67 protein-coding genes and 1 pseudogene (1 of these 68 running past the window's edge) are annotated in these 57,671 nt (G+C 38.7%); 67 read left to right on the top strand and 1 reads right to left on the bottom strand.

Annotated elements, in window-relative coordinates:
* The 67 genes from topA to dapG form a co-directional block, all read left to right on the top strand.
* A protein-coding gene (topA, locus tag EV203_RS03275) for a type I DNA topoisomerase (RefSeq protein WP_011025719.1) crosses the window boundary here: on the top strand, positions 1 to 51 show its final stretch. It extends 2,034 nt beyond the left edge of the window; the window shows 51 of its 2,085 coding nt (coding positions 2,035–2,085); its start codon lies beyond the left edge, outside the window; the stop codon is at positions 49 to 51.
* Between the two features lie 77 nt (positions 52 to 128).
* The gene (hslV, locus tag EV203_RS03270) at positions 129 to 659 is read left to right on the top strand and encodes an ATP-dependent protease subunit HslV (RefSeq protein WP_132039156.1); all 531 of its coding nucleotides are present in this window, start codon (positions 129 to 131) and stop codon (positions 657 to 659) included.
* 12 nt (positions 660 to 671) lie between these two features.
* Entirely contained in the window at positions 672 to 2,048 is a 1,377-nt protein-coding gene (gene hslU / locus EV203_RS03265) for an ATP-dependent protease ATPase subunit HslU (RefSeq protein ID WP_132039155.1), read from the top strand.
* A 30-nt stretch (positions 2,049 to 2,078) separates the two neighbouring features.
* The gene (gene codY, locus EV203_RS03260) at positions 2,079 to 2,831 is read left to right on the top strand and encodes a GTP-sensing pleiotropic transcriptional regulator CodY (protein ID WP_132039154.1); all 753 of its coding nucleotides are present in this window, start codon (positions 2,079 to 2,081) and stop codon (positions 2,829 to 2,831) included.
* A gap of 204 nt (positions 2,832 to 3,035) precedes the next feature.
* Complete coding sequence (gene flgB / locus EV203_RS03255) at positions 3,036 to 3,431, top strand: flagellar basal body rod protein FlgB (RefSeq protein WP_132039153.1); 396 nt, start codon at positions 3,036 to 3,038, stop codon at positions 3,429 to 3,431.
* A gap of 6 nt (positions 3,432 to 3,437) precedes the next feature.
* Positions 3,438 to 3,878, top strand: coding sequence for a flagellar basal body rod protein FlgC (flgC, locus tag EV203_RS03250; protein ID WP_132039152.1), 441 nt, complete (start codon positions 3,438 to 3,440; stop codon positions 3,876 to 3,878).
* 14 nt (positions 3,879 to 3,892) lie between these two features.
* Positions 3,893 to 4,189: a flagellar hook-basal body complex protein FliE gene (fliE, locus tag EV203_RS03245; RefSeq protein WP_011025714.1), complete on the top strand. Its 297-nt coding sequence runs from the start codon at positions 3,893 to 3,895 to the stop codon at positions 4,187 to 4,189.
* A gap of 27 nt (positions 4,190 to 4,216) precedes the next feature.
* Positions 4,217 to 5,728, top strand: a complete 1,512-nt coding sequence (gene fliF, locus EV203_RS03240) for a flagellar basal-body MS-ring/collar protein FliF (protein WP_132039151.1) — start codon at positions 4,217 to 4,219, stop codon at positions 5,726 to 5,728.
* Positions 5,729 to 5,736: 8 nt separating this feature from the next.
* A complete protein-coding gene (fliG, locus tag EV203_RS03235; RefSeq protein ID WP_132039150.1) occupies positions 5,737 to 6,744 on the top strand; it encodes a flagellar motor switch protein FliG in 1,008 nt (335 codons plus the stop codon).
* 76 nt (positions 6,745 to 6,820) lie between these two features.
* The gene (locus EV203_RS03230) at positions 6,821 to 7,504 is read left to right on the top strand and encodes a FliH/SctL family protein (protein WP_424945273.1); all 684 of its coding nucleotides are present in this window, start codon (positions 6,821 to 6,823) and stop codon (positions 7,502 to 7,504) included.
* Positions 7,497 to 8,810: a flagellar protein export ATPase FliI gene (gene fliI / locus EV203_RS03225; RefSeq protein WP_132039148.1), complete on the top strand. Its 1,314-nt coding sequence runs from the start codon at positions 7,497 to 7,499 to the stop codon at positions 8,808 to 8,810. Before EV203_RS03230 ends, fliI begins: the two co-directional genes overlap by 8 nt.
* 5 nt (positions 8,811 to 8,815) lie before the next feature.
* The gene (gene fliJ, locus EV203_RS03220) at positions 8,816 to 9,259 is read left to right on the top strand and encodes a flagellar export protein FliJ (RefSeq protein ID WP_132039147.1); all 444 of its coding nucleotides are present in this window, start codon (positions 8,816 to 8,818) and stop codon (positions 9,257 to 9,259) included.
* 12 nt (positions 9,260 to 9,271) lie between these two features.
* Positions 9,272 to 9,850: a MotE family protein gene (locus EV203_RS03215; RefSeq protein WP_132039146.1), complete on the top strand. Its 579-nt coding sequence runs from the start codon at positions 9,272 to 9,274 to the stop codon at positions 9,848 to 9,850.
* Positions 9,851 to 9,865: 15 nt separating this feature from the next.
* Positions 9,866 to 11,077, top strand: a complete 1,212-nt coding sequence (locus EV203_RS03210; RefSeq protein ID WP_132039145.1) for a flagellar hook-length control protein FliK — start codon at positions 9,866 to 9,868, stop codon at positions 11,075 to 11,077.
* Between the two features lie 17 nt (positions 11,078 to 11,094).
* Positions 11,095 to 11,490 (top strand): flagellar hook capping FlgD N-terminal domain-containing protein, encoded by a 396-nt coding sequence (locus tag EV203_RS03205; protein ID WP_132039144.1) that lies wholly within the window; start codon positions 11,095 to 11,097, stop codon positions 11,488 to 11,490.
* A 9-nt stretch (positions 11,491 to 11,499) separates the two neighbouring features.
* Positions 11,500 to 11,850 carry a TIGR02530 family flagellar biosynthesis protein gene (locus EV203_RS03200; protein WP_132039143.1) on the top strand — a complete coding sequence of 117 codons (351 nt, stop codon included), beginning with the start codon at positions 11,500 to 11,502 and terminating at the stop codon, positions 11,848 to 11,850.
* Positions 11,851 to 11,930: 80 nt separating this feature from the next.
* Positions 11,931 to 13,172 (top strand): flagellar basal-body rod protein FlgF, encoded by a 1,242-nt coding sequence (flgF, locus tag EV203_RS03195; RefSeq protein ID WP_132039142.1) that lies wholly within the window; start codon positions 11,931 to 11,933, stop codon positions 13,170 to 13,172.
* A 48-nt stretch (positions 13,173 to 13,220) separates the two neighbouring features.
* Positions 13,221 to 13,430 carry a flagellar FlbD family protein gene (locus EV203_RS03190; protein WP_132039141.1) on the top strand — a complete coding sequence of 70 codons (210 nt, stop codon included), beginning with the start codon at positions 13,221 to 13,223 and terminating at the stop codon, positions 13,428 to 13,430.
* On the top strand, positions 13,427 to 13,834 hold the full coding sequence (locus EV203_RS03185) for a flagellar basal body-associated FliL family protein (protein ID WP_132039140.1): 408 nt from the start codon (positions 13,427 to 13,429) through the stop codon (positions 13,832 to 13,834). The genes EV203_RS03190 and EV203_RS03185 overlap by 4 nt, the downstream gene beginning before the upstream one ends.
* A 14-nt stretch (positions 13,835 to 13,848) precedes the next feature.
* Entirely contained in the window at positions 13,849 to 14,847 is a 999-nt protein-coding gene (gene fliM, locus EV203_RS03180) for a flagellar motor switch protein FliM (protein ID WP_132039139.1), read from the top strand.
* A complete protein-coding gene (fliY, locus tag EV203_RS03175) occupies positions 14,840 to 15,931 on the top strand; it encodes a flagellar motor switch phosphatase FliY (protein WP_165911579.1) in 1,092 nt (363 codons plus the stop codon). Before fliM ends, fliY begins: the two co-directional genes overlap by 8 nt.
* 19 nt (positions 15,932 to 15,950) lie before the next feature.
* Positions 15,951 to 16,310, top strand: a complete 360-nt coding sequence (locus EV203_RS03170) for a response regulator (protein ID WP_132039137.1) — start codon at positions 15,951 to 15,953, stop codon at positions 16,308 to 16,310.
* A gap of 10 nt (positions 16,311 to 16,320) precedes the next feature.
* Positions 16,321 to 16,665: a flagellar biosynthetic protein FliO gene (gene fliO, locus EV203_RS03165; protein WP_132039136.1), complete on the top strand. Its 345-nt coding sequence runs from the start codon at positions 16,321 to 16,323 to the stop codon at positions 16,663 to 16,665.
* Positions 16,665 to 17,330 (top strand): flagellar type III secretion system pore protein FliP, encoded by a 666-nt coding sequence (fliP, locus tag EV203_RS03160; RefSeq protein WP_132039135.1) that lies wholly within the window; start codon positions 16,665 to 16,667, stop codon positions 17,328 to 17,330. The genes fliO and fliP overlap by 1 nt, the downstream gene beginning before the upstream one ends.
* Positions 17,331 to 17,342: 12 nt before the next feature.
* A complete protein-coding gene (fliQ, locus tag EV203_RS03155) occupies positions 17,343 to 17,612 on the top strand; it encodes a flagellar biosynthesis protein FliQ (RefSeq protein WP_011025700.1) in 270 nt (89 codons plus the stop codon).
* A 6-nt stretch (positions 17,613 to 17,618) separates the two neighbouring features.
* A complete protein-coding gene (gene fliR / locus EV203_RS03150; protein WP_009610438.1) occupies positions 17,619 to 18,401 on the top strand; it encodes a flagellar biosynthetic protein FliR in 783 nt (260 codons plus the stop codon).
* Positions 18,398 to 19,489, top strand: a complete 1,092-nt coding sequence (flhB, locus tag EV203_RS03145) for a flagellar biosynthesis protein FlhB (protein WP_132039134.1) — start codon at positions 18,398 to 18,400, stop codon at positions 19,487 to 19,489. The genes fliR and flhB overlap by 4 nt, the downstream gene beginning before the upstream one ends.
* Before the next feature lie 11 nt (positions 19,490 to 19,500).
* Positions 19,501 to 21,522, top strand: coding sequence for a flagellar biosynthesis protein FlhA (flhA, locus tag EV203_RS03140; protein ID WP_132039133.1), 2,022 nt, complete (start codon positions 19,501 to 19,503; stop codon positions 21,520 to 21,522).
* Entirely contained in the window at positions 21,512 to 22,537 is a 1,026-nt protein-coding gene (locus EV203_RS03135) for a flagellar biosynthesis protein FlhF (RefSeq protein ID WP_132039132.1), read from the top strand. The genes flhA and EV203_RS03135 overlap by 11 nt, the downstream gene beginning before the upstream one ends.
* A 1-nt stretch (position 22,538) precedes the next feature.
* Entirely contained in the window at positions 22,539 to 23,384 is an 846-nt protein-coding gene (locus EV203_RS03130) for a MinD/ParA family ATP-binding protein (RefSeq protein ID WP_132039131.1), read from the top strand.
* A 14-nt stretch (positions 23,385 to 23,398) separates the two neighbouring features.
* Positions 23,399 to 24,025: a flagellar brake protein gene (locus EV203_RS03125; RefSeq protein ID WP_132039130.1), complete on the top strand. Its 627-nt coding sequence runs from the start codon at positions 23,399 to 23,401 to the stop codon at positions 24,023 to 24,025.
* Positions 24,026 to 24,028: 3 nt separating this feature from the next.
* The gene (locus EV203_RS03120; RefSeq protein ID WP_011025693.1) at positions 24,029 to 24,625 is read left to right on the top strand and encodes a CheB methylesterase domain-containing protein; all 597 of its coding nucleotides are present in this window, start codon (positions 24,029 to 24,031) and stop codon (positions 24,623 to 24,625) included.
* Positions 24,603 to 26,543, top strand: coding sequence for a chemotaxis protein CheA (locus EV203_RS03115; RefSeq protein WP_132039129.1), 1,941 nt, complete (start codon positions 24,603 to 24,605; stop codon positions 26,541 to 26,543). Before EV203_RS03120 ends, EV203_RS03115 begins: the two co-directional genes overlap by 23 nt.
* Positions 26,544 to 26,559: 16 nt before the next feature.
* Positions 26,560 to 26,985 (top strand): chemotaxis protein CheW, encoded by a 426-nt coding sequence (locus EV203_RS03110; RefSeq protein WP_011025692.1) that lies wholly within the window; start codon positions 26,560 to 26,562, stop codon positions 26,983 to 26,985.
* Positions 26,982 to 27,617 carry a chemotaxis protein CheC gene (locus tag EV203_RS03105; RefSeq protein ID WP_207910863.1) on the top strand — a complete coding sequence of 212 codons (636 nt, stop codon included), beginning with the start codon at positions 26,982 to 26,984 and terminating at the stop codon, positions 27,615 to 27,617. Before EV203_RS03110 ends, EV203_RS03105 begins: the two co-directional genes overlap by 4 nt.
* A complete protein-coding gene (locus EV203_RS03100; protein ID WP_011025690.1) occupies positions 27,598 to 28,086 on the top strand; it encodes a chemotaxis protein CheD in 489 nt (162 codons plus the stop codon). The genes EV203_RS03105 and EV203_RS03100 overlap by 20 nt, the downstream gene beginning before the upstream one ends.
* A gap of 23 nt (positions 28,087 to 28,109) precedes the next feature.
* Positions 28,110 to 28,850: a FliA/WhiG family RNA polymerase sigma factor gene (locus EV203_RS03095; RefSeq protein WP_132039128.1), complete on the top strand. Its 741-nt coding sequence runs from the start codon at positions 28,110 to 28,112 to the stop codon at positions 28,848 to 28,850.
* A gap of 14 nt (positions 28,851 to 28,864) precedes the next feature.
* The gene (locus EV203_RS03090) at positions 28,865 to 30,229 is read left to right on the top strand and encodes a DUF342 domain-containing protein (protein WP_132039127.1); all 1,365 of its coding nucleotides are present in this window, start codon (positions 28,865 to 28,867) and stop codon (positions 30,227 to 30,229) included.
* A 10-nt stretch (positions 30,230 to 30,239) separates the two neighbouring features.
* The gene (locus EV203_RS03085) at positions 30,240 to 30,521 is read left to right on the top strand and encodes a hypothetical protein (RefSeq protein ID WP_022587712.1); all 282 of its coding nucleotides are present in this window, start codon (positions 30,240 to 30,242) and stop codon (positions 30,519 to 30,521) included.
* Positions 30,522 to 30,669: 148 nt separating this feature from the next.
* Positions 30,670 to 31,377 (top strand): 30S ribosomal protein S2, encoded by a 708-nt coding sequence (rpsB, locus tag EV203_RS03080; protein WP_011025687.1) that lies wholly within the window; start codon positions 30,670 to 30,672, stop codon positions 31,375 to 31,377.
* A 74-nt stretch (positions 31,378 to 31,451) separates the two neighbouring features.
* A complete protein-coding gene (tsf, locus tag EV203_RS03075; protein WP_011025686.1) occupies positions 31,452 to 32,054 on the top strand; it encodes a translation elongation factor Ts in 603 nt (200 codons plus the stop codon).
* 96 nt (positions 32,055 to 32,150) lie between these two features.
* Positions 32,151 to 32,864: a UMP kinase gene (gene pyrH, locus EV203_RS03070; protein ID WP_009611037.1), complete on the top strand. Its 714-nt coding sequence runs from the start codon at positions 32,151 to 32,153 to the stop codon at positions 32,862 to 32,864.
* Position 32,865: 1 nt separating this feature from the next.
* The gene (frr, locus tag EV203_RS03065) at positions 32,866 to 33,420 is read left to right on the top strand and encodes a ribosome recycling factor (protein WP_132039126.1); all 555 of its coding nucleotides are present in this window, start codon (positions 32,866 to 32,868) and stop codon (positions 33,418 to 33,420) included.
* On the top strand, positions 33,417 to 33,593 hold the full coding sequence (locus tag EV203_RS13365) for a hypothetical protein (RefSeq protein WP_165911577.1): 177 nt from the start codon (positions 33,417 to 33,419) through the stop codon (positions 33,591 to 33,593). The genes frr and EV203_RS13365 overlap by 4 nt, the downstream gene beginning before the upstream one ends.
* Positions 33,594 to 33,639: 46 nt before the next feature.
* A complete protein-coding gene (locus EV203_RS03060; RefSeq protein WP_009611041.1) occupies positions 33,640 to 34,383 on the top strand; it encodes an isoprenyl transferase in 744 nt (247 codons plus the stop codon).
* 2 nt (positions 34,384 to 34,385) lie between these two features.
* Entirely contained in the window at positions 34,386 to 35,171 is a 786-nt protein-coding gene (locus tag EV203_RS03055) for a phosphatidate cytidylyltransferase (protein WP_009611036.1), read from the top strand.
* Positions 35,172 to 35,183: 12 nt separating this feature from the next.
* A complete protein-coding gene (locus tag EV203_RS03050) occupies positions 35,184 to 36,332 on the top strand; it encodes a 1-deoxy-D-xylulose-5-phosphate reductoisomerase (RefSeq protein ID WP_132039125.1) in 1,149 nt (382 codons plus the stop codon).
* Between the two features lie 6 nt (positions 36,333 to 36,338).
* The gene (gene rseP / locus EV203_RS03045; protein WP_132039124.1) at positions 36,339 to 37,337 is read left to right on the top strand and encodes an RIP metalloprotease RseP; all 999 of its coding nucleotides are present in this window, start codon (positions 36,339 to 36,341) and stop codon (positions 37,335 to 37,337) included.
* Between the two features lie 14 nt (positions 37,338 to 37,351).
* On the top strand, positions 37,352 to 38,410 hold the full coding sequence (gene ispG / locus EV203_RS03040) for a flavodoxin-dependent (E)-4-hydroxy-3-methylbut-2-enyl-diphosphate synthase (protein WP_009611035.1): 1,059 nt from the start codon (positions 37,352 to 37,354) through the stop codon (positions 38,408 to 38,410).
* Between the two features lie 5 nt (positions 38,411 to 38,415).
* Entirely contained in the window at positions 38,416 to 39,036 is a 621-nt protein-coding gene (locus EV203_RS03035; RefSeq protein WP_132039123.1) for a glycosyltransferase family 2 protein, read from the top strand.
* 15 nt (positions 39,037 to 39,051) lie between these two features.
* On the top strand, positions 39,052 to 43,257 hold the full coding sequence (locus tag EV203_RS03030; RefSeq protein WP_132039122.1) for a PolC-type DNA polymerase III: 4,206 nt from the start codon (positions 39,052 to 39,054) through the stop codon (positions 43,255 to 43,257).
* 107 nt (positions 43,258 to 43,364) lie between these two features.
* Positions 43,365 to 43,820: a ribosome maturation factor RimP gene (gene rimP / locus EV203_RS03025; protein ID WP_132039121.1), complete on the top strand. Its 456-nt coding sequence runs from the start codon at positions 43,365 to 43,367 to the stop codon at positions 43,818 to 43,820.
* A gap of 24 nt (positions 43,821 to 43,844) precedes the next feature.
* Positions 43,845 to 44,885 (top strand): transcription termination factor NusA, encoded by a 1,041-nt coding sequence (nusA, locus tag EV203_RS03020; protein ID WP_132039120.1) that lies wholly within the window; start codon positions 43,845 to 43,847, stop codon positions 44,883 to 44,885.
* Between the two features lie 13 nt (positions 44,886 to 44,898).
* Positions 44,899 to 45,171, top strand: a complete 273-nt coding sequence (rnpM, locus tag EV203_RS03015; protein WP_132039119.1) for an RNase P modulator RnpM — start codon at positions 44,899 to 44,901, stop codon at positions 45,169 to 45,171.
* Complete coding sequence (locus EV203_RS03010) at positions 45,161 to 45,484, top strand: L7Ae/L30e/S12e/Gadd45 family ribosomal protein (RefSeq protein ID WP_132039118.1); 324 nt, start codon at positions 45,161 to 45,163, stop codon at positions 45,482 to 45,484. The genes rnpM and EV203_RS03010 overlap by 11 nt, the downstream gene beginning before the upstream one ends.
* Positions 45,471 to 47,591 carry a translation initiation factor IF-2 gene (gene infB, locus EV203_RS03005; protein ID WP_132039117.1) on the top strand — a complete coding sequence of 707 codons (2,121 nt, stop codon included), beginning with the start codon at positions 45,471 to 45,473 and terminating at the stop codon, positions 47,589 to 47,591. The genes EV203_RS03010 and infB overlap by 14 nt, the downstream gene beginning before the upstream one ends.
* Before the next feature lie 18 nt (positions 47,592 to 47,609).
* Positions 47,610 to 47,969 (top strand): 30S ribosome-binding factor RbfA, encoded by a 360-nt coding sequence (gene rbfA, locus EV203_RS03000; RefSeq protein WP_031314026.1) that lies wholly within the window; start codon positions 47,610 to 47,612, stop codon positions 47,967 to 47,969.
* Positions 47,966 to 48,919, top strand: coding sequence for a DHH family phosphoesterase (locus EV203_RS02995; RefSeq protein WP_132039116.1), 954 nt, complete (start codon positions 47,966 to 47,968; stop codon positions 48,917 to 48,919). The genes rbfA and EV203_RS02995 overlap by 4 nt, the downstream gene beginning before the upstream one ends.
* Positions 48,916 to 49,773 carry a tRNA pseudouridine(55) synthase TruB gene (gene truB / locus EV203_RS02990; RefSeq protein WP_132039115.1) on the top strand — a complete coding sequence of 286 codons (858 nt, stop codon included), beginning with the start codon at positions 48,916 to 48,918 and terminating at the stop codon, positions 49,771 to 49,773. Before EV203_RS02995 ends, truB begins: the two co-directional genes overlap by 4 nt.
* 13 nt (positions 49,774 to 49,786) lie before the next feature.
* A complete protein-coding gene (locus EV203_RS02985) occupies positions 49,787 to 50,737 on the top strand; it encodes a bifunctional riboflavin kinase/FAD synthetase (RefSeq protein ID WP_132039114.1) in 951 nt (316 codons plus the stop codon).
* Positions 50,738 to 50,825: 88 nt separating this feature from the next.
* Positions 50,826 to 51,092 (top strand): 30S ribosomal protein S15, encoded by a 267-nt coding sequence (gene rpsO, locus EV203_RS02980; protein WP_011025676.1) that lies wholly within the window; start codon positions 50,826 to 50,828, stop codon positions 51,090 to 51,092.
* A gap of 64 nt (positions 51,093 to 51,156) precedes the next feature.
* Positions 51,157 to 53,280, top strand: a complete 2,124-nt coding sequence (gene pnp / locus EV203_RS02975) for a polyribonucleotide nucleotidyltransferase (RefSeq protein ID WP_011025675.1) — start codon at positions 51,157 to 51,159, stop codon at positions 53,278 to 53,280.
* Positions 53,281 to 53,384: 104 nt separating this feature from the next.
* A complete protein-coding gene (locus tag EV203_RS02970) occupies positions 53,385 to 54,104 on the top strand; it encodes a polysaccharide deacetylase family protein (protein WP_011025674.1) in 720 nt (239 codons plus the stop codon).
* Positions 54,105 to 54,149: 45 nt separating this feature from the next.
* Positions 54,150 to 55,406: a M16 family metallopeptidase gene (locus EV203_RS02965; RefSeq protein ID WP_009610676.1), complete on the top strand. Its 1,257-nt coding sequence runs from the start codon at positions 54,150 to 54,152 to the stop codon at positions 55,404 to 55,406.
* Positions 55,390 to 55,836, top strand: coding sequence for a dUTP diphosphatase (dut, locus tag EV203_RS02960; protein WP_011025672.1), 447 nt, complete (start codon positions 55,390 to 55,392; stop codon positions 55,834 to 55,836). The genes EV203_RS02965 and dut overlap by 17 nt, the downstream gene beginning before the upstream one ends.
* Before the next feature lie 16 nt (positions 55,837 to 55,852).
* Positions 55,853 to 56,104: a YlmC/YmxH family sporulation protein gene (locus EV203_RS02955; RefSeq protein WP_031314030.1), complete on the top strand. Its 252-nt coding sequence runs from the start codon at positions 55,853 to 55,855 to the stop codon at positions 56,102 to 56,104.
* 67 nt (positions 56,105 to 56,171) lie between these two features.
* Complete coding sequence (gene dapG / locus EV203_RS02950) at positions 56,172 to 57,368, top strand: aspartate kinase (RefSeq protein WP_132039113.1); 1,197 nt, start codon at positions 56,172 to 56,174, stop codon at positions 57,366 to 57,368.
* A gap of 105 nt (positions 57,369 to 57,473) precedes the next feature.
* On the opposite strand, the pseudogene EV203_RS02945 reads toward dapG, so the two are convergent.
* A pseudogene (locus EV203_RS02945) lies at positions 57,474 to 57,671 on the bottom strand (IS1634 family transposase); the annotation flags it as partial.

Raw genomic sequence — 57,671 nt, 5'->3', positions numbered from 1 at the left:
GTCATAAAGTGTTCTAATCCAGAGTGCGGATATCAGAAAGAGACTAATTAAATGAATTTATCAAAAATTTTGAATTAATCTTGAAGCTTTTCACAAAATGTGTTATAAATGTTTAAAGGGGTGTAATTATGTTTAAAGGCACTACTATAGTTGCGGTCAGAAGAGGAGATAGGGTGTCTGTGGCGGGAGACGGACAGGTCACTTTTGGAGACAGCACTATATTAAAACACGGAGCTAAAAAAATTAGGAGGCTTTACAACGGAGAAGTCATAGTAGGTTTTGCAGGGTCTGTAGCAGATGCCATGACCTTGTCTCAAAAATTTGAAGAGAAATTAGAACAATACGGCGGCAATTTAAAAAGGGCAGCAGTGGAGTTGGCACAGGAGTGGAGAAAAGATAAGATTTTAAGAAAACTGGAGGCGCTTTTGATTGCTGCAGATAAAAAAGATACTTTGCTGATATCTGGAACAGGGGAAGTTATAGAACCGGATGAAGATGTCATTGGAATAGGATCCGGAGGGAATTACGCTATGGCTGCTGCTTTAGCTTTAAGGTATAACACAGATTTAGATACAGAAGAAATTGCGAGAAAAGCTTTGGAAATAGCTTCAAAGATATGCGTGTATACAAATAACAATATTACAGTAGAGACACTCTAGGGGGTGAGGAATGTGAAAAATTACACGCCTAAAGAAATTGTAGCAGAACTTGACAAGTACATAGTCGGACAAAAGGAAGCAAAAAAGTCTGTGGCAGTTGCTTTGAGGAATAGATACAGAAGAAGCCTTTTGCCGGAAGATTTTAAAGAGGAAGTCACCCCCAAAAACATCTTGATGGTAGGGCCTACTGGAGTGGGTAAGACGGAAATTGCGAGGAGAATGGCTAAACTGGTAGAAGCCCCTTTTGTAAAAGTAGAAGCTACCAAATTCACTGAAGTAGGATATGTAGGAAGAGATGTGGATTCAATGGTAAGAGACCTGGTAGAAGCTGCTGTAAGAATGGTAAAAGAAGAAAAATTAAAAGCTGTGACAGAAAAGGCTAAAAAACTAGCTGAAGAAAGACTTATAGATTACCTCTTGGGGAAAAAGAAAAAGCAGCCTAAAAATCCTTTTGAAATGATTTTTAACTATCCTTCTAGTGAGAGGACTGAAGAACCGGATAATGTAGACAGCTACAAAAGGGAAGAAATAAGACAGAGGCTGAGAAGTGGCGAACTTGACAACCACATGGTGGAAATTGAAGTAACTGACACAACTCCCCCAATGCTAGAAATGTACACAAATTTAGGGGCAGAGGAGCTTAACATAACACTGCAAGACATGTTTTCTGACCTCTTGCCCAAAAGGAAAAAATTGAGGAAGGTGACAGTAGCTGAAGCGAAAAAAATATTAGAAACAGAGGAAGCGCAAAACCTCATCGATATGGATGAAGTGATAGAAGAAGCAGTAAAAAGAGCAGAAAATGATGGAATAATATTTATAGATGAAATTGATAAAATTGCCAGTACAGGGTATTCAGCAGGCCCCGATGTATCAAGAGAAGGAGTTCAAAGAGACCTTCTACCGATAATCGAAGGCTGCACTGTCATGACAAAATACGGGCCTGTGAAAACAGACCACATACTGTTCATAGCTGCTGGAGCTTTTAACGTAGCAAAGGTATCTGACTTAATACCCGAACTTCAAGGAAGATTCCCTATAAGAGTAAACTTAAAGCCTCTCACTAAAGAAGATTTTGTCAGGATATTAAAAGAACCAAAGAATGCTCTTACAAAGCAGTATCAGGAGCTTTTGAGAACAGAAGGTGTGGAAATTAAGTATACAGAAGAAGCGATCGAGACAATTGCAGAAGTAGCTTACCTGATAAATCAACAGTCTGAGGATATTGGAGCGAGAAGGCTCCACACTGTAATGGAGAAGTTATTTGAAGACCTTTCTTTCCACGCTCCCGAGTTGAGCGGTCAAGAGATAGTAATAACAGCAGATTATGTCAAAGAACAATTAAAAGACAGCTTAAACAAGTACGAAGTCAATAAATACATTTTGTAAAAAAAATAAAAAACACAGGAGGATTGAAAAATGACACTTTTAGAAAAAACGAGAAAATTAAATCGAATCTTACAAAAGACTGGCATACAACCGGTAGACTTTATGGAAATGGCTTCTATTTTAAAAGAAGTAATTGAAGCTAATGTCTATATCTTAAGTAGAAAAGGGAAAGTTCTAGGGTATAGCGCTTTAAAGGACTACGGAGATGAAATTTTTGCGAAAGACAAGGCAATTCCTGAGGAGTACAACGACAGACTTTTAAGAGTTACAGAAACGCTAGCAAATGACAAAGGAAAGCTCTTTAAAGAAGAGAAGGTCCTATCTGACTTGATAGTGACAGTTGTCCCTATAAATGGAGGAGGAGATAGACTAGGTACTTTGCTTCTTATAAGAGCCACAAAGGAATTTACTGACGACGATTTGATAATTGCAGAGTACGGAGCTACAGTGGTAGGCCTTGAGATTTTAAGAGCAAAGAATGAAGAAATTGAAGAAGAGGCACGGAAAAGGGCTGTAGTGCAGATGGCTTTAGCTACTCTCTCCTATTCAGAGCTTCAAGCTATAAAGAACATATTTGAGGAATTGAAAGGGAAAGAGGGACTTCTTGTTGCCAGCAAGATAGCTGACAAAGTAGGCATTACAAGGTCTGTAATTGTAAATGCTTTGAGAAAGTTTGAAAGCGCTGGAATAATTGAGTCCCGTTCCTTGGGTATGAAGGGGACTCATATAAGGGTTCTCAATGAAAAGCTCCTGGAAGAGCTTGAAAAAATGAAAAGAGATTGACCCCTGCTACTTAGCAGGGGTTTTTTATTTTGGAAAATAGGACTTTTTTCTTATGGAGGAAAATGTTAAGACATGGTACAATAATATTCGATAAAATTTGATATTATTTTACAACAAAGGTAACGTTACAACTTTGGAGTAATTTAGCAGGATTTTTGAGATTTTTGTCGAATTAAGTATATTGTGGTCGAAGGAGGGGAGAAAATGTGGGAGAATATAGACCTTCTGGCAAAGGGTTTATATGCAGCTATAGTGAGAAGCAATGTAATTGCAAATAATATAGCCAATGTAGATACCCCCAATTTTAAAAGGTCTGAAGTCAAATTTGAAGAAATTTTGCAGGAAGCATTAAATGGAAATAAGCTTAAAGGTTATATAACACATCCTCGTCACATTCCTATAGGTCCTCCCCCAATTGATTCAATAAAGCCAGAGATTTATCAAGTCAACACCACTTCAATGAGGTTGGACGGCAACAATGTGGATATAGATTATGAAATGTCACAGCTTGCTAAAAATCAGCTCTACTATTACGCTCTTGTTCAAAGAGTCAGCGGAGAACTCAATTCCATCATGACAGCCGTAAAAGACGGGAGGTAATGTTGAATGAATTTGTTTAGTTCGATGGATATAAGCGCAACCGGGTTGACTGCAGAGAGAGTCAGAATGGATGTGGTATCGCAAAATATTGCCAATGCCAACACTACAAGGACAGTTCAAGGCGGTCCTTACAGGAGAAAATTGGTGGTTTTTAAGGAAATTCAACCAGACAGCTTTCAGAACATTTTCGAAAAAGTAAAAGGAAAGTACACGGGTAAGGGAGTAGAAGTGGTACAGATAATAGAAGATGAACAAACTCCTTTAAGGCGAGTCTATGACCCGGGTCATCCAGATGCAGACCAGCTGGGTTATGTTTCTTACCCTAATGTAAATATTGTGGCTGAGATGGTAGATATGATTTCTGCAACTCGAGCCTATGAAGCCAATGTAACCGCTTTTAATGCTGCCAAATCTATGTTTCAAAAGTCTTTAGAAATAGGAAAATGAAGGGGTAGAGGAAAATGATAAATCAGATTACCGGTATACAGCCTGTTACTCTCACAGAGACCAATAATATTGCACCCTCAACCAGCAAGATAAACAGTTTTAGTGATTTTTTAAAAGAGGCATTGAATAAGGTAAATGACCTACAGCTTCAAGCGATAGAGGATGACAAGAAGTTAGTGACCGGAGAAATTGATGATATAAATAAAGTCATGATAGATGCTGTCAAAGCAGATATTGCACTTCAGCTTACAATTCAGATTAAGAACAAGGTGCTGGAGGCCTATCAAGAGATAATGCGGATGCCGCTTTAATGTCTTGCGATGAAATGAGGTGAATCAATGCCACAATCTATCGCTAATTTTAGAGAACAGCTTTTAAACTTTTGGAATAAGTTTGACAAGAAACAAAAGATACAGCTTACGGTTATAGCAATTTTAGTGTTTATAGGCATCAGTTTGCTTGTATACATAGCCAATAGGCCTAATTACGTGGTATTGTATTCTAATTTGAGCTTAAAAGATGCCGGAATAGTAGTAGAAAAATTAAAAAGTGAATTTAAAGTTCCATATAAATTATCGGACAATGGCACGACAATTTTAGTACCTGCTCAGTATAAAGATGAAATAAGGATGAAATTGGCAACAGAGGGCATACCTCAGGGAGGATTTAGCTTTCAAGATGCGATGAACAACTCGCTTTCCACAACAGACCAGGAAAGGAGACAGAAGTACCTGTACTTTGTACAAAATGAGATACAAAATTCGCTGAGAACCATAGAAGGTGTGCAAGATGCGATTGTAAATATTGTAGTTCCTGACCAGAACGCCTTTGTGCTTTCCAATACTACCAATCAAGCGACAGCGGCTGTCATGCTTACTTTAAAGCCTGGAGCTACTTTGACCCCTTCGCAAGTTAAGGGAATAATAGATTTCGTTTCAAAAAGTGTAGAAGGGTTAAAACCAGAAAACGTTACTGTAATTGATAGTACAGGAAAAATTTTGACCCCAGAGAGCGATTCTATTGCAGAGAATGCCAGCAATCAGTTTGCCCTTCAAAAAAAAGTGCAGGAGGACTTGCAAAATAGCCTTCAGACCCTTTTAGAGCAGGTGTTTGGACCAGGCAATGTGGTAGTGAGGGCAAATGTGAGGTTAAATTTCGATAAAAAGACAGAGGACAGAATTGAATACACTCCTGTTCAGGGAAATGACAACAAAGGAATTGTTAGAAGTGTGCAGGAATTAAAAGAAAAGGCAACAGGGACACAAAGTGGAAGCCCCCCAGGACAACCAACGAATAATCCTCCAGTTTATAATCAACAAAATAACAATACCTCCAGTTATGACAAAACGGAAACTACTATAAATTATGAGATAAACCAGATAAAGACAACTCTTGTAGAGGCACAAGGCAAAATTGAGAGCATCTCTGTGGCAGTGGTTGTAAACAAGCCTTTAAATGCCTCTATGCAGCAGCAAATTGCAGATTTAGTTGCAAATGCTGCTGGAGGGAATAATGTAAAAGTCTCAGTACAAGGGATACCTTTTAACCAGGATTTGCTTAAAGCTATGCAGGCGCAGAAGAAAGTTGCTCAAGGAATGCCCCTTTACTTGTGGGGAATTATAGCTGCCTTGGCTGTAGGAGGAGGCTTAGTCGCTTTTCTGATGATTAGAAGAAGGAAAACAAAGGGAGTCATTCCTCCTGCTGAGGAAGAAGTGCTTGCGACAGCAGAACCTGTTGAAGAGATAGTTATCACAGAAAAAGATGAAAAGAAGAAGCAAATAGAGAAGCTGATAAGAGAAAAGCCCGATATTGTAGTTCAACTTATAAGAACATGGCTTAATGAAGAGTAGGTGATAATATGGCGAGAGGACCTTTAACTGGAAGGCAGAAAAGCGCAATGCTTTTAATAGCCTTGGGTCCAGAACTTTCTGCCGAGATTTACAAGCACTTGAGAGAAGAAGAGATAGAACAGCTGACTTTAGAAATTGCCAGTATAAGGAATCTAACTCCTGAAGAAAAACAGAAAATAATTGATGAATTTTACAATATGTGCGTTGCACAGGAATACATAATAGAGGGCGGAATTGAGTACGCAAAAACTGTTTTAGAAAAAGCTTTGGGAGCTCAAGAAGCTTTTGAGATAATAAACAAACTCACCTCTTCATTAAGGGTGAGGCCCTTTGACTTCATAAGGAGGGCAGACCCTTCACAAGTGCTCAATTTTATACAAAACGAACATCCTCAGACCATCGCCATGATTCTATCTTACTTGAAGCCCCAGCAGGCAGGAGCCATCCTTTCCTCCTTGCCTGAAAAATTGCAGGCTGAAGTGGCAATGAGGATAGCTAAAATGGAAAGCACATCTCCTGAAGTGGTAAAAGAAGTAGAGAGAATTCTGGAAAGAAAGCTTTCTTCACTTGTAACTCAAGATTACACTTCTTCTGGTGGAATACAGACAATTGTAGATATACTGAACTCTGTTGACAGGAGCACCGAGAAGAACATTTTGGATACATTAGAGACAATAGATATTGAGCTTGTAGAAGAGATCAAGAAGAGAATGTTCGTATTTGAGGACATTGTCACGTTGGATTCAAGGTCTATACAGAGAGTGTTAAGAGAAGTGGACAACCACGATATCGCCCTCGCTTTAAAAGGTGCCAGCGAGGAAGTGCAGAGAGTCATTTACAGCAATATGTCGAAGCGCCTAGCAGAGATGATAAAGGAAGACATACAGTACATGGGTCCTGTAAGGTTAAAAGATGTGGAAGAAGCTCAGCAGAGAATTGTAAACATAATAAGAAAGCTGGAGGAAGCAGGCGAGATAGTAATTTCAAGAGGAGGAGGGGACGAGATTATTGTATAGGTATTATAAAGAAAAAGAGGTCAACATCTCCTCTCCTGTCCTGCTAAAATTTGCGGTACCTGAAAAGAAAAGAAGGATTGAGGGTCCAGTTGAAGAGAAAGAAGAAGGTAAAAATGTAAAAAATGAGAGCTTGACCTTGGCTAAAGAGATGATAGAAAGAGCAAAACAGGTCCAAAGGGAGATCCTTTCAAAAACGAGAGAAGATATTGAGAAGATGCTAAAAGAAGCAGAAGAAAGAGCGCATGAAATTGAAGAAAAGTACAGGATAAAAGGCTATGAAGAAGGTTACAGTGCAGGGTATGAAGAGGGATACAAAAAAGGAGAAGAAAAAGCCAAAGCCCTCATTGAGGAGGCAAAAGCCTTAAAAGAAGAGATATTGGAGGAAAAGAAGAGGCTTTACAAAGAGGCAGAGAGTGACATGATAAACGTTATTTTGGAGGCAGTGGAGAAAATTGTAGGAAAACACGTGGAAGAAGACAAGGATTTGATACTAAGCCTCATAAAAAAGGGAATGGAAAATTACAACGCTTTTGATAAGGTGACTGTAAGAGTAAGTGAAGAAGATTATGAACATTGCGTAAAAAATAAGGACAAGATTTTAAAAGATGTAGAGTTTTTAGATGAAATCAACATTGTCAAAGACCTCTCCTTGAGAAAAGGAGATTGTATAATTGAGACAAACTCTGGAGTGATAAATTCTGGAGTGACAACTCAACTGAAGACTTTAAAAAGCTTGTTCGCAGGTGTGTTAAATGAGTAGCGGGATTTTGGAAAAATATTCAAAGATTTTGAGAGAAAAAAGGCTAGTAGGATATTACGGAAAAGTATCCCAGGTGATAGGCCTTACTATTGAGAGCGTAGGTCCACTTTCTAATATAGGTGAAATATGCTACATAAAGACAATTGATGGGAATGAAGTTCTCGCTGAGGTAGTAGGTTTTAAGGAGGAAAAAGTCTATCTCATGCCTCTAGGCAACATGGAGGGAATTGGACCGGGAAGCAAAGTTATAGCTACAGGCCAGACCTTGAAAGTAAATGTAGGGAAATCCCTTTTAGGGAGGGTTTTGGACGGACTTGGCAACCCAATAGATGGTAAAGGTCCCTTGAAATACGAAAAATCAATTCCTGTAAACAACACTCCTCCAGACCCTCTGGAAAGAAAACGGATAAGAGAGGTAATGCCTCTAGGCATAAAGGCAATAGATGGTCTGTTGACTTGCGGCAAAGGGCAGAGGATTGGAATTTTTGCAGGAAGCGGAGTTGGGAAAAGTACCCTTCTCGGGATGATGGCGAGGAACGCAAAAGCAGATTTAAACGTGATTGCTCTCATTGGAGAAAGAGGAAGAGAGGTAAACGAGTTTATAGAGAAAGACCTCGGAGAGGAAGGGCTAAAGAGGTCTGTCGTAGTAGTAGCAACGTCTGATACGCCAGCTTTGGTGAGAGTGAAAGGAGCGATGACCGCTACTGCTATAGCTGAGTACTTTAGAGACCAGGGCCTTGACGTGCTTCTCATGATGGACTCTATAACGCGCTTCGCGATGGCTCAGAGAGAGATAGGTTTATCTATTGGAGAAGCACCTGTATCAAGGGGATACACTCCTTCTGTGTTTTCTGTGCTTCCAAAACTCTTGGAGAGGTCAGGGTCATCTCAAAAGGGATCAATAACAGCTTTGTACACGGTTTTGGTAGACGGAGATGACCTTAATGAACCTATAGCTGACGCGGTAAGAGGCATACTGGATGGACACATAGTTTTATCCAGAAAGCTTGCAAACAAAAACCACTATCCGGCCATAGACGTACTGGCAAGCGTGAGCAGGGTGATAAATGACATCATAACGGATGAACACAAGGAGCTGGTGGCAAAGTTTAAGAATATCCTCGCCACTTACGCAGAAGCGGAGGACCTGATAAACATAGGAGCTTATAACTTTGGCACTAACCCTAAAATTGACGAAGCGATTGAGCTTAATGAAAAAATGAACAGCTTCTTAAGGCAGAAAATCGATGAAGCTTATGATTTTGAAACTACGAAAAAACTTCTAGCTAAATCTCTTGAAAGGTGATGAGAATGAAAAAATTTGAATTTACCCTCCAGTCGGTATTGAATTTAAAAGAGCAGTCAGAAAAGATTGAGAAAGAGAATTTAGCAAAAATTATGAAAGAGATAGAGAGAGAAAGAGAAAAACTTGAAAACCTAAAGAAGCACCTTCAGGAAGTTACTAAAAGAGCGAAAGAGGAAGTAGAAGAGGGGACTTTGATGTACAAACTGGCAGAGACAGAAGCCTACATAATGAAAATTAGAGAAATGATTGAGAAACAGGCCAACTACATTTTGAAATTGGAAAAAGAGGCAGAAAAAATAAGGGAAGGGCTTTTGAAGGTGTCGAAAGAAAAAAAGGCCTTGGAAAATTTAAAGGAAAGACAGTTTGCTGAATATCTTTATCTACTAAATCTCGAACAGTCAAGAGTGATAGATGAACATGTGAGCTACAAAGTTGCTAAATCCTATTAGGAGGATATTTCCATGCAAAATGAGCAGGTTCAGGAGAAAAAAAGGTCAAAAGCAAAATGGGTGATAATTCTAGCACTGGTTTTAGTTATAGTCTTGTCTTCTGTTCTGGTGTACTTCAATATAGGCGGAAGTCAAGTTTTCCTGACAAAGCAAATATCAAAAATTCCTCTCTTAAAAGGGATAGTTTCTTCTCCTAAAACAGAAGACAAAGATGCAGTGATTGCAAAGTTAAATGAGGAACTGAAGAAAAAAGAAGCTACTATTTCTAACTACGAAGAAAAGATAAAAGAGCAAAACGCTCAGATAGAAGAGCTCAAAAAGCAAATTGAGGAACTGCAGAATGAAAAATTAACCTTAAAACAGCAGTTTGAAAGCAGGCAAAACAGTTTGAAAGACATAGCCACGTACTATCAGAACATGGACCCTCAAAATGCTGCCCAAATTTTAAACAACATGTCAGATGAAGAAGTGATTAAAATACTGACTTCTATGAACAAAGACAGCGCATCAAAAATAATGGAGGCACTAAAGCCTGAAAAGGCTGCAAAGATAACAAATATGCTCTTAAAGAGTGCCACAATGGTGCCTTAGAAAGGAGGTGAAAAATTGAGTGAGCAGGTCGTAGTCCAGGAATTGCTCCCTTTTTTAAAAGCAGTTGACAGTAAGATGGCAAAAGGAGGTGAAAATGGGAAGGAAAAAGTAAGCTTTTTAGACCTTCTTTTAAGTGAACTCACTGAAACAAGAGAGGGAAATATAAAAGAAAATCCCCTGAATCTAAAAAAAGAAGAATTCCTCTCTCAAAAAAATGGGCTAAAAAATGTAGAAATTTTTCAAGAAAAAGTAAAAGAAGATAAGGATATAATGGAGGATTTAAACAATTTTATTCCAGCATTAATGCAGACTATAACTTTGAGTTTAGAGACGATTTCAAGTGAAAAAGGTGCATTAGAGTTTGAAAAGGTCAGAGAAAAATTAGAAGTTGCTCTACAAGGTTTTATAAAAGAAAAGAATTTTACTTTTAAAGAGATTGCAAAGAAAATAAGCGATTTTTTGAAGGAGAATTTTAACATTGAACTTTCTCCAGAAGTGATTGAATGCCATATAAAGCTTGCGAAGGTAAAAGACTTGGACAAGCCTTTTTTACAGGATTTGAATCAAAAGGATTTTGCAGAGGAAAATGTTCAAAAGAATCAGGATAAAACTTCGCAATTAAAAATCGACAAAGAAGCTTTCATTGCTGCAAAGGAGGCAAAAGAAGAAAAGACAGAGAAAAAAAATTTTGATGTAAAACAGGAATTTGTTTTTTTCAAAAATGAGGGCAAGCCTGTTAGCAATTTAATCTACACTTCCATCAAAAAATCTAATGATCCTGTTGACAGACTCTTTCGTCAGATAGTAGATAATGTATTTGTGGCAAAAGAAAAAGGGGCTTCATCTGTGACTGTCAATCTAAAACCGGAGATACTCGGCAAACTTCAAATCAGCTTAAAATCAATTGATGGCAATATAGTAGCTACAATTATCACAGAAAGCGAGAAGACAAAGCACCAAATTGAATCAAATCTTTCTCTGCTGCAGGCTCAGCTGGATTTAAAAGGGATAAAAATTGAAAGTGTGAATGTAGCAGTAGATAAAAATTTTCAATTTACACCTCAGTACACTGGCGAAGGAAACTATCAGGGAAGTTTTTATGGAGGAAATGAAAACCTGCGCTATTTCCACCATTACGGAAGTAAAAAGTATTTGCCAAGTGAAGAGCTAGACCTTACTTCTCAAAATTATTATTTCAAAGATGGCCATCTTGACCTGATGGCATAGAAAGGAGAGGCTTTAAAGTGAATGTAAATACAAACTACAGTGTACTGCCTCCTTCCAATCAGAATAAAGTCACTACAAAAAGCGAGTTAGGAAAAGATGATTTTCTGATGCTTCTTGTGACTCAGCTAAAAAATCAGGACCCTTTAAATCCTGTAGATGACAAGGAGTTTCTTGCACAGCTTGCGCAGTTTTCTGCTTTAGAGCAGATGCGGAATTTGAATGAAAGTTTTAATTTTGTAAAAGCTATAGCGCTTATAGGCAAAAACGTGTACGCTACTATAAATGAGGGGAATGGAAATTACAAAGAAGTTTTTGGAAAAGTTGATGCTGTGTACAGAGAAAATGGGCAGTACTTTCTCAAAGTAAAAGGCTTAGATATACCTTTGGACGCTGTGAGAACTGTCACTGAGTGAGGTGATACTTTGAAAGTCCATTTTAATTCGCTGAATGGACCTTCTATACAGAAGCCCCAGCCTTCTTACGGAGAAGGTTTTAAACAGGTTTTTGAAGAAAAGTTTGCAGAAATTAAATTTTCAAAACATTCCCTTCTAAGGATGGAAGCGAGGAATGTAAAGATTACACCTGATGAGTACAAAAAGCTTTTAGAGGCTGTTGAAAAAGCCAGCAGTAAAGGGATAAAGGATTCGCTGATAATAATGGATAATAAAGCTTTTGTGGTGAATTTGAAATCTAGGACGGTCATAACTGCTATGGACGAGAGCATGTTAAAAAATAGCGTTTTTACAAATATAGACGGCGCTGTGATAGTATAAGCCGGACCTTAACAGGGGGCTTATCCGCTTTCGACTGACAGAGAAAGCGGGCAGCGCTTAAAATAAAAGGAGGAGAGAGAATGTTAAGGTCAATGTATTCTGCAATTTCGGGTTTACAGGCTCATCAGGCAAAGTTGGATGTTATTGGAAATAATATAGCCAATGTAAATACAGTGGGATATAAGGCAAGCAGGATGACTTTTAAAGAGATATTCAGCCAGACCATAAAAGGAGCTTCGGCTCCTCAAGGAAATGGCGGAGGAACAAACCCTCAGCAAATTGGTCTAGGAGTTGCCATAGCTTCTATTGATACTTTATTTACAAGAGGAGGAGCCCAGAGAACTGACAACCCAACAGATTTGTCAATTGACGGAAATGGATTTTTCATAGTTTCAAATGGGGAATCTATTCTTTACACGAGGGCGGGAAATTTTAGTTTTGACTCTAATGGAGACTTGGTAACTCCTGATGGATATAAAGTTTTAGGATGGATGTCAACTGATGGCAAGACAGTGAACACTGACACCGGGAATTTAGTTCCTATAAACCTTAAAAACTGGTTTGGGATGGAGCCTTCTACCACTACTCAATTAGAAATAGGCGGAAATTTGAATGCTTCTACTGGGATAAATCAGAGCATAAGCTACAACATAATTGTCTATGATACACAGGGTGGAAGCCATGTTGCTACAATAACTTTCACAAGGCAGGACCCCAATACATGGAACTGGAGTGTAACTTCTCAGGACCCGTACATTTCTTCTGTTGATGGTTCAGGGACAATCACTTTTGGAGCTGATGGGAAAATAGCTCCTAATACGCAGGCTACCGGAACTTTAACCTTTAACATGAACACAGCAGTTACAAATGCTCAGATTGGCCCTGTCAATATCGACCTTTCAAAGCTTACAATGTTCTCAACAGAAACAAATTTGAGAGAATTAAGCAAAAATGGCAATGAGGCAGGGGCTTTGCAGAGCATCAACATTGACAAGTACGGGGTTGTATCTGGTATATATTCAAACGGCAGAAGACAGGTAATAGGGCAGATAGCTCTTGCTGACTTCCAGAACCCCATGGGTTTAGAAAAAGTAGGAAATACGATGTTTATAAATACAGTTAACTCAGGAGAACCCATGATAGGAGCAGCAGGAAGTGGAACCAGAGGCAGTATAAACCCAGGGACTTTAGAGATGTCAAATGTCAACTTGGCTAATGAATTTGTGGATATGATTACCACTCAAAGAGGATTTCAGGCTAACGCTAAAGTCATCACCGTTTCAGATGAAATGCTGCAGGATTTAGTGAATATGAAGAGATAAAGTTTAGCCTGCTGGGGGTACCCCCGGCAGGTTTGATGGAGGAAAAACATGATTTATGTGACAAGGCTCAATGGTGAAGAGTTTGTCGTGAATGCAGACCTCATTGAATTTATAGAAAAGACGCCAGATACAGTTATAAGCCTTACTACAGGCAAAAAGATCGTAGTAAAAGAGACGCCAGAAGAGGTCATAGAAAGAGTAATCCAATACAAAAGAAAAATTTTTGCAATAGAAAAAGGTAAAGAGGTGTTAGAATGAATGCAAAGAAGATCCTTATAGTAGTAATAGCGATGGTTTTATCCTTTGGCGCAGCTTTTGTGTACTTCAACAATTTTGCTCACCCGAATAAAACGCCGGAAGTCACCTATTACAATTATTCTCCAGGTAAAGAATTCATAACAAATTTAAAAGGAGACGGCAAGTTTATAAAAGTGGTGGTAGAACTTCAAGTAACAGACCCTAAAGTGTTAAAGAAGCTGAAGGAAAATACACCCCAGATCAGAGATGCTATAATTCAGATCTTAAGGAGTAAAACTGTGCAAGAGGTAGAAGGACCCCAAGGGCAAGAAATGCTTAAAAATGACATAAAAAATGAGATAAACAAAATAATAGGTGAAGGAAAAGTAGTTAATGTGTACTTTAACGACTTTATCGTGCAGTAGGGAGGAGGGAGCTTTTGGCAGAGATACTTTCACAGAGTGAAATAGATGAGCTTTTAAAGGCTTTTAGTCAAGGGGAAATAAAAGACCTAGAGAAAGTAAAAGTAGAAGAGAAAAAGACAAAAAAAATTCGATCCTACGATTTCAGACGGCCCAACAAATTTTCAAAAGAACAGCTCAGAACCTTACAGATGATTTTTGAAAATTTTTCAAGGTCTCTCACGTCTTTTCTATCGGGCTATTTGAGGACCATTGTGAATGTGGCTGTTGTATCTGTGGACCAGCTGACATATTACGAATTCAGCAATTCTTTAAACAATCCTGTGTTCATCGCTATAATTGACGCATCCCCTCTGGAAGGGCCCTTCCTCTTAGAACTTAACAACAATACCACTTACGCCATATTGGATAGGCTCTTAGGAGGGATGGGCAAAGGAGAATTTTTAGACAGAGATTATACAGAAATAGAAATCAATTTGCTCACCAAAATTGTAAAGCAGATACTGCCTTTGTTAGAAGATCCCTGGAGCAATATAATTGACCTCACTCCTTCCCTGATGAGAGTAGAGACCAATTCTCAGTTTGCGCAGATCATTTCGCCAAATGAGACAGTGGCTTTATGCACGCTTTCAATAAAGATCAACGAGACAGAGGGAATGATGAATTTTTGCATGCCTCATTTGACGCTAGAGCCAATTGTGCCAAAACTTACAACTAAGTTTTGGTTTTCGAGCATGAAAAAAGAAGAAAAAGTGAATCCCGAACTTATAAAAGAAAAGATTGACAAGACTTACATTCCTTTGACGGTGCAATTGGGAAGCGCAACCGTCACGGTAGGAGACCTTTTAAAGTTTGAAGTAGGAGATGTGATAATGCTGGATAAAAGATACAACGAACCTGTAGAGGTGATAATAGATAAAAAAGTAAAATTTAAAGGAATACCTGGAATTAAAAGTAAGCGATACAGCGTCAAAATAACAGAAGTTATTTACAAAGGAGATGAAGAAAGTGAATGAGTTCTTGTCGCAAGAGGAAATAAACGCTCTCTTAAAAGGGCTCCAAGAAGAAACACAGGAAAAAAAAGAACTGACTGATGAAGAAAAGGACATATTGGGGGAAATAGGAAATATAAGCTTTGGTACATCTGCCACTACTTTGTATACTCTTTTGAGGAACAAAGTCACTATCACAACTCCGAAGGTTTCCGTGCTCTCATGGGACCAGTTAAAAGAAGAATTCAACATACCTTATGTTGCTGTACAGGTAGAGTACACAGAAGGATTGAAAGGGTATAACCTTCTTATTTTGAAAAAAGAAGATACGCTAAAAATCACTGACCTCATGATGGGAGGAGATGGTAAAGTAGAAGAAGGAGAGATAACAGACCTTCACTTAAGCGCCGTCGGTGAAGCAATGAATCAAATGATTGGTTCAGCTGCCACATCTCTTTCAACTTTGCTAAACAAGAAGATAAACATATCTCCTCCGAAGGCCTTTATAGTGGATTTTTCAACAGCTTTGCCGGAGGATGTAGCATTTCCTCAAGGAGATGTTGTAAGAGTTGCTTTTAAGATGGAAGTGGGAGATATAATTGACAGCGAAATAATGCAGCTCATACCTTTTGACTTTGCTAAAGAGCTTGTTAAGAGCGTTCTTCAACAGGCTACTACTTCTACTTCACCGCCTGCAGAAGTTAAAGAGGGGAAAAATGAGAGCAAAGGAGAATCTGAAGAAAAAATGGCTAGTGAAAAAGCCATTAAAAAGGAAGAAAAAGTGAATGTGAGCCCAGTAATTTTTCAGAATTTTGATGAAGAGCCTCAGCAGGAGGCGAAAGGAGAGAGTAAGAATTTGGATTTGATACTGGACGTGCCCCTTACTATCACTGTTGAGCTTGGCAAAACTAAAAAGTTAATAAAAGACATACTAGAACTGACAGAGGGTTCTATAATAGAGCTTGACAAACTGGCAGGAGAGCCTGTAGATATACTGGCAAACGGTAAGTACATTGCCAAGGGAGAAGTAGTGGTGATTGATGAGAATTTTGGGGTGCGGATTACAGAGATTGTCCATCCGAGCAAGAGAATTGGCAATATAGAATAAAAGACAAGGAGGAATCATTGTGAGCAAAATATTGATTGTCGACGATGCTGCTTTTATGAGGATGATGATAAAAGATATAATTTCAAAGAACAATCTTGGAAGTGTCATAGAGGCTGAAAATGGGGTAGTAGCAGTGGAAAAGTACGTCCAAGAAAAGCCTGATTTGGTCATAATGGATATAACCATGCCGGAAATGGATGGCATTCAGGCAGTAAAAGAAATTCGCGCTAAAGACCCAAATGCGAAGATAATAATGTGTTCTGCTATGGGACAGCAGGCAATGGTCATAGAAGCCATACAGGCAGGTGCAAAAGACTTTATTGTGAAGCCTTTCCAACCGGATAGAGTGGTAGAAGCCATCAGAAAATTGTTAAAGTGAGGCGTTTAAAGTGCCCTACTGGATTCAGTTTATATGGTATCTTGTTGCGTTTTTTCTTGTGATTGGCGCCGCTTTCTATATAACTCGCTTTATCGGACAAAGCTCCATAAAGCTAGGTCGCAGTTCAAACTTAGAGGTCATAGATTTTATTTCTTTAGGGAGAGAAAAGGGGCTTTATATTATAAAAGTGGGCAATAGATTCATGCTAATAGGAGTGACTAATAGCACCATAACTTATTTAGCTGAAATAGAGAAAGAACATGTAAAAATGGAAAAACAAAAGGACTTTGCGGTTGAACTAAACTTTTCTCTAGAGAGATTTAGGAACCTTTTTAAAAAAGATGGTGATAAATGATGAATTTAAGTAATTTGGTATCCTCTGTTACTTCTCCTTCTAATTTATCTACGAGTTTGCAAATTGTACTTTTGCTCACAGTTTTGACCCTTGCACCTTCTATACTCATAATGATGACCTCTTTTACGAGAATAGTCATTGTGCTGGCCTTCTTGAGAAATGCTTTAGGGCTTCAGCAGATGCCGCCTAATCAGGTGTTGATTGGGTTGGCTTTGTTCCTCACCTTTTACATAATGGCACCTGTTGGATATGACATAAACAACAATGCCATAAAACCCTATGTGGAAGGTCAAATAAACCAGTATGAAGCTTATGAGAGAGCAATCAAACCCCTAAAAAGCTTTATGTTAAGGCAGACAAGGCAAAATGACCTTGCGCTTTTTGTGAATCTTGCAAAGATTAAAGCAGACAAGGTAGAAGATCTCCCTATGAGAGTTGTAATACCTGCTTTTATAATAAGCGAGTTGAAGACAGCCTTTGAGATAGGATTTATAATCTACATCCCGTTTTTAGTAATAGATATAATTGTTGCCAGTGTGCTCATGTCAATGGGAATGTTCATGTTGCCACCTGTTTTGATATCTCTGCCATTTAAAGTGCTTCTTTTCATTCTTGTAGATGGGTGGAATTTGGTAGTTAAGTCTCTCATTTTAGGTTTTAGATAAGGGGATGAAAAAATGTCAAGTAGTATGGCGGTTGACCTTGGAAGAGAGGCTTTATCTGTTGCCTTGACAGTGGCAACTCCTATGCTGGCAGTAGCCCTTGGAGTTGGACTTCTTATAAGCATTTTTCAAGCAACAACGCAAATTCAGGAGCAGACTTTGTCTTTTGTGCCAAAAATCGTAGCTGTGCTTTTAAGTTTGATACTGTTTGGACCTTGGATGCTTACTACCCTTGTAAATTACACACAGCGCCTGTTTCTCAATATAAATAACTTCATAAAGTGATGTGCTATGGATGCGATGAGCTATATTTTACAGAATGTACAGGTTTTTATATTACTTTTTGTAAGGATGCTAGGAATTTTTATACTCGCTCCTTTTTTTGGGACAAAGCACGTTCCAACTGTTTTTAAAATAGGTTTGGGTTTTTTTACATCTCTCATAGTATTTGATGTGATGCCACTTGTTCCTATATCCATAGACAATGTTTTGACATATTTTTTACTAGTGATTTCTGAATTCTTAGTAGGGCTTACAATAGGGCTTGCCTCCATGATATCTTTTAGCGCGGTGTATTTAGCAGGTCAGCTCATAGATTATCAGCTTGGCTTTGGGCTTGTAAACATTCTGGACATTCACAGTGAAGCACAGGTGCCTCTCATGGGCAATTTTATATACATCATGACAATTTTGATATTCATGCTGATGAACGGACATTATCTTCTTTTTACCTTTTTAGCAAAGAGCACCGAAATAATACCTATTGGGAAAGTTTATTTCGATTTATCAGGGATGTCACAGGTTTTAACTAAGATGGTATCAGACATGTTTGCGATAGGCTTTAGAATAAGCGCTCCTATAATTTTGACCACTGTTTTGACAGATTTAATTTTGGGAATAATTTCCCGGACCATCCCGCAGCTTAACGTATTTATGGTGGGAATGCCTGCCAAAGTTTTTGTAGGGATTTTTACATTGATTATTATGTTGCCAATGTACCTTACCATAGTGGATTTTATATTCAACGGCATGAATGCAGATATTTTTAGGCTGATTAAATTAATGACAAGGTGATAACTTTGAGCAAAATAAATCTGCAGCTTTTTGCTGGGGAGAAGACGGAACCAGCTACTCCAAAGAGAAGACAGGAGGCTAGAAAAAAAGGGCAGGTTTTTCAAAGCAGGGAGATAACCTCTGCACTTGTCATCGTGACAGGATTTTTAATGATACATTTGTTTTTGCAGAGTTTCCTAGGTAGAGTGGGAAACCTCTTAAAGTTTCTTCTTATCACGTATTCTGGGGCGAATGACGATGTGTTTAACACAGCAGGGATATGGAAAATTTTCTATTATATGGTAAATCAGGTAGTTTTAATCTCGGTACCTATTATGCTGGCAATTTTTGCAGTATCTCTCATATCCACTTACTTTCAAGTTGGGTTTGTGTTTACTGCAGAGCCTTTGACTTTAAAGTTTGAAAGGCTAAACCCTGTAGAGGGATTTAAAAGGATATTCTCAAGAAGAGCTTTAGTGGAACTTTTGAAATCTGTAGCAAAAGTGGTCGTGTTATTTTACATAATGTATTCTTTCTTAGCTTCCCAGTACAAAGGAATACCGATGCTTCTCGATATGTCTGTTCAGGACCTTTTGAGGTATACTTCAAACATTCTCTTCGGTATTACTATAAGAATTGGAATTGTGCTAATAGTTTTAGGAGTTATTGATTACTTTTTCCAGTGGAGGGAGTATGAAAACAGTCTCAAAATGAGCAAAGAGGATATAAAGGAAGAATTTAAAGAAACAGAGGGGAATCCGCAGATAAAAGCAGAAATACGCAAAAAGCAAAGACAGATATCCACTCGAAGGATGATGCAGGACTTAAAAAAGGCGGATGTTGTCATCACAAACCCTACCCATTTTGCAGTTGCTTTGATGTATGACAGCGAGGTAAACGATGCTCCTGTAGTTGTAGCAAAAGGAAAGGATTTGTTGGCTTTAAAGATAAAGGAAGAAGCAAAAAAGCTTGATATACCTATTGTAGAAAATAAGCCTCTTGCCCAAGCCCTGTACAATTCTACAGAAGTAGGACAGATGATTCCGCCTGAACTTTATCAAGCAGTAGCAGAAGTGCTGGCCTACGTGTACAGCTTGCGGGGAGAATAAGGAGGGATATTTTGAAAGCCCCTGAACTTACAATAACTCTTTTTGTGGTGGGAATAGTTTTATTGATAATAATTCCAGTACCTCCTCCTGTAATGGATTTTTTATTGATATTTAATATAACTTTGTCAATTATAATCCTCTTAACTACAATGTACGTGAAAGACGCTCTAGACTTTTACATATTTCCTTCAATACTTCTGATAACTACTCTTATAAGGTTAGCTCTTAATATTTCTAGCACTAGACTCATCCTTACTAATGCTTATGCAGGAGGAGTAATACAGGCTTTTGGAAGTTTTGTAACAGGAGGGAATCCTGTAGTTGGATTTATCATCTTCCTAATAATCGCAATTGTTCAATTTATTGTTATAACTCGAGGTGCTGAAAGAGTATCGGAGGTAGCAGCACGCTTTACTTTGGATGCTATGCCGGGAAAACAGATGGCTATTGATGCCGACTTAAACGCCGGCCTCATAACAGAAAAAGAAGCTCGTGAAAGGCGAAAGGAAATACAACAGGAAGCAAAATTTTACGGAGCTATGGATGGTGCTAGCAAATTTGTCAAAGGGGATGCGATTGTCTCAATAATACTTATAATCATAAATGTTGTTGGCGGGTTCATCATTGGAATGGCAATGAAAGGAATGGATGCAAAGGAAGCTTTGCACACTTATACTCTTTTGACAATAGGAGATGGGCTGGTAAATCAGATTCCTGCTCTTTTAATCTCAACTGCCACAGGTATAATTGTCACCCGATCAGCTTCCGAATCCAATTTAGGAGAAGATATAGTAAAGCAGCTTTTTAGTGAACCTCGCATCTTAAAAATAGCTGCAGGTTTACTTTTTGCATTGATATTAGTGCCACTTTTGCCAAAACTTCCTCTCATAGTAATGGGAGCCTTGTTTGCCTATCTTGGCTTTGCAGGTACTCAGAGGATTCCAGTGAAAGAAGAAGAGCAAGAAGAAAGCATAAAGGAATTGGAAAGTATAAGAGATCCCAAGAAGGTATACGAATTGTTGCAAGTAGATCCAATTGAGCTGGAATTTGGTTATGAGTTAATTCCCCTCGCCAGTGGAGAATTGTTAGATAGAATTGTCATGATCAGAAGACAAATTGCCTTGGAACTGGGCATTGTAGTTCCTATGATTCGCTTGAGGGACAATATACAGTTAAAGCCAAATGAATATGTGATAAAAATTAAGGGAAATGAAATAGCCCGCGGTAAAGTTTATGTAGACAGGTATATGGCGATGACAGCAGGTGAAATTGAAGAGGACGTAGAAGGAATAAGAGAAAGAGAGCCTGCTTTTGGTCTTCCGGCTATTTGGGTTGATGAAAATGAAAGGTCAAAGGTGGAAGCAAGAGGGTATACAGTGGTAGATGTGACTACTGTGATAGCTACCCACTTGACGCACATCATAAAACAGCATGCTCATGAACTTTTGGGGAGGCAAGAAGTGCAAAACCTCATTGACAATATAAAGTCAACGCATCCTACGCTGGTGGAAGAGCTTATACCCAAAATTATGACAGTTGGGGAAGTGCAAAAAGTACTTTCAAACCTTTTAAGAGAGGGAATTCCCATAAGAGACCTTGTGACTATTTTGGAGACTCTGGCAGATTATGCTCCTATTGCAAAAGACACAGATGTATTAACAGAGTATGTGAGACAAGCCCTTGCCCGCACTATTTCCAATAGATATGCTTCAGGCGGCAGAATTGAAGTTATAACCCTAGACCCTGCAGTGGAACAGATAATATCTTCTAGCATCACTCAGACTGAACACGGGTCTTACCTTGCAATTGAACCTTCAACTGCTCAAAGAATTTTAAGGAATATACAGGAAGTTTCAAAAAACGTGAGCTTAAGAGGGATACAGCCGGTGATTCTTACAGCTCCTGTCACAAGGTTTTACTTAAGAAAACTGGTGGAACAAATTTCTCCGGACATTGTTGTTTTATCTTACAATGAGCTTTTGCCTAATATAGAAGTAATTTCTGTGGGGACGGTGAAACTGGGTGAAAATTAAAAAATACATAGCCGATGACTTTCAAGAGGCTTTAAAGATGATAAAGGCGGAAATGGGGAGCAATGCTGTAATCCTTCATCAGCACAGGATAAGGGAAAGGGGAATAAAAGGGCTTTTTAAGAAGAGCAAAGTAGAGGTGGTGGCTGCTGTAGAAGATAATCCTTACAATTTTCCCAAGGAAGTGATTACAAAAAGCGATATAAATGAACTTAAGAATCTGATAAAGACGATAGCTACGAATAAGAGCAGTGAAATTTCTGAAAATGGTGTAAAGTCTATCACTTTAAAGCTTGTGGAATATGGCATTGAAAAAGAGTTATCACAGCTTTTGGGAGAAGGAATTGATAAATTGGACGATGTAGGAAAAGAAGTTTTGAAAAAGAGGATAAAATCCTTCTTGGGAGCCCCTCAGCCACTTGATAGCGAAAGAAGTAAAAAGGTACTCTTCATAGGGCCTACTGGAGTGGGGAAAACTACGACCGTCGCTAAAATTGCCTCTCATCTTATTTTGAACGAGGGGAAAAAAGTGATGCTTGTGACAGCGGATGTCTTTAGAATTGCTGCTGTGGACCAACTTAAGAGTTATGGAGATATTTTAGGGGTTCCTGTAAAAGTTGTGGGCAATATATTTGAATTTCACAAACTTCAGCCCGAATTTGAAGATTATGATGTGGTTTTGATAGATACTGCTGGGAGAAGTCATAAAGACGAAAAGAGGATAAACGAACTTAAGACCTTTATAAAATACGCTGAATGCGATGAAATTTTCCTCTGCTTAAGCGCTACTACCAGGTCTCAAGACTTAAAAGAAGTTATAAATAGATACGACTTTGCAGGCAATTACAAGTTGATATTCACAAAACTTGATGAAACAGACAACTACAGTTCTATATTAAATGCCGTGTATTACTCTGGGCGACCAATTTCTTATTTTACAAACGGGCAAATAGTACCTGATGACTTGATGTTAGCGGATAGTGAAATCATCTTTTCTAACATAGTAAAGGGGAATTGAAATGATGGACCAGGCTGAAAGTTTAAGAAGATTGGTTTCCCAAAAGAAAGGCATAAAAAAAAGCCGAGTTATAACTATAAGTGGCGGAAAAGGAGGGATAGGTAAAACCTGTATTTCTGTAAATTTATCTCTGGCCTTGAAAAAGCTTGGTTACAATGTGACAATAATTGACGCTGATTTAGGTTTTTCAAATGTGGAAATTGAGCTGGGAGTCACATCTCGATACACCCTCTTTGATGTACTCTACAATAACAAAATGATAACTGAGGTGATAAGTGAAGGACCATTGGGGGTAAAATACATTTCTTCTGGTGGAGATTTTACCTTAATTGACAAAGGAGTGGATTTAACACTTTTTCTCAGCAACATTAAAATTTTAGACTATTATTCCGATTTTATTATTATAGATACAGGTGCAGGACTTAACAAGGTAGTACACCAGTTTTTGCAAGCTGCAGATGAAATTGTGTTAATAGTCACTCCTGAACCTACTTCTATAATGGATGCCTATACACTCATTAAACATTCGTTAGTAGGCGAAAAGAAAAAGATAAATGTGCTCATTAACAAGGTAAAAAATTTTGAAGAATACAGAAAAATTTATAAAAGATTTGAAACTGTAGTCAATAACTATCTGGGGGTTTCTCTAAACGACCTAGGATATTTGGAAATTGACGAAAAGATGACAGAGTGCATAATTGAGCAGACTCCTATCGTGATTAAGTATCCCAATGGCAAAACTGCGAAGCAGCTAATTCAAATTGCTGCCAAATTAGCCAATCAATCTCCTCCCGAAGAACCGCAAGGGTTGTGGGGGATTTTTGCAAAACTTTTAAAACAGAGATAAGAAGGAGAATATAGATGAACCAGGTGAATTTACAACCAGGGCAGAAGATTAAAATAGGCCTAAATGAAGGAAAGACCATGTATTCTTCTCAAGTGCAGGATGTGTCAAAAGACGGCACCCTTTTAGTTGATACTCCTGTTTACAGTGGACATCTCGTGCCAATTAGAGTAGGTTCCATCGTGCAGGTTATTTACTTCACAAAACAGGGATTATTCATCTTTTACGCGAAAGTGTTAAATAGATTTTCAGGAAAGCTCCCCCTTTTAGAGATCATGCCTATAAGTGGCGTGGAGAGATTGCAGAGGAGAAAGTACTTTAGGCTGGAAAAAGTAATACCTTTCACCTACAGAATAAGGGGTGAAGAAGAGAAGGAGTACAAAGGTGTAATACAGGATATAAGCGGGGGAGGATTGAGGTGCCGGGTAGATAAGAAATTAGAAATAGGCACTATTATAGATTGCAGCTTTACTTTAGATGAAGAAATACAGGTTTCTGGAAAGGTAGTGAGATACGAAGAGTCCATGGAAAAGGGGTATGAGGTGGGAGTGTGTTACGTAGACATTGAAGAGAGAATGAGAGAAAAGATAATCCGCTACATCTTCGAAGAACAGAGAAAAATAAGGCAAAAAGGGATTGAATAAGATATGAAGAATAAATGCATTGTGCTCATTGGGTCTTCTACGGGGGGGCCAAGAGCTTTAGAGTATCTGCTTTCAAGTTTACCTGAAAATATAGGGGTACCTTTTATAGTGGTTCAGCACATGCCTCAAAAATTTACAAGTCTTATGGCAGAAAGACTTGATATAAAGTGCAAGATAAAAGTGAAAGAGGCGGAAGACGGAGAGGTAGTAAGAAGCGATGTGGCGTATATTACTCCAGGAGATAAACACCTTCTTCTTGTAAAAGAAGGGGATGAAGTCAAAATAAAACTTTTGGAACAGTTTGACTCTATTTACAAGCCTTCAATAGATGCTACTTTTATTAGCGCATCAAAGCTTGATTCCTGCATAATAGCTGTAATACTCACAGGGATGGGAAGTGATGGCTCAAAGGGAATCAGATTTTTAAAAGAGAAAAAAGCTTTCATAATCTCTCAGGATGTTGAATCTTCTATTGCAAAAGGAATGCCGTATAGTGCCATCAAAACAGGGCTGGTAGACAAAATTCTACCGCTAGATAAAATTCCACAGGAGATAATAGAGAAAGTGAGGGAGTTTTATGGAAACCAATCAATATATTGAGATATTTATAGAAGAGTCACAGGAACACATAGAAAATTTAAACAGCAACTTGCTCCTTTTAGAAAAAGACCCTCAGAACAAGGGAGTAATTGATGAAATCTTCAGGTCTGCCCATACCTTAAAAGGAATGGCAGCTACTATGGGCTTTGAAAACATGAATAAGTTAGCCCACAAGATGGAAGATGTGCTTCAAGAAGTAAAGAACGGTAAACTGTCCATTACCAGCTCTATAATGGATATACTTTTTAAAAGCGTAGATGTTTTAGGTGAAATGCTAAACTCCATATCTCAAACAGGAGAAGATTTTCCGGCAGACGACGTGATATTCTTGCTTTCGGGCATAAAGAAAATGCCGGGAAATGAAGAAAAGGCTATTACCTATAGTGGCAGTCTTTCTATTAACGAATACGAGGAAGATATAATAAGAGAAGCCTATAAAGAAAATTACAAGGCTTTTAAAATAACTGTGCATATAGACAAAGGCTGCATGATGAAGTCTGCAAGGGCTTTTGTGATATTTAACAACCTCGATAAAATGGGAGACATAATAAATTCTTTTCCTCCTGTTGAGGATATAGAGGATGAAAAATTTGATTATAGCTTCACACTCCATTTTCTCACAAAAGAAGAAAAGGAAAAGTTAGAAGAAATGCTCCTTGCCATTCCTGAAGTAGAAAGAGTAGAGATAGAGGAAATAAATGTGACTCCTTCCAAGGAGGAAACAGAAGACACTCAGATTTTAGAAGCCGCTAAGAAGACGATAAGCCAGAATAAAACTTCAAAAAGCGTCAGGGTAGATATAGACAGACTCGACAATCTCATGAATTTGGTCAGCGAACTGATAATCATAAAGACCAGGTTAGAAGGGCTGGAAGCTGATAACAAAAATCCAGAAACAGCAAATGCAATTGAATACTTGGAGAGAATTACTACCAGCTTGCACGATGCAGTTATGAAGGTGAGGATGGTACCTGTAGAGAGGGTATTTAATAGATTCCCGAGGATGGTAAGAGACCTCTCCCACGAGTTAGGGAAAAAAATTACACTCAATATGTATGGCCAGGAAACTGAGGTAGACAGGACTGTAATAGATGAAATTGGGGACCCTCTTGTTCACCTAATAAGAAATTCCATTGATCACGGAATAGAGCTGCCGGAGGAGAGGATAAAAAAGGGCAAGCCTGAGGTGGGCACAATCAATTTAAAAGCCTATCACGAAGGAAATAACGTCATAATCGAAGTGAGCGATGATGGAAGAGGAATTGACATTGAAAAGGTGAAAGAAAAAGCCATAGAAAGAGGACTTTACACTCAAGAGCAAATTGCTAGTCTTTCGAAGGACAAGATATTTGAAATTTTATTTAAACCCGGCTTTAGCACAGCAGACAAAGTAACTGACATTTCTGGAAGAGGCGTAGGATTAGATGTTGTAAAAAATAAGATTGAATCTTTGAATGGAACGATTGAGGTGTTCTCAGAGCCAGATAAAGGAACAAAATTTGTTATAAAGCTTCCTTTGACTTTGGCTATAATACAGGCTCTATTGGTGAAAGTAGGAGATGAAAAGTTTGCAATTCCTCTAAATTCAATCTCCGAAATAGTCCACAAAAAAGAGGATGAAGTGAGAAATGTCCAAGGAAAGGAAATAGTTCTCTACAGGGGTCGAGTCATTCCAATAATTCGATTAAACGAAATACTTCAGACGAAAAAAGTGGAATCAAATGGAAATTTAATTTGCGTGATAATCAAGAAAGGAGAAAATCTGGCCTGCTGCACAGTGGACGACTTAATCGGACAGCAGGAGATAGTCATAAAGCCTTTAGGCAAATACTTATCCAACGTAAAGGTGATTGCAGGAGCAACTATATTAGGTGACGGACAGGTAGCGCTTATTGTGGACGCCAATAATTTATTCTGAATAGGAGGGAAGAATTTTGAGCCTATTTGTTGTGGCAAAGATTGAAGATGAAGAATACGCCATAGGAATTGAAAAGGTGCAGACTATAGAGAAGATTTTGCCCATAACAAGGGTACCTCAGACTGAAAATTATGTGAAAGGAGTTATCAACTTAAGAGGAGAAATCATACCCGTAATATCCCTGAGGCTAAAACTGGGGCTTCCAGAGAAAGAGTACGATGAAGATACGAGAATAGTGGTTTTGAAGGATTACGATATGGCTGTAGGACTTATTGTGGATAACGCCAATGAAGTTGTAGAGATAAGGGAAGAGGATATAGACAGGCTTTCTTTTAGTGAAGGAGAGGAGGAGTATTCGAAATTTGTCAGCACAGTCGGTAAGATTAAAGACAGGGTGCTTTTGATACTGGATTTGAACAAACTTTTGGGAGTCGGGATGTGAGAAATGTGGATATAAACAGGTTGAATGAGATATACTTGGATGTACTAAAAGAGCTGGGCAACATCGGAGCTGGAAACGCCATAACTGCTCTTTCCACAATGATAGGCAAAAAGGTAGACATGAAAGTACCTACTGTAAAGATATTGGAGCTTGTAGAAGTCCCAGACATATTTGGGTCACCTGATACCGTGATAGTCGGGATATATTTTGGTTTGGACGGAGATGTGAAAGGGAACATACTCTTTACCTTAGACCTTGATAGCGCATCTTCTCTTATATGGAATTTAATGGGGATTGAAGCGAAAGAGGAATTTGACGAGCTTGAAAAGTCTGCGCTAGAAGAGATTGGAAACATAATGGCTGGGAGCTATGTAGCATCACTTTCTACTCTTACCTCTCTCAATATGAAAATCTCACCGCCTGCTTTGAGCATAGACATGGCAGGAGCAATTTTGAGCGTCCCTGCAATACAGTACGGCGAATTTTCTGACAAGATTTTATTCATAGAAACTCAGTTTGTAGAAGGAGAAAGGCTAATAAGAGGAGATTTTTTCCTGATACCTGATATAAACTCTTTTGATTTAATACTAAAAGCGCTTGGAGTTGAAGTAAATGGAGAGCAAAATTCTTAGGGTTGGAATGGCGGATGCAAAAGTTACAAAGAGCCCGGGCATTTTGACTACAATTGGGCTGGGGTCCTGTGTGGGGATTGTGCTTTACGACCCTATCGCAAAAGTTGCAGGACTTGTTCACATAATGTTGCCTTACAGCAATAAAATATCTGACAATTCTAATAAGCTGAAATTTGCTGATACTGGAATAGAGATTTTGATTGAAGAGATGTTGAAGGAAGGAGCTAATCCGAAAAGGTTGATAAGCAAGTTAGCTGGAGGCGCGCAAATGTTTTCTTCAAAGATAAATTCTGACATCATGAACATAGGGGAAAGGAATGTAATCGCTACAAAGGAAGTGCTCAAAAAGCTCGGCATACCTATTGTAGCTGAGGATACAGGTGGAAATTACGGAAGGACTATAGAATTTTATTCTGAAGACGGCAGACTTTTAGTAAAGACTATAGGCCATGGAGTCAAGTACATTTAAAATAAAAAACTGGGGGAATTCATATGTCAGTAGTGGAGGAGGATGTTTGGAAAGTTTACAACCTTCAAAAAAACCCTGATGCGAGAAATGAGATTATTGTCAAATACCTTCCTTTGGTAAAACATATAGTGAAAAAGCTTGTAATATCAGATATCGCCCAGTCAGAGTATGAAGACCTTATCCACCAAGGGATTTTAGGACTCATAGATGCTATTGAAAAGTATCAGCCTGACAAAGGGGTAAAATTTGAGACATACGCTGCTTTGAGGATAAGAGGCGAAATAATAGATTACCTGAGAAAAAGGGACTGGATGCCGAGGAGTTTGAAGAAAAAGTACAAGAAAATTGAAGAGACGGTAGAAAAGCTTCAGCAAAGGTACAACAGAGAGCCTACAGTGGAAGAAATTACAGAAGCTTGTGGATTAGAGGAAGAAGACGTGTTAAAGACTTTGAGCTACATAAATGTCTCAAATATTAATTCTCTTGAAGAAGCTATTGAAAATAATTTAAAGATGCACTCTATTTCAGAGATAGACCCGAAAAATCCTGAAGAGGAGCTTCTTTACAAAGAACTAAAGAAAAAGCTTGCCCATGCGATTGAGAAGCTTTCTGAAAAAGAAAGACTGGTAATTACTCTGTACTACTATGAAGACTTAAACTACAAGGATATAAGCAAGATACTTAATTTGACGGAGTCGCGCATTTCTCAAATTCATTCCAAAGCTATAAAAAAGATAAGGGAGATGCTGAGCGAGTACTTTTAAATGGAGGCTTTGAGATGGATGAAAAAAGGTATAGGGTGTTAGTAGAGGTTTCAAAGGACAAGCAGCAGGCTTATATTTCCCTAATTGAAGACCCCAATGGGATCAGCGCAACAAAAGAAGAAATTCTGAAGGAACTATCTAAGCACAGAATAACCTATGGGGTAAAACTGAATATTGTAGAAGAAATTTGTAAGAATCCCCAGAATGCGAAGTACGTTTTAATTGCGGAAGGGAAAAAGCCTGTAAATGGAGAAGACGGGAAAATAGCGTTTGAAGTGGACATTCACTCTGCTGCTACCCCTAAAATATTAGAGGATGGGACAGTGGATTACAAAAACCTCAACCTCTTCAAAAATGTAAAAAAAGGGCAAGTGATAGCGAGGAGAATTCCTCCCACCGAAGGAGAGCCTGGGGTGAATGTTTTTGGAGAACTCGTGCCTGCCATTAAAGGGAAAGATGTACGCCTTCCCTTAGGCAAAAACACTTACGTAGAAGGAGACACTTTGGTGGCAGCAGTAGATGGACACATTGTGGCAGTAAACAACAAAGTAGAAGTTCGCACCCTTCTTGAAGTAAAAGAAGTAGATACTTCTGTAGGGAATATAAAAACTGTCGCCAGTGTAAAAATTACTGGAAATGTGAAGTCGGGGTTTGTTGTTGAAAGCGAAGGCAATATTGAGATTTTTGGGGTAGTAGAAGCTGCCACTATAATTGCCAAAGGAAATATAAATATTCACAAAGGCATTCAAGGAGGAGGAAAAGCAAAAATTCTCGCGGAGGGGAACATAACCTCTCGCTATTTCCAAAACTGCAGCGTAGAGGCTGGGGGAGACGTTTTTGGAGAAGCGATAATCTACTCGGACGTAAAGGCAGGAGGAAGTGTGAAACTTCTAGGCAATAAAAGCCAAATTATCGGGAGCAGGGTGGTGGCAGGGAGAGAAATTTTTGCTGCAAACATAGGTTCAAAAATGGGAACGTATACGGAACTTCAAGTGGGGGTATTGCCCCAAAAGCGGTTAAAGATCGCAGAGCTCACATACCAGATAGAACAGAACAGATCTGCGATTGAAAAACTTGAGAAAATAATAAACTATCTGGAAAAGTTTGAAAAACTTCCTCCTGACAAAGAAGAGGTGTATCAAAAGGCAAAGAAATCCCTTGAGGAGCTAACTTCTGTCAACCATCATCTAGAAGAAGAACTAAGATTTTTAAACGAGGAGATAAAAACTTCTAGCTCTGGGATAGTAAAAGTCCTCGATACTATTTTTCCAGGAACTAAGCTTGTCATTGACGATGCAGTGCTAAAAATTAGAGAACCTATCAAATACGCCATGTTTGTAAAAAAAGAAGAAGAAGTAAAATTCTTCCCTTTAAAGTGAGGAGATAAAAATGGCTGGAGGTAATCCTATTGATTTAAAATCCATATTGCCTCGGACAGTAGAAGTGGGGAACTTAAGACAGGTAGACCTTCAAAGGCCTGACGTGTATTCCCACCAATTGTCTCTTTCTGTAAGCAAAGAAAACGAAGTAAAAAAATCAAAGACCAATGAGTTGGAGAAGTCAGAAAAAGCCTACATAAAAGAAAAGGGCTTTCAGGGCAAGGAAGACAGGCAAAAGGAGAAAAAGAAGGATAAACAAAAAAATGTGGGACATATTGATATTAAAGTGTGATACGGATATTGACATTTGGGAGAATATATAATATAGTATTCATTGGCAGTCATCACACACGCCTGAGGATTGCAAAAAGGGTGCCCGTGAAAAGGGTCTTTTTGCAAGATGAATCGGGCGGAGGAATAACCATTCAGGAGGTGTATTTATGTCAATAGTTTCAATGAAGCAGTTATTGGAAGCAGGAGTTCACTTCGGTCACCAGACAAGAAGATGGAACCCCAAAATGGCCCCTTATATTTTTACGGAGAGAAATGGAATTTATATCATCGATTTACAACAAACAGTAGAAAAATTGGAGCAGGCTTATGAGTTTGTGAAAAAACTGGTGATGGACGGGGGTACCATACTTTTTGTCGGGACTAAAAAACAGGCTCAGGAGTCCATAAAAGAAGAAGCAGAAAGATGCGGCATGTTTTATGTAAATCAGAGATGGCTGGGCGGGACTTTGACTAACTTCAAAACGATTAAAACCCGAATTCAGCGTTTAAAAGAGCTCAAAAGAATGGAGGAAGACGGCACTTTTGAAGTGCTTCCTAAAAAGGAAGTAATCAGGCTTAGAAAAGAAAAAGAGAGATTGCAGAAGTTTTTAGGCGGAATTGAAAATATGGAGTCTCTGCCTTCTGCTTTATTCATCGTCGATCCAAAGAAGGAAGCTATAGCAGTATCTGAAGCTAGAGCTCTTGAAATTCCTATAGTTGCCATTGTGGACACCAACTGCGACCCTGAGCTTATAGACTATCCAATACCAGGAAACGATGATGCTATAAGAGCAGTAAAATTAATTACTTCTAAAATTGCTGATGCTGTTTTAGAAGGCAAGCAGGGCGAGCAGTTTGAAGCAGCTGAAGAATAAAATACTCTTTTGGTGGTAGGGAAGCTTCCTTACCACTAAATTTATACTAAAAAGCACAAGGAGGTACTTCTTGCATGATATCTGCACAAGCTGTAAAAGAGCTGAGAGAGAGAACCGGCGCTGGAATGATGGATTGCAAAAACGCCTTGATTGAAGCAAATGGAGATATAGAAAAAGCTATAGATATTCTAAGAGAAAAAGGGCTGGCTGCAGCAGCTAAGAAAGCGGGCAGAACTGCAAATGAAGGTTTGGTAGAAGCCTACATACATGGGGGCGGCAGAATTGGCGTGCTTGTAGAAGTGAACTGTGAGACAGATTTTGTGGCAAATACAGAGGAATTTAGAAATTTTGTGAAAGAGATTTGCATGCAAATTGCTGCTGCAAATCCGAAGTACATCTCGAAAGAAGATGTGCCTCAAGAAGTATTGGAAAAAGAAAAAGAGATCTTAAGAGCTCAAGCTTTAAATGAAGGAAAACCTGCCAATGTGATTGACAGAATAGTGGAAGGGCGATTGGAAAAATTCTATAAAGAAAATTGCCTTCTCGAGCAAGAGTACATCAGAGACCCTGAGAAAACTGTAAAAGATTTATTGAACGAGATGATAGCAAAGCTTGGGGAGAATATTGTAATAAGGAGATTTGCAAGGTTTGAGAGAGGAGAAGGCATAGAGAAATAAAGGGACACTGATGTGTCCCCTTTTTATAGAAATTTCGAAATTTCAGAAGGATTTTTTGAAATTGTATAGAAACTTATATAAGAATGGGGTGTTATTGTGTCATCAGTAGTGTATAAAAGAGTAGTTCTGAAAATCTCAGGGGAGGCCTTGGCCGGAGATAAGGAATTTGGAATAGACTTTAATGTAGTAAATAGAATTGCAGACGAGATAAAAGAAGTGAGAGACTTAGGAGTACAAATTGGTCTCGTGGTAGGAGGCGGAAACATCTGGCGGGGCAGAGACGCTGTAGGGATGGACAGAACTACTGCAGACCACATGGGGATGCTTGCAACTGTCATAAACGCTCTGGCTCTACAGGATGCTTTAGAACAAAGGGGCGTACCTACAAGAGTGCAGACGGCAATAGAGATGAGGGCCATTGCAGAACCTTATATCCGCAGAAGAGCCATAAGACACCTGGAAAAAGGGCGAGTAGTCATATTTGCAGCAGGCACAGGTAATCCCTTTTTCTCGACAGACACTGCTGCATCACTCCGAGCTGCTGAAATAGATGCAGAAGTAATACTGCTTGCTAAAAAGGTGGACGGCGTTTATGACAAAGACCCTCTAAAGCACAAAGATGCTGTAAAGTTTAAAGAATTAAGTTATCTGGACGTGTTAAACAAAGGATTGGGAGTCATGGATTCTACTGCAACTTCCCTCTGCATGGACAATAAAATCCCCATCATAGTGTTTGACCTGACCACATATGGAAACATTAAGAAAGTGGTAATGGGAAATGATATCGGTACGATTGTGAAGGAGGGTTAACATGAGCGATTATTTGAAAGACAGTGAAGAGAGGATGAAGAAAACTTTAAACGTCTTAAAAAGCGAACTTGCGGCAATACGCGCTGGAAGAGCGAATCCGGCCCTTTTAGACCGCATTACTGTGAATTACTACGGAACTCCTACTCCTTTAAACAGACTGGCTACCATTACTGCGCCTGAGCCGAGGGTATTGGTAGTTCAACCGTGGGATGTATCTCAGATAGGAGAGATAGAAAAAGCCATACAGAAATCTGACCTAGGAATTAACCCTGTTTCTGACGGAAAAGTGCTAAGACTGGTCCTTCCAGAGCTTACAGAAGAGAGAAGAAAAGAGCTTGTAAAGCTGGTCCACAAAAAAGCTGAAGAGGCCAGAATTGCTGTAAGGCAGATAAGAAGAGATGCCAATGACCTTGTCAAGAAAATGGAAAAAAATGGAGAAATATCGGAGGATGAGAGAAAGAGGAGAGAAGAAGAAATTCAAAAGCTTACAGATAAATACATCAAGGAAATAGACAAAATGGTAGAGGCTAAAGAAAAGGAGATAATGGAAATTTGAAGTATTACGACTTGATTGGAAGAGACCTTGATGAAGTTCTTGATGCATTGTTTGACAAAAAATATAAAGTAATAGAGACAAAATCGATTTTCACGTATGAAGGAAAAAGACTAAAGGTTGTGCGAATCAAAGACAAGGGTGAATTTATCGAAATTACCGTGATTCGCATATAATCCCCCTCTTTAGAGGGGGTCCTTGTCCAAATGAGGAGGAAAATTTATGATTTTTTTTAATGAAGAAAAACTTATAAAAAAGTTGGACAAAACCCGGTTGCCACAGCACGTAGGCATTATAATGGATGGAAATGGAAGATGGGCTCAGAAGAGAGGAATGCCTAGGGTTTACGGGCATAAAGCGGGAGTAAATGCAGTAAGAGAAGTTATAAGGTCCTGCAGAGAGCTTGGAATAAAGTACCTCACTTTGTACGCTTTTTCTACAGAAAATTGGAAGAGACCTAAAGAAGAAGTGGACTTTTTAATGGACCTCTTGGTAGAGTATCTCTCTAAAGAAGTTGATGAACTCAATAAAAACAATGTAGTAGTAAAGTTCATTGGAGACATATCTAGATTGCCAGAAAAATGCCAGATTGAAATAGAAAAGGCTCAAAAACTCACAGAAAAAAATACCGGTCTTGTGGTCAACATCGCTTTAAATTACGGAGGAAGGGATGAAATTGTAAAAGCTACCCAAAATATATGCAAAAAAGTGCTCAATCGCGAGTTATCACCAGAAGACATAACAGAAGATACTATAACTCAGCACCTTTACACTGCATCTCAGCCAGACCCCGACCTCATCATACGTACTAGCGGGGAAAAAAGACTTAGCAATTTTTTACTATGGCAGTCGGCTTATTCAGAGTTGTGGTTTACCGAGGTCCTCTGGCCTGATTTTAAAAAAAGGCATTTGATTGAAGCTTTGCTTTATTATCAAACTCGGAAAAGAAGGTTTGGGGGAGTTTAAATATGTTAAAAACTCGAATAATAAGCGCTCTGGTAGGACTGCCCCTTCTATTTTTAGTCTTAATAAAAGGGGGGGCTCTTTTAACTTTTTCACTGGTAGCTTTAAGCATTCTGGGGTTAAATGAGTTTTACAATGCTACCAAAAACATAGGAATTAGGCCTTTTAAAATATTTGGATATTTGTCTGCTATTTTTTTGTATTTAATTTTTGACAAGATAAAATTTGCTGAAATAGACCTCTTTGTGGCCCTTTCTATGCTGTTGTTTTTGCTTTTTTTAACTAATAAAAAATACACTTTAAAAGACTATGCAGTGACTTTGATGGGGATTGTGTACATACCTCTGCTATTTTTGTACATACAGAAAATAAGATGTCTCCCTCACGGCCTTTATACTGTTTGGCTTGTATTTATTGTGTCATGGATTACAGATACTTTTGCCTATTTCACAGGAAAGTTTTTGGGAAATCATAAATTAGCTCCTGATCTAAGCCCAAAAAAGACAGTTGAAGGGGCAATAGGGGGGCTTTTAGGTTCTACTTTAGCAAGCTTTTTATTTGTATGGATTTTTCCTCAGACAAATATGACTCCTTATGAAGCCCTTATTGTGGGAAGTTTTGGCAGTCTAATTGCCCAGGCAGGGGATTTAGTAGCTTCCTTTATAAAGAGAAATTGCTACATAAAAGATTTTGGCAATGTGATTCCCGGCCATGGGGGGATTTTAGATAGATTTGATAGCATATTATTCGCTTCGCCCTTCGTATATTTTATTTTCAAGTACTTTTTGTAAAGAGGGATAAGTATGAAGAAACTCATAATACTAGGTTCTACTGGATCGATTGGTAGACAAAGTTTGGACGTAGTGAGAAGTTTAAAAGAAGAGTTTGAAATTGTAGGGCTTACAGGATATAACAATGTGTCTTTGCTCTCAAAACAGATAAAAGAGTTTAGACCCAAGGTAGTAGCAGTAAAAGACGAGGAAAAAGCAAGAAAGCTAAGAGAAAATTTAGATGAACCGATAGAGGTTTTGACAGGTAAAGAAGGGCTCAAAGAGATTGTGAAATACGAGGCTGACATGGTGGTAGTTGCGGTAGAGGGCATTGCAGGCCTTATACCTACAGTTGAAGCTATAAAATTGGGGAAAAACATAGCTTTAGCAAATAAAGAGGTTTTAGTTACTGCAGGAGAAATAGTAATGGGGCTTGTCAAAGAAAAGAAAATTGAATTTTTGCCTGTAGACAGTGAACATTCTGCTATTTTGCAGTGCCTTAAAGGAAATAATAAGAGAGAAGTTTCAAATCTCATTTTAACTGCTTCTGGAGGACCTTTCAGAGGAAAGAAAAAGAAGGATTTGGTAAATGTTACAGTAGAAGAGGCTTTGAAACATCCCAACTGGAAGATGGGGAAAAAAATAACAATAGATTCTGCTACCTTGATGAACAAAGGTTTTGAAGTTATAGAAGCCAGATGGCTCTTTGACATGCCTTTAGATAAGATAAAAGTGGTAATACATCCTCAAAGCATAATTCATTCGATGGTGGAATATGTAGATGGAAGTGTCATAGCTCAGCTTTCTGTGCCAGACATGAGGATTGCGATCCAGTACGCCTTGAATTACCCTGACAGAAAATATGTGGAAGGTGTAAAATTTTTAGATTTCTATGCATTAGGCCAGCTGACATTTGAAGAGCCTGATTTTGAAACTTTTAAATGTCTTTCTCTGGCGTATCATGCGGCAGAATGTGGCGGAACGATGACTGCTGTTTTAAATGCGGCAGATGAAGTAGCAGTGTCTTTATTTTTGCAGAACAAAATAAATTTTTTAGAAATTGCAGAGATTATAGAAGAAGCTTTAGAGAATCATAAAAATATACAAAACCCTACTTTGGATGATATAATAAGTGTAGACCTTGAAACGAGAGAAAGGATAATGAGAAAGTATTTGAGGTGATAGGAGTTGACTATAATTTTAAGCATCATAGTCTTGAGTGTTCTAGTGATGTTTCACGAGTTTGGTCACTTTATAGTAGCAAAACTTTCTGGAGCAAGAGTAAACGAATTTTCAATAGGATTTGGTCCAAGGCTTTTTAAAAAGAAATACGGTGAAACTGAATATTCTTTTAGAGCGCTTCTTTTCGGAGGATATGTGGCACTGGAGGGAGAGGATGAGAAGTCTTCTGACCCGAGAGCCATAATAAACAAGCCCTGGCCTGTAAGGCTTGCAGTATTTGCAGCAGGACCTTTAATGAACATACTGCTGGCTTTTTTGCTTTTGTTTATAGTATTCTTCTACATCGGGAGCCCTGTTCCTAAAGTGCAAACAGTGATGGAAGGTTACCCTGCAGAAAAGGCTGGCATATTGCCGGGAGATAAAATTTTGATGATAAACGATATAATGATAAACTCCTGGGAACAGTTAGAAAAAGCCATAAGTTCAAGCAATGGGAAAACTCTTGTGATGGAAATTGAAAGGGACAATAAAATAATAAAAAAGGAAGTCACTCCTGTATTTGATAAAAAAGCTTCTAAAGTGATGATTGGGATAGTTCCAGCCTACGAAAGGTCTTTTTTGCTTGCTGTTAAAACCGCTGTTGATAGAACCATTTATTTCTCCAAGTTAATAGTTTTGTCACTGGCAATGTTAATTTCTGGAAAAGTATCTGTGAACGAAATAATGGGACCGGTGGGAATCGTCCAGGCAGTAGGAACTGTAGCTAAGACAGGCATGATAAACTTATTAGCTTTTTCTGCTTTGATAAGTGTAAATCTGGGGCTTTTCAACCTCTTGCCTTTTCCTGCTTTGGACGGCGGAAGAATTCTATTTGTGCTGGCAGAAGCTGTAAGGGGCAAGCCACTGCCACCGGAAAAAGAAGGTTATATCCATTACTTAGGCTTCTTGCTGTTGATCGCTTTGCTCATATTTGCTACTTACAGGGATATAATGCGAATTTTCTAAATTAGGTGATAAAGATGAGGAAATTGACCCGCGAAATCAAGATAGGAAATAAGAAAATAGGAGGGAATAACCCGATCCTCGTTCAGTCAATGACAAACACTGATACTCACGATGTGGAAAAGACGGTAGAGCAGATAAAGAGGCTGGAAGAAGAAGGATGTGATATAATAAGGGTAGCTGTACCAGATGAAAAGGCTGCTTACTCTATAAAAGAAATAAAAAAGCATATAAATATCCCTTTGGTGGCAGACATACACTTTGACTACAGATTGGCTATTAAATCTATAGAAAATGGCGCTGATAAAATACGAATAAATCCCGGAAATATCGGAAGGGAAGAAAATATAAAAAAAGTAGTAGAAGCTGCAAAGGAAAGGGGTATACCTATACGGATAGGAGTAAATGCAGGGTCTTTAGAAAAGGAGATATTAAATAAATACGGCGGTATAACCCCTGAAGCGGTAGTAGAGAGCGCTTTAAAAAGTGTGCGCCTTTTAGAAAAACTTGGCTTTTACGATATAGTGATTTCTTTAAAAACTTCCAATGTGCCCCTTACAATAGAAGCATATAAATTAGCTTCTTCCAAGGTGGACTATCCACTCCACCTTGGAATTACAGAAGCTGGAACTTTGGAAAGCGGAACTATTAAATCAGCGATCGGCATAGGCACTCTTCTTTACATGGGAATAGGGGATACAATAAGGGTTTCTTTGACAGGCGATCCCGTGCACGAAGTTAGGGTAGGAAGACAGATTTTGCGCGCTTTAGGACTGCTCAAAGAAGGGGTAGAGGTCATTTCATGCCCTACCTGTGGCAGGACAAAAATAGATGTCATTAAATTAGCTACTGAGGTTGAAAGAAGAACATCTCATATAAAAAAACCTCTTAAAGTGGCTGTCATGGGCTGTGTGGTAAATGGACCTGGAGAAGCAAAAGAAGCAGACATTGGAATTGCAGGAGGAGATAGAGAAGGGGTTATATTCAAAAAAGGAAAGATATACAAGATAGTTAAAGAAGAACACCTTTTAGAAGAACTTCTCAAAGAAATTGAGAAGATGGTCAAGGAGGAATAAAAATAATGATTTCTGTCATCGTGCCTGCTTACAATGAGGGGAAAAACATTGGAAGAGTACTTTCTGTCCTTGAGAAAATTGATGTGATAGACGAAATTATTGTGGTAAATGACGGTTCAACGGATAACACAGAAGAGGAAGCGAAGAAATATAAAGTTAAAGTGATAAATCTAGAAAAAAATCAAGGCAAGGGAAAAGCGCTAAAAGAAGGAGTTTTAAATGCAAAAGGAGATATAATAGTCATGCTGGATGCAGATTTAATAGGCTTTACTGAAAAGCACTTCTATTCCCTTGTCATGCCTGTAGTAAAAGACGAGGCGGATATGACTGTGGGCATTTTTTCAGGGGGCAGGAAGTCAACTGACTTAGCTCAGAAGATAGCACCCTTTCTCTCTGGGCAGAGGGCCATAAAAAAGAAATTTTTAGAAGATATAAAAGAGATGGAAATCAGCAAATTTGGTGTAGAAGTTGCTTTGAACAGATATGCCAAAAAAAATAATTTAAGAGTTGTGACCGTTCCACTAGAAAACATAACTCACGTAATGAAGGAGGAAAAATTGGGATTTGTAAAAGGATTTGCTGCCAGAATGAAGATGTACTTTGAAATATTGAGAATGTGGGTTTAGAAAGAGGGATAGAACATGGTTCCAGCGACTTTCTTGGAAAACATGCAAATAAAAAAAGTAAGAGTTGAAAAAAAGAGCCGAAAACTCACTGTGGTTGTCTCCTCTTTCTCATCAAATGCACAAAAGCTCTCAGAATTTCAGTCTTTTTTGGAGGAAAGCTTTCCTTCTCTAAAGGAGATAAAGATTGTGGTGGAAAGCCCTTCTTTATCAACAGTAGAAGAGGTTTTGGAAAACTGGGAGAAAGTAGTATTAGAGCTTAGCGAAGAGTACCCTTCTTCCTTAAGTTTTTTAAAGACCTGTGATGTCGCAAAAGAGGGACAGAATAGGATAACTGTAAAGGCTCCAACTTACGCAATTTACGAAATGGCTAAAAGCAGCAAATTAGATTTTGCAATAAGAGAATTTTTAAGGAACAGGTATGAACTTAATTTAGATGTAGAACTTATTTTTTCAGAAGAAGGGGAAGAAATTGCAGAAAAAATAATCGAAGAAGACATAAAAGCAATTGAGGAAGTTATCCAAAAAGATGAGAAGTCTAAAAAGGAGAAGAGTAGGTCTGAAGAAAATAGAGTTCTCCTTGGCAAAGAAATTAAAGCTAAACCTATCTCTATTAAGGATGTAAGTGCAGAAACCGATGAGGTAGTGATTGAAGGAGAAATATTTTCTATTGATTTTAAAGAGTTGAAGTCAAAAGTTCTCATGGTGTTTGACATTACAGATTATACTAGTTCAATACTTGTCAAAACCTTTTTGACAGAAGAAAAATATGAAATTTTGAAAGATGAAATAGATGTAGGAACTTTTGTCAGGTTAAGAGGAAATGTGATATACGATAAGTACGAAGGAGACCTTGTAATTGATTTGAAAGACTTAGAGCTCATTCCTCCAAAAAAGAGAATGGATTTGTCCGAAGAAAAGAGAGTGGAGCTTCACCTTCACACCCAGATGAGCACTTTAGATGCCGTCCCTTCTGCTACTGAAGTGATAAAGAGAGCGGCAGAATGGGGACACAAGGCTGTTGCAATAACAGACCACGCAGTGGTTCAAGCTTTTCCAGAGGCAATGGAAGCATCTCGAGAGTATGGGGTTAAGGTTATATACGGAATGGAAGGGTATATGGTGGATGACGGAATACCAATTGTCACTGGAGAATCCGAAGCTAGTTTGGAAGGCGAATTTGTGGTATTTGATATCGAAACCACAGGCCTTTCAAACATAAATGACGAGATAATAGAGATTGGTGCTGTCAAGATCAAAAACAAGAAAATAGTAGATACTTTTGAAACTTTTGTAAATCCTCAAATACCCATTTCTTCTTTCATCACAAAACTCACAGGAATCGATGAATCAATGGTTAAAGATGCTCCTTTAATAGAAGAGGTGTTGCCTAAATTTTTGGAATTTGCAAAAGGAGCAGTTCTGGTAGCACACAATGCCAATTTTGATGTGTCCTTTATTAAATCAAAGGCTAAGAAACTAGGTTTGACTGTTGAAAACACTGTCTTAGATACGCTTGAGTTGAGCAGGCATCTGTACCAAGAGCTTAAAAATTACAAACTCGACACTCTTGCTGAATTTTTTGAAGTAAAGCTTTTGCATCACCACAGGGCCGTGGAAGACGCGAAGGCTACAGCAGAAATTTTCATTAAGATGCTAGAAAAGCTGCAAGAAATAGGCATAAAGAGTGTAAGCGAAATCAACTCGGTTTTGATGGAAAGGGAAGTGGACGTAAAAAAATTGCCTGTATACCATGTGACAATTTTGGTAAAGGACCAGAAGGGTTTAAGGAATTTATACGAGATAATATCTAGGTCAAACCTGGAGTTTTTCCACCGCACCCCCAGAATACCAAAGAGTCTGTTGGTGAAAATGAGAGAAGGGCTGATCATAGGGTCTGCCTGTGAGCAGGGAGAAGTGTTCAGAGCCTTGGTTTCTAACTTGGAGGAAAAGAAGCTCGAAGATATAATCAACTTTTACGACTATTTGGAAATTCAGCCTGTGGGGAACAACGAATTTTTGATTGAAAGAGGAGAGGTAAGAAGCGTAGAAGAACTTAAAGAAATAAACAGAAAGATATACGAACTTGGGAAAAAGTACAACAAGCTGGTAGTAGCAACAGGAGATGTGCATTTTTTAGACCCGTGGGACGATGTGTACAGAAAAATATTAATGGCGGGCAAAGGGTATAAGGATGCGGACAGACAGCCTCCTCTTTACTTTAGGACAACTGAAGAAATGCTTATGGAGTTTGAATATCTAGGAGAAGAAGCTGCCAGAGAGGTAGTCATTGAAAATCCAAATAAAATTGCGGAAATTGTGGAAGATGTAAAGCCTATTCCTGAGGGAACTTTTCCGCCTGTCATCGAAGGGGCAGAAGAAGAATTAAGAAGGATTACCCTTGAAAAAGCTCATGAGATATACGGTGACCCATTGCCTCCAATTGTGCAGGAAAGGCTTGACAGAGAGCTAAACGCCATAATAAACAACGGTTACGCTGTAATGTACGTAATAGCTCAGAAGCTAGTATCAAAGTCGCTGCAGGATGGATATTTGGTTGGTTCAAGAGGCTCTGTAGGGTCTTCTCTGGTAGCTACTATGAGCGGCATTACAGAGGTAAATCCGCTGCCTCCTCATTACGTGTGTCCAAAATGCAAACACTCAGAGTTTGTGACGGACGGGTCTTTTGGCTGCGGAGTTGACATGCCTGACAAGTACTGCCCTAACTGCGGCACTTTGATGAAAAAAGACGGCTTTGACATACCTTTTGAAGTGTTTATGGGCTTTGAAGGAGATAAGGAGCCGGATATAGACCTAAACTTTTCTGGAGAATATCAGCCCATAGCTCACAGGTACACTGAAGAACTTTTTGGAAAAGGCCATGTTTTCAGGGCAGGTACTATTGGAACGCTGGCGGATAAGACTGCTTACGGATATGTGAAAAAATACTTTGAAGAGAGGAATTTAACTGTACACAAGTCAGAAATAAAAAGGCTGACAATGGGATGTACAGGCATAAAGAGAACCACAGGACAGCATCCCGGAGGAGTCATGGTGGTTCCAAAGGACAAAAGCATTTACGACTTTACTCCAATTCAAAGGCCTGCAGATGCGGAAGATACCGATGTCATAACTACCCATTTTGATTACCATTCTTTGAGTGGAAAGCTTCTAAAATTGGACATACTGGGGCATGATGACCCTACTGTAATAAGGATGCTGGAGGATTTGACAGGTGTAAATGCCAGAAAAATACCTCTGGACGACAAAAAGACCATGAGCCTTTTTACAAGCGTAGAAGCTTTGGGAATAGACCCTGAGGAACTTGGCACTCCCGTTGGAACGCTAGGGCTTCCTGAGTTTGGAACAAAGTTTGTGAGACAGATGCTAATTGAGACCCGTCCCACAACTTTTGATGAGCTTGTCAGGATAAGTGGGCTTTCTCATGGAACAGATGTATGGTTAAATAATGCGCAGGATATAATAAGAGAAGGGATCGCTACTTTAAAGGAAGTAATTGCTGCAAGAGACGACATAATGCTTTACTTAATAAGCAAAGGAATGGATAAAAAGCTTTCCTTTAAGATAATGGAAAATGTTAGAAAAGGAAAAGGCGTTACACAGGAAGAAATTGAAGAGATGAAAAAACACGGCGTGCCCGACTGGTTTATACAGTCCTGCCAGAAGATAAAATACATGTTCCCAAAAGCTCACGCTGTAGCCTATGTGATCATGGCATTTAGAATTGCGTATTTTAAGGTGTATTATCCTGAAGCTTTCTATGCTACCTATTTTACTGTGAGAGCAGATGACTTTAACTTAGACATAGTTTTAGGGGGCAAAGAGAGCATAAAAAGGGCAATAAAAGAAATTGAAGCGAAGGGCAACAACGCTACACCAAAAGAGAAAAACTTGTTGACAGTATTAGAGGTAGCACTTGAGATGTACTTAAGGGGCATCAAATTCACAAATGTGGACCTATACAGGTCCGATGCCGAGAAGTTTTTAATTACAGAAGAAGGACTTTTGCCTCCACTAAATTCTCTTGAAGGAGTGGGAATACAGGCCGCAAAGGCAATTGCCCAGGAGAGAGAAAATGGCAAATTTATATCCATTGAAGATTTCAGGAATCGAACCAGGGTAAGTAAAACTGTTATTGAAATATTAAAACAGTATGGATGTTTAGAAGATTTGCCAGAATCTAATCAATTAAGTTTATTTTGATATTGCTTTACCAGAAGGTGTATGGTATAATTAGTATGGCAACCTAGAGGACTTTAAAAAGAGTGGGAGTTTCCCACTCTTTAGTTTATATTTAAGGAGGATCGGAGATGTCTAGGATTGAGGAAATTACAAAAGAATTGGTGATGCCAATATTGGAAGAGAATAATTTTGAACTGGTAGATGTGGAGTATAAAAAAGAAGGCAAGTACTGGTATTTGAGGGTGTATATAGACAAAGAAGGCGGGATAACGCTTGATGACTGTCAGCTGGTGAGCGAGTACTTAAGCGATAGATTGGATGAGGTAGACCCGATAGATCACAGCTATATTTTGGAAGTATCCTCGCCAGGGCTTGACAGGCCCTTAAGGACTCCTCGCGATTTCAAGAGAAACCTTGGGAAAGAAGTTGAAGTATCTCTTTACCAGCCCATTGGCAAGAGAAAAAAATTTGCAGGAGAGCTCCTTGAGTTCACAGGGGATAAAATAATCCTCCTATGTGATGGAGAGAAAAGGGAGTTTGAAATGAAGAATGTAAGGCTTGTTAAACCTGTGATAAAGTTTTAAAATTAAGGAGGGAGAATAAGCGCAATGAATGCAGAATTTATTGAGGCATTGAATTCAATATGCGAAGAAAAAGGAATACCTAAAGAGACCATGTTTGAGGCTATAGAGGCGGCTTTGGTTTCTGCCTACAGAAAAAATTACGGAACAGCCCAAAACGTGAAGATTGTAATGGACAGAGAGACAGGAGATGTTAAGGTATATGCCCAAAAGACTGTGGTGGAAGAAGTAAAAAATGACCTTTTGGAAATAAGCTTGGAAGATGCGAGGAAGATAAATAAAAAATACCAGATTGGCGATATTGTAGATATAGAAGTAACTCCCAAAAACTTTGGCAGGATTGCGGCACAGAACGCAAAACAGGTGGTAATACAGAGGATAAGGGAAGCAGAAAGAAATGTGATTTACGAAGAGTTCCTGGCAAAAGAGACGGAAGTAGTAACTGGGATTGTGACAAGAGCAGCAAAAAATAACGTGCTCATCAATCTAGGAAGGGTGGAGGCAATACTTACTCCTTCTGAGCAAATCCCGGGAGAAACTTTTTCACCTGGAGACAGGATAAAGGTGTACATCGTAGAAGTAAAAAAGACCACAAAAGGGCCTCAAATCATAATCTCTCGGTCTCATCCTGGGCTGGTTAAAAGGCTTTTTGAACTAGAATCGCCCGAGATTCAGCAGGGTATAGTTGAAATAAGGAGCATTGCGAGAGAACCAGGTTCCCGCACAAAAATGGCTGTGTTCAGCAGAGACTCCAATGTAGACCCTATTGGAGCCTGTGTGGGCTACAAAGGTTCTAGAGTTCAGGCTGTTGTCAATGAATTAAAAGGAGAAAAGATAGACATTGTGAAGTGGAGTTCAAAACCTCAGGAGTTTATCATGAATGCACTAAGCCCTGCAAAAGCTATAAGCGTCGAGATTGTAGACGAGAAAGAAAAAGTGGCAAGGGTAATTGTACCAGATTATCAGCTCTCTTTGGCAATAGGTAAAGAGGGGCAGAATGCGCGGCTAGCAGCGAAGCTCACTGGATGGAAGATAGATATAAAAAGCGAGTCGATGGTCAAAAGTTGAGTGAGGTGGAAAAATGAAAGTAAAAAAAGTTCCGATGAGAATGTGCCTTGGCTGCCAAGAGATGAAGCCTAAAAAAGAGCTTATACGGATAGTAAGACGCGCCAAAGACTTTTTAGTTCAAATAGACCCAACAGGTAAAGTGGCAGGAAGAGGTGCCTATATATGCAGGGATGTAAACTGCCTTGAAAAGGCTTTTAAGCATAAAAGGCTTGAGAAGGCGCTGGAAGTCCCTATATCACAAGAAATATACGAACAATTGAAGAGGGAGATAATGGATGAGGAATGACAGATTTCACTCTATACTCGGTTTGGCAAAAAAGGCGGGTAAATTGGTTTCAGGCAGTTACAGTGTGGAAAAATATTTAAAAACCAGAAAAGTTTTTTTGGTGGTCATAGCTGAAGATTTTTCTAAAAGAAGTTCAGAAAAATTTATTAAACTATGTGCGGACAAAAAAGTCCCCTATCTTGTCTATTCGAACAAACAGGATTTAGGTAGAGCGATAGGAAGAGAAATAGTCGGAATCATAGCTATTACTGATGAAGGATTTATGAAACTACTCAAGGAGGCGGCAAAGGGGGAAAATTATGGAGGTGAATAATATGTCCAAAACAAGGGTATACGAATTAGCAAAAGAACTTAATATTTCCAGCAAAGATCTTCTCTCCAAATTGAGTGATTTAGACATAAAAGTAAAAAACCACATGAGCACTTTGGAGGACGAAGAAGTAGAATTAATAAAAGACCTGCTCACAGAAAAACCTAAAGAGAAGCAAAAAGATCAGAGAATTCATGAACAGGAGGCACAGGACAAAGAAGAAAAGGAAATAGAGGAAGACTCTTTTTATGAGGACAGAGAAGAGAAAAGAGCTTACAAAAAGAGTTTTAAAAAGGGCGGCAAAAAGAACAGGAAGTTCCAGAAAAAATTTGTCTCAGAAGAAAGCGCTAAAGAAGATGAAATTAAAATAATAACAATTCCTGAATTTCTCACCGTCAAAGAATTGGCTGAAAAAATGAAGGTAAATCCTACTGAAATAATAAAAAAATTGATAGCACAGGGAATAATGGTTACTGTAAACCAGCAAATAGACTTTGAAACAGCTTCAAAAATAGCGGAAGAGTACGGTTTCCTGGTGGATAAGGAAAAGGTTAAAGATGAACTGGAAGCCCTATTTGAGGATACACCTGATAGAGAAGAGGATTTGAAACCTCGTCCTCCTATAGTTACAGTGATGGGACACGTAGACCACGGAAAGACTTCTTTATTGGACGCCATCAGAAAGACAAATGTAACTATGAAAGAGATAGGCGGAATTACGCAGCACATAGGAGCTTCTGTAGTGGAGATAAACGACAAAAAGGTAGTATTTCTAGATACTCCTGGTCACGAGGCTTTTACTGCGATGAGAGCGAGAGGCGCTAGTGTCACTGACATAGTTGTGCTAGTAGTAGCTGCTGACGATGGAGTGATGCCGCAGACAATTGAAGCTATCAACCACGTAAAAGCAGCAAATGTGCCTCTGATTGTGGCTATAAATAAGATTGATTTGCCTACAGCCAATCCAGATAGGGTAAAAACAGAGCTCAGTGAACTAGGACTTGTGCCAGAAGAATGGGGAGGTAACACAATCTGTGTTCCCGTCTCTGCTAAAAAGAATATAGGAATTGACGACCTTTTAGAGATGATACTGCTGGTAGCAGAAATGGAAGACCTAAAAGCAAATCCCAACAAACCAGCTCGTGGAACTGTAATAGAGGCAAAACTGGAAAAAGGGAAAGGGCCAGTGGCTACAGTAATAGTCCAGAATGGAACGCTTCAGGTGGGAGATGCTGTAATTGCAGGAACTACTTATGGAAAAGTAAGAGCGATGTTTGACGACAAAGGGAGAAAGATCAAAAAAGCTGGTCCTTCTATACCTGTAGAAATTTTGGGCTTTTCCGAAGTGCCAGAGGCTGGAGATAAATTTGTAGTGGTGGAAAATGAGAAAAAAGCGAGAGAACTTGCAGAGAAAAGAAAAGAGGTTCAAAGAGAGTTAGAACTCAAGAAAAAGCAGAAAGTCTCTCTGGAAGGCCTCTTCAGACAGATACAGGAAGGTACTGTAAAGGAGCTTAATGTGATCATAAAAGCTGATGTGCAGGGTTCAGTAGAGGCATTGAGAAAGTCTTTGGAGGAACTGAGCAATGAAGAAGTCAGAGTAAGAGTCATACACGGAGCAGTAGGAGCCATCACTGAGACAGATGTAATGCTGGCCTCGGCTTCAAATGCAATAATAATAGGATTCAACGTAAGGCCTGAGACAAACGCAAAAACGCTTGCAGAAAAAGAGAAAGTAGAGATAAAGCTTTATAGAATAATATACGATGCTATTGAAGATGTAAAAGCAGCAATGAAGGGAATGTTAGAACCCAAGTACAAAGAGGTAGAGCTGGGAAGAGCTGAAGTAAGAGCTGTATTCAAGATACCTGGTGTAGGAAATGTCGCAGGTTGCTATGTTCTAAGTGGCAAAATTACAAGAAATGCAGATGTGAGAATAGTAAGAGACGGCATAGTCATATATGAAGGCAAAATAGCTTCTTTAAAGCGGTTTAAAGACGACGTGAGAGAAGTACAGCAGGGATTTGAATGCGGAATAGGCATTGAGAAGTTCAATGACATAAAAGAGGGAGATATCATAGAAGCATACACAATGGAAGAAATCTTTCGTTAAGAAGAAAGGATGAGAAAAATGCAGTACAGAAGCCATAGATTATCCGAGGAATTGAAAAAAGAAATAAGCAAAATGATATTGGAAGAAATAAAAGACCCGAGAATTAAAGCTATGGTCAGTATAACGGATATAGAAGTGACTAAAGATTTACGATATGCAAAAGTGTATGTAAGCATATATGGCAGTGAAGAAGAAAAGAGAGAAACTTTTGAAGGATTAAAAAGCGCAGCTGGATACATCAGGCACGAAATAGGCCGCAGAATAAAAATGAGATATACCCCGGAAATAATATTTGAACTGGACCACTCTATAGAATACGGCGCAAAAATTTCAGAAATTTTAAAAGAACTGAACAAACAAGAGGGTGATGACAATTGATACTGATAGACGTAGTTAACGAAATAAAAAAGGCAGAAAGCGTAATTCTCCTTACACATGTAGTACCTGATGGAGATGCTATAGGGTCTGTCACTGGAATGTACAAAGTCTTAAAAAAGATGGGCAAGGACGTATCTGCTTTTATAGACGACCAGCTGCCAGAGATGTACAGCTTCGTCCCAAATGTAGACAAGATATCCCGCCCTTTTGACAAAAAAGCAGACTTAGTGTTAATATTTGACTGTGCCGATGAAGAAAGGTTAGGGTCTTCAAAAGAATTCCTTGACAAAGGACCTATCACAGTCAATATTGACCATCATATTTCCAATACCCTTTACGCAAAGTTAAATTACGTAGACACAAACGCAGCTGCTACTGCCGAAATAGCTTATCAATTGGTGAAACTTCTCGGTATAGACTTTGATGAAGAGATAGCTACAAGTTTTTACACTGCTATTTTAACTGATACAGGTGGTTTTACTTATGAGAGCACCACTTCTATGACTCATCACATAGCAGGAGACTTGATAAACAATGGGGCAAGGTTTAGAGAAGTGGCAGAAAAAGTCTTTAATTCCCTCAAGTTCAACAAAGCAAAACTTTTAGGGAAAGCTTTAGAAAGCCTTACTTTGTACAAAGATGGCCTGGTTTCATATATGGAGATTTTGAAAAAGGATTTTGAAGAGACAGGAACAGATTTATCTCATTTAGAAAATATAGTAAGCTATGGAAGAAACATTGAAGGAGTGGAAGTAGCAGTGCTCCTTGTAGAAAAAGAGGGTGAAGTGAAAGTGAGCTTACGGTCAAAGGAAAAAGTAGATGTAAACAAAATCGCCAGCACTTTTGGAGGAGGAGGGCATGTAAGGGCCTCTGGCTGTACAATAGAGGGGACTATCGAAGAAGCAAGAGAGAAAATCCTTAAAGAAGTCTTTAAGGAGTTAGAAAAATGAGTGTGGACGGCGTTTTAAATGTGCTAAAACCTCCTGGCATGACTTCTCACGATGTGGTGGATTTTATAAGAAAAATTTACGGCATGAAAAAAGTGGGCCACACAGGAACTCTTGATCCAGATGCAGCTGGAGTTTTACCTGTATGCATGGGAAGAGCTACCAAGTTCACTTCTTACCTGATGGAACATGACAAAAGGTACAGATTTGAAATAACTTTTGGTTTTTCTACTGATACCCTAGATAAAAGTGGCAAAATCGTTGAAAGTGGCCCTGTTCCCTTATTTACTTTGGAAAAATTACATGAAGTTTTAAGCCAGTTTAAAGGGGAAATACAACAGATACCACCCATTTATTCTGCAAAAAAAGTAAAAGGAAAGAAGCTCTATGAATATGCGAGAAAAGGCGAAGAAGTGGAAATTCCACCCATAAAAGTGACAGTTTATGAGTTAGAATTAATAAAATACGATGCTCCGTACCATCTGCTGTTAGATGTAAAGTGTTCCAAAGGCACTTATGTAAGAGCTCTTGTGAGAGATATATGCAAGAAACTTGAAGTTCCAGGCCACATGTCTTTTCTCATAAGGACAGAGGTCGGAGACTTTGACATTGAATCTTCATATACGCTGGAGGAGATAAAGGAGGGAAAGGCAGAAGTACAGCCCGTAGATAAGTTTATAAAATTTCCTTCCGTGGAACTTGATGAAGTTTCTTCCAATAAAATTTTAAATGGCCAATTTATCAGAAATACTTACAATGTTGAAAATTCTTTAGTAAAGTTGTATGATAATCATGGAATTTTTATAGGAATTGGAGTGGCAGAAGGGGAAAAAATACGACCAAAAAGACTTTTCTAAGGGGGAAAGAATTTTGATAATACTTGACGAAACCAATTTCTCAGCTAATCTAGAAGAAAAAGTGATAGCTCTTGGAAATTTTGATGGAGTACACATTGGCCATCAAAAGCTCATTGAGGATGCAGTTTCCATAGCCAGAGATAAAAAACTTAAAAGCGCTGTATTCACTTTCAAACAGCATACTTCTAAAATCTTAGAACCTGACAAAGCTCCTAAACTAATTACTACTTTGTCACAAAAGATAGAAGTTTTAAAGTCATTTTCGCTGGACTACGGGATTTTTTTTGATTTTACAAAAGAACTTTCCCTCCTCTCTCCTGAAAGGTTTATAAAAAATATTCTAGTGGATAGTTTAAAAATGAAAGTAGCTGTGGTAGGCCCTAACTACCGCTTTGGGCATAAAGGCTTAGGAGATGTAGAAATGCTCAAGAAGTATTCTTTTATTTGTTCTTATGAGGTACATGTAGTGCCTAAAGTGACTTATGGAGGGATTACAGTTAGCAGCAGCCTCATAAGGGAGCTTATAAAGGAAGGGAATATTGAAAAGGCCAATGTGCTTTTAAACCGCTATTTTTCAATTGAAGGGAAAATTGTAAAAGGAAAGGGAATGGGAAGAATTTTGGGATTCCCTACAGCTAACGTAGAAGTCCCTGAAGAAGTGGTCTTGCCAAAAAGAGGGGTATATGTCGCAAGAGCAAAAATAAAAGGAAATAATTTTATTTCTGTGACAAATGTCGGATTTAAGCCGACTTTCGGCGAAACAAGATTATCAGTTGAAACTCATATTCTCGATTTCGAAGGATATATCTATGGGGAAGGTATAGAAATTGAGTTTATAAAAAGGATAAGAGATGAGATTAAATTTGAAAGTCTACAGGCCTTAAAAGAGCAGGTCCTTAAAGATATAGAATATGCAAAAAGCTTTAAAAATATTTTACAACAAAAACATTATGTGATAAAATAAAATAGCGAATTTACCTTATGCTCAGATTATCCGCACCTCCGGCGGTATTCTGTGCATAGGGCGTATTCTAGAAAATGGAGGTGAGAACGTGCTGGACAAAGAAAAGAAAGCAGAAATAATCAATAAATTCAAGCTGCATGAGACAGATACTGGTTCACCCGAGGTTCAGATTGCCCTTTTGACGGAGAGAATAAACAGGTTGACAGAGCATCTTCAGGTGCACAAAAAGGACCACCATTCAAGAAGAGGTCTTCTTAAAATGGTAGGCCAGAGAAGGGCGCTCTTAAACTACCTGATGAAGAAAGACATAAACAGGTACCGCGCTATAATTGAAAAATTAGACCTCAGAAAATAGAGCGACTTTTTCGCTCTATTTTCTGATAAAAATTTACAAATGAAAGGAGGAAAATGAGGAAGGTATGGAAGAACGAACTTTTGAAATGGAACTGGCAGGCAGGAAGCTTGTAGTCCAGACCGGGAAAGTGGCACAGCAGGCCAATGGAGCAGCATGGGTGAAATACGGCGATACAGTTGTGCTGGTTACTGCCTGCGCTTCAAAAGAGCCGAGAGAAGGAATTGACTTTTTCCCCTTGACGGTTGAATACGAAGAGAGATTGTATTCTATTGGGAAAATTCCCGGCGGTTTTATCAAAAGAGAGGGGAAGCCCAGCGAAAAAGCTATTTTATCAGCTCGGTTAATAGATAGACCTATAAGGCCTCTATTCCCAGAAGGATACAGAAATGACGTGCAGGTCATAGCTACTGTGTTATCAGTGGACCCTGATGCGCAGCCAGAAATTGTAGCTATGATAGGTTCTTCTGTTGCGCTCTCTATATCCGACATACCCTTTAACGGCCCCACAGGTTCTGTGGCAGTAGGCCTGGTGGACGGAAAGTTTGTCATAAATCCCACCTATGAGCAGAGAGAAAAGAGCTTAATGCACTTAGTAGTTTCTGGAACAAAAGATGCAATTGTAATGGTGGAAGCTGGAGCGAAAGAAGTGCCTGAGGAGACAATACTTGATGCGATAGTGTATGCTCATCAATATATAAAACAGATTGTAGAATTTATAGAAGGGATTGTAAAAGAAGTAGGAGTTCCTAAGGCAGAAGTCGTACTGCACGAAATTGACAAGGAGCTGGAGGAAAAAGTAAGAGCATATGCTACAGAGAAAATATATAACGCTTTAAGAACTCCTGAAAAGAAAGAGAGAAATGACAACTTAGACAAGGTAGAACAGGAAGTACTTGAGCACTTTAAAGATGAGTACCCCGATAATCTAGCAGATATTGACGAAGTCCTCTACAAAATAATGAAAGAACAGATGAGAAAGATGATAAAGGAAGAAAAGATAAGGGTAGATGGAAGAGGGCTTGACGATATAAGGCCGATATGGTGCGAAGTAGGAGTACTGCCAAGAACTCACGGTTCTGCTATTTTTACAAGAGGACAAACTCAAGTGCTCACAGTAGCTACTCTTGGAGCAATAGGTGATATACAGATTTTAGAAGGAATTGGAGATGAAGAATTCAAGCGTTACATGCACCATTACAACTTCCCACCCTATAGTGTAGGAGAAGTAAGGCCACTGAGAGGCCCTGGAAGAAGGGAAATTGGACACGGAGCCTTGGCAGAAAGGGCACTAGAACCAGTAATTCCTTCTGAAGAAGAATTCCCATACACAATACGCTTAGTGTCTGAAGTATTGAGCTCTAACGGTTCTACATCACAGGCGAGTGTGTGCGGAAGCACTTTGGCTTTGATGGACGCGGGAGTGCCAATCAAAGCACCGGTTGCTGGAATTGCAATGGGACTCATAAAAGAAGAAGATGAAGTACTAATTCTGACTGATATACAGGGAATTGAGGACTTCCTCGGAGACATGGACTTTAAAGTAGCTGGAACAGAAAAAGGCGTAACTGCTATTCAGATGGATATCAAAATACCTGGCATTGATAGAGATATCCTGCAAATGGCTTTGGAAAAGGCAAGGAAGGCGAGACTATACGTGCTCCAAAAGATGCTGGAAGTCATAAAAGAACCGAGGAAAGAACTCTCCAAGTATGCTCCTAGAGTAGTGAGAATGGTAGTCAACCCTGAAAAGATAAGAGATATCATAGGCCCTGCAGGAAAGACTATCACAAAGATCATATCTGAGACAGGTGTCAAAATCGACATAGAAGAAGACGGTCGACTGTATATAACAGCTCCTAACCTTGAGGCCGGCGAAAGAGCTAAACAGATGATTGAAGCTATAACAAAGGACATAGAAGTTGGGGGAATCTATTTAGGAAAAGTGTTGAGAATTGCGCCTTTTGGAGCTTTTGTAGAGATCGCCCCAGGTAAAGAAGGATTAGTTCACATTTCTAACCTGTCCAAAAAGAGAGTCCGCCGGGTAGAAGACGTAGTAAAAGTGGGAGACAATATATTGGTTAAGGTAACAGAAATTGACAAACTCGGAAGAATTGTATTGTCTCGCAAAGACGCTATGCCTGATGAAGAAGAAAGTGATAACAGGAAAAGTGATAATAGAAAAAAGTAAAGGCATAAACCGCCTCCACGGTTTATGTTTTTTATTTTTTAGTAATATAAACGCCGCCTGACTGAATAAAATTAGAATGAGAATACCAGACAGGTGGTGTTATAATGAAAATCTTTTATATAAAATACCCTAGCAAGAAAACTGTATGGCTTCTTGCAATTGCGGCTTTGCTCGCATTGATACTTCTAATTTTCGCTCTCATGAAAACTGTCTCTGTATTTAACACCAATGAGCCCATATACAGAGGCGATACAAAAGAAAAGAAAATAGCTTTTGCCTGCAATGTAGCGTGGGGAGATGAGTACATACCCAAAATGCTGGATATTTTTGAAAAAAACGATGTACATATAACATTTTTTTTTGAAGGAAAATGGGCAGAGAAAAATCCTGATGTAGTAAAGGAAATTTATAAAAAAGGGCATGAAATAGGAAGCCACGGTTATTCTCACATCAAGTATACTAGTTTGTCAAAAGAGGATTGTGAAAAGGATATAAAAAAGAGCGAAGAAGCTTTGGAGAAAATAACTGGGGAAAAGCCTACTCTCTTTGCACCCCCTTATGGCGACTTCAACGAACAAGTAGTGAAAATTGCGGAAGAACTGGGATACAAAGTGATTTTATGGAGTTTAGATACCATAGACTGGAGCAATCCATCTCCACAAACCATTGTAGAAAGGGTAATGAATAAGTGCCACAATGGAGCTATTGTGCTCATGCATCCTACAAAAAACACTGTGGAAGCACTTCCTGAAATAATAAAACAGTTGAAAGAAAAGGGTTTTAAAATAACTAAAGTTTCAGAGGTGATTGTAGACAAAAAATAAATTTGCTATAATAATAGTAAATTTTTTAAGACAGAGGGGATGAAGTTGTATCAACAGAAGATGATAGCTGGAGTGAAAGTTGCAAGTTGCAAAATACCTTATGCTCATTCAGTTTACGTAGGTATTTGGATAAAAGCAGGCTCAATGTACGAAACCAAAAACATAAATGGTATATCTCACTTTATAGAACACCTTGTGTTTAAAGGGTCTAACTTGCGAAGCGCAAGGCAGATAGCTGAAGAGATGGACAGCATAGGTGGACAGCTAAACGGCTTTACTGAAAAAGAAGACACTTGCTTTTATATAAAAGTTTTAAATAGCCATATAAAAAAAGGCATTGACATTCTCTTTGACATGGTTTTTAATCCTGCGTTTTGCGAAGAAGACATTTATAAAGAAAAACAGGTGGTCTTTGAAGAAATATTGACAGAACTTGATTCACCTGAAGACGTAGCTTACAACCTGCTTGCCAAAACAGCCTGGAGAGGACATTCTCTATCCCTGCCCGTGCTGGGAACATTTACTACAATTAAGAATTTGAGCAAAAACCATATACTAGAATACTATGAGAGGCACTACACTAAAGACAACATAGTAGTATCTATAGCGGGAAATTTTGACGATGAAATATTTGAAGTGTTGGAAGGCTATCTTTCAAAAATTAAGCCAACTACTTCTAATTTTTCTCTTATCCCTCCCTTATGGCACAAAGATGTCTCTCTTTACGAAAAAGATTTTGAGCAGGTTAACCTCTGCATCGGCCTCCCTGGAATACCCTATGATTTAAAGAAGGTATATGCTCTTGCAATTGCAAACAATGCTTTTGGTGGGGGCATGAGTTCAAGACTTTTTCAAAAAATAAGAGAAGACAAGGGCTTAGTCTATTCCATCTATTCATACCCTGCAACTTATCCGACCGGAGGAATGTTTACAATTTTTGCAAGTATGACTCCGAGCAATTTTAGAAAAGTCTATGACTTGATAATAAAAGAAATTGAAGAAATTTCAAAAAAAGGCCTTACTAAAGAGGAATTTGACAAGTTTAAAGAACAACTCAAAATAAATATCTTGATGGACCAAGACAGCATAAGCACCAGAATGAGCAGTATAGGAAAATCCCTTCTACTTTTTGATAAAGTGCATCTTATTGAGGATGTTTTGAAGATAGTGGAGGAAATATCTTTTGAGGAAGTAAACCAGCTGGCAAAAGAGATAATAAGGCCAGAAGAAATGACTGTATCTGTCGTGGGTAAACTTAATAAAAAAGATAAAAGGTGGTTGGAAAATGTCAATAGTGCTTAAGATAAAGAGAACAGAAGATGCAAAAGATTTACCTTTACCCGCTTATATGAGCGAAGGAGCTGCGGGAATGGACTTATACGCCAATGTAAAGGGTGAGGTAACTATCAATCCAGGTGAAGTAGAACTCATACCTACAGGAATACAGATTGAACTTCCTCCGAATTATGAAGCGCAGATAAGGCCTAGAAGCGGTCTGGCCTTAAATTACGGTATAACCTTATTAAACACTCCGGGAACTGTGGATTCTGATTACAGAGGAGAAATTAAACTGATTGTCATAAACCTCGGTAAACAGCCTGTCACAATTAAAAGAGGTCAAAGAATTGCTCAAATGGTGATAAACCAAGTAGTAAGGCCTAAAATAATAGAAGTAGAAGAACTTTCAGAGACAGAGAGGATGGACAGAGGATTTGGCCATACAGGGGTATAAGGGGGGGGGAATGTCTGTGAGACTGAGTGAGTTTGGTAGTAAAGAGATTGTAAATATTGTAGACGGCAAGCGCTGGGGCTTGGTGGAAGATTCCGATTTGATAATCGATGAAGATACGGGGAAAATTCATTCAATAGTGCTTTACGAGCCAGGAGGATTTTTTAGAGGAAGGGGAAATTATATAGAAATTCCCTGGGACGCTATAAAGAGAATAGGGGATGACATGATCATAGTTGAGTTCGAAGGGAAGCCAAGAAAATTTTATTAAAGTACTTTTCTTTGGTGCCGTAGTAAAGTATAATAGTAACTGATACTAAAAAAGAAAGGATGAGACTGTGAAAATATTGGTGCAAAAGTTTGGAGGAACATCTGTGTCTTCAGAAGAAAAAAGAGAGAAAGCTGTTTCAAAAGTAATAGAAGCAGTAAAAAATGGCTATAACGTGGTAGTAGTAGTGTCTGCTATGGGGAGAAACGGCGACCCTTATGCCACAGATACTTTAATAAACATGGCAAAATCAATTTACAGTGATATTCCAAAAAGAGAACTTGACTTAATAATGAACTGCGGTGAAATAATATCTAGTGTGCTTTTCGCTGCAACTCTGTCCAATAAAGGATATAAAGCAAAAGCTTTGACAGGAGGACAAGCTGGAATCATAACGGACGATAATTTTGGAAATGCAGAGGTCATAAATGTAGATCCTTCTAGAATTTTAGAAGTTTTAAGAGAAGGAATAATCCCTGTAGTAGCAGGCTTTCAAGGAATCACGCAAAAAGGAGAGCTCACTACATTGGGGCGCGGTGGAAGTGACACTACAGCAGCGCTTTTAGGAGTGGCTTTAAAAGCAGAAGCTGTAGAGATATACACTGATGTAGATGGGATAATGACAGCAGACCCAAGAATTGTATCAACTGCTCATATCATAGATAAAATAAGCTACAATGAAGTTTTTCAATTCGCTGAACAAGGGGCAAAAGTAGTCCACCCGCGAGCTGTGGAAATAGCCATGAGGGGAAATATCCCTTTAATTATAAAAAATACTATGTCAGACAGCGGCGGGACTATCATAACTAATTACAGTGATGCCTACGACAGCATATATGAAGTAGACAAATTGGTAACGGGCATTGCCAATATGAACAACAGGGTCCAGATTACAATTGAAAGTACAGAAAATGTCCAGGATATATTTGAGAAGATAGGAGAAGAAAAAATTAGCATCGACTTGATAAGCATATTCCCTGACAAACAGGTGTTTACTATATCTGAAGCTGATTTTGAAAAACTTAGAAGGCTTTTTGAAAAATACGGGGTGAAATACTCCTACAGGACAAATTGCGCAAAAGTTTCTATCATAGGCAACAGAATAAGAGGAGTGCCAGGTGTCATGGCTAGAGTCATCAAAGCATTATCTAAGCGCAATATTGAAATATATCAGACAGCAGACTCACACAATACCATCTCTTGTCTGGTAAGTCAGGATAAGGTAGAAGAGGTCATAAGAGTTCTCCACGACGAATTTAGCCTGTAAATATGCATACTCTCCTTCTTTTTTTCTTGACTTTGTCAGTTTGAAACCCAAAAGGCTTGGGAATACAGGTATTGACAAAAAATGGGCGTGAAATTTGTCACTACATTACTTTCTCATGCTAATTAATTCCATGCCTTCCTCATATGTAATGAAATTTTTTGGTGCTTTTATTTTCATCACCTTCAATATGTCTTCAGCTTCCTCCTCTATCTTTTGTTTGATTAAATATTTCTTCCCATTTATCTCTATCTCCACAAAATTCATTGAACCTATCGCTTCTTTTATTCTATCACTGCTTAATTC

This window comes from Caldanaerobacter subterraneus, assembly GCF_004345675.1.
Taxonomy (GTDB): domain Bacteria; phylum Bacillota; class Thermoanaerobacteria; order Thermoanaerobacterales; family Thermoanaerobacteraceae; genus Thermoanaerobacter; species Thermoanaerobacter subterraneus.
This window is presented reverse-complemented; position numbering and strand designations above follow the sequence as displayed.

Bases quoted from the DNA above. Each gene is read 5' to 3' on its own strand.
- hslV (WP_132039156.1), top strand. From the start codon at position 129: ATGTTTAAAGGCACTACTATAGTTGCGGTCAGAAGAGGAGATAGGGTG.
- codY (WP_132039154.1), top strand. From the start codon at position 2,079: ATGACACTTTTAGAAAAAACGAGAAAATTAAATCGAATCTTACAAAAG.
- flgB (WP_132039153.1), top strand. From the start codon at position 3,036: ATGTGGGAGAATATAGACCTTCTGGCAAAGGGTTTATATGCAGCTATA.
- flgC (WP_132039152.1), top strand. From the start codon at position 3,438: ATGAATTTGTTTAGTTCGATGGATATAAGCGCAACCGGGTTGACTGCA.
- fliE (WP_011025714.1), top strand. From the start codon at position 3,893: ATGATAAATCAGATTACCGGTATACAGCCTGTTACTCTCACAGAGACC.
- fliF (WP_132039151.1), top strand. From the start codon at position 4,217: ATGCCACAATCTATCGCTAATTTTAGAGAACAGCTTTTAAACTTTTGG.
- fliG (WP_132039150.1), top strand. From the start codon at position 5,737: ATGGCGAGAGGACCTTTAACTGGAAGGCAGAAAAGCGCAATGCTTTTA.
- fliI (WP_132039148.1), top strand. From the start codon at position 7,497: ATGAGTAGCGGGATTTTGGAAAAATATTCAAAGATTTTGAGAGAAAAA.
- fliJ (WP_132039147.1), top strand. From the start codon at position 8,816: ATGAAAAAATTTGAATTTACCCTCCAGTCGGTATTGAATTTAAAAGAG.
- EV203_RS03215 (WP_132039146.1), top strand. From the start codon at position 9,272: ATGCAAAATGAGCAGGTTCAGGAGAAAAAAAGGTCAAAAGCAAAATGG.
- flgF (WP_132039142.1), top strand. From the start codon at position 11,931: ATGTTAAGGTCAATGTATTCTGCAATTTCGGGTTTACAGGCTCATCAG.
- EV203_RS03190 (WP_132039141.1), top strand. From the start codon at position 13,221: ATGATTTATGTGACAAGGCTCAATGGTGAAGAGTTTGTCGTGAATGCA.
- EV203_RS03185 (WP_132039140.1), top strand. From the start codon at position 13,427: ATGAATGCAAAGAAGATCCTTATAGTAGTAATAGCGATGGTTTTATCC.
- fliP (WP_132039135.1), top strand. From the start codon at position 16,665: ATGAATTTAAGTAATTTGGTATCCTCTGTTACTTCTCCTTCTAATTTA.
- fliQ (WP_011025700.1), top strand. From the start codon at position 17,343: ATGTCAAGTAGTATGGCGGTTGACCTTGGAAGAGAGGCTTTATCTGTT.
- fliR (WP_009610438.1), top strand. From the start codon at position 17,619: ATGGATGCGATGAGCTATATTTTACAGAATGTACAGGTTTTTATATTA.
- EV203_RS03130 (WP_132039131.1), top strand. From the start codon at position 22,539: ATGATGGACCAGGCTGAAAGTTTAAGAAGATTGGTTTCCCAAAAGAAA.
- EV203_RS03125 (WP_132039130.1), top strand. From the start codon at position 23,399: ATGAACCAGGTGAATTTACAACCAGGGCAGAAGATTAAAATAGGCCTA.
- EV203_RS03120 (WP_011025693.1), top strand. From the start codon at position 24,029: ATGAAGAATAAATGCATTGTGCTCATTGGGTCTTCTACGGGGGGGCCA.
- EV203_RS03115 (WP_132039129.1), top strand. From the start codon at position 24,603: ATGGAAACCAATCAATATATTGAGATATTTATAGAAGAGTCACAGGAA.
- EV203_RS03100 (WP_011025690.1), top strand. From the start codon at position 27,598: ATGGAGAGCAAAATTCTTAGGGTTGGAATGGCGGATGCAAAAGTTACA.
- EV203_RS03095 (WP_132039128.1), top strand. From the start codon at position 28,110: ATGTCAGTAGTGGAGGAGGATGTTTGGAAAGTTTACAACCTTCAAAAA.
- EV203_RS03090 (WP_132039127.1), top strand. From the start codon at position 28,865: ATGGATGAAAAAAGGTATAGGGTGTTAGTAGAGGTTTCAAAGGACAAG.
- EV203_RS03085 (WP_022587712.1), top strand. From the start codon at position 30,240: ATGGCTGGAGGTAATCCTATTGATTTAAAATCCATATTGCCTCGGACA.
- rpsB (WP_011025687.1), top strand. From the start codon at position 30,670: ATGTCAATAGTTTCAATGAAGCAGTTATTGGAAGCAGGAGTTCACTTC.
- tsf (WP_011025686.1), top strand. From the start codon at position 31,452: ATGATATCTGCACAAGCTGTAAAAGAGCTGAGAGAGAGAACCGGCGCT.
- frr (WP_132039126.1), top strand. From the start codon at position 32,866: ATGAGCGATTATTTGAAAGACAGTGAAGAGAGGATGAAGAAAACTTTA.
- EV203_RS03060 (WP_009611041.1), top strand. From the start codon at position 33,640: ATGATTTTTTTTAATGAAGAAAAACTTATAAAAAAGTTGGACAAAACC.
- EV203_RS03055 (WP_009611036.1), top strand. From the start codon at position 34,386: ATGTTAAAAACTCGAATAATAAGCGCTCTGGTAGGACTGCCCCTTCTA.
- EV203_RS03050 (WP_132039125.1), top strand. From the start codon at position 35,184: ATGAAGAAACTCATAATACTAGGTTCTACTGGATCGATTGGTAGACAA.
- ispG (WP_009611035.1), top strand. From the start codon at position 37,352: ATGAGGAAATTGACCCGCGAAATCAAGATAGGAAATAAGAAAATAGGA.
- EV203_RS03035 (WP_132039123.1), top strand. From the start codon at position 38,416: ATGATTTCTGTCATCGTGCCTGCTTACAATGAGGGGAAAAACATTGGA.
- EV203_RS03030 (WP_132039122.1), top strand. From the start codon at position 39,052: ATGGTTCCAGCGACTTTCTTGGAAAACATGCAAATAAAAAAAGTAAGA.
- rimP (WP_132039121.1), top strand. From the start codon at position 43,365: ATGTCTAGGATTGAGGAAATTACAAAAGAATTGGTGATGCCAATATTG.
- nusA (WP_132039120.1), top strand. From the start codon at position 43,845: ATGAATGCAGAATTTATTGAGGCATTGAATTCAATATGCGAAGAAAAA.
- rnpM (WP_132039119.1), top strand. From the start codon at position 44,899: ATGAAAGTAAAAAAAGTTCCGATGAGAATGTGCCTTGGCTGCCAAGAG.
- EV203_RS03010 (WP_132039118.1), top strand. From the start codon at position 45,161: ATGAGGAATGACAGATTTCACTCTATACTCGGTTTGGCAAAAAAGGCG.
- infB (WP_132039117.1), top strand. From the start codon at position 45,471: ATGGAGGTGAATAATATGTCCAAAACAAGGGTATACGAATTAGCAAAA.
- rbfA (WP_031314026.1), top strand. From the start codon at position 47,610: ATGCAGTACAGAAGCCATAGATTATCCGAGGAATTGAAAAAAGAAATA.
- truB (WP_132039115.1), top strand. From the start codon at position 48,916: ATGAGTGTGGACGGCGTTTTAAATGTGCTAAAACCTCCTGGCATGACT.
- pnp (WP_011025675.1), top strand. From the start codon at position 51,157: ATGGAAGAACGAACTTTTGAAATGGAACTGGCAGGCAGGAAGCTTGTA.
- EV203_RS02970 (WP_011025674.1), top strand. From the start codon at position 53,385: ATGAAAATCTTTTATATAAAATACCCTAGCAAGAAAACTGTATGGCTT.
- dut (WP_011025672.1), top strand. From the start codon at position 55,390: ATGTCAATAGTGCTTAAGATAAAGAGAACAGAAGATGCAAAAGATTTA.